The organism is Microcoleus sp. S36a_B3, assembly GCF_036700745.1.
In the GTDB taxonomy this organism is placed as follows: Bacteria; Cyanobacteriota; Cyanobacteriia; order Cyanobacteriales; family Microcoleaceae; genus Microcoleus.
Window position 1 is genome coordinate 1 of the sequence record NZ_JAUBPN010000031.1, and the last position, 50,855, is coordinate 50,855.

The following is a 50,855-nucleotide window of genomic DNA, read 5'->3' on the forward strand; positions in this document are numbered from 1 at the left end:
CTTTCTCGCCTTCTGGGCATATCTAGCATCGGGAAAAACTACCTTGCCATATTGGGGAGAGGCGGCGCTACTGGCGAAAGAAACTTTGTTGGCATCTCTAGTAGTTTTGGGGCTGTTAATTAATATCGATCGCACCCAGAGTTTAGCTCGTCAGCAAGGTTTTGACATCACTGTTAGTGGTTGGCAGTATGGCTAATTGAGAATGGTGCAAGATCTCAGTTTAAACAAATTCATGCCACCTGAAATAATCGTTCTAGCTTCTTAGTTGCTGGCAAGGGTTTACCTTCAGCTTGACAGCTTTCAATTAGTAACTCTAGTACCTCTCGTGCATTGTAGATAGCTTCTTCATAAGAATCTCCGTGAGTTACCGGCTGCATTACATCCTCAAATTCAGGCAAAAACACGACAAAGCACCGATCGCCTTCTGACCATTGGATAACAACTGTATATTTCATGGTTCTGTCTCCTCTGCTTCGATTTGCCTAAGCACATCAATTGTTTTGTTGACTAATTTATCTAAATATAGTTTAGCATCATTGTCTTGCATCCCCTCGCAGATGTACAATGGTTGGATCGCACCCCTTGACTAACAACCACAATAAAGCCATACACTCGATCCAAAACAAGCAACATCAGATAGAATTCAGTAAAAAACTAGAAAATGGAAGCAATACAACTGTCTTTGTTCTCAAAAGAGTCAGAATTAATTCCTGCCAAAAAGCAGAAAAAAGCAAAATTAGGGCGTTACGAACGCATCCAACGCGAACTAGAAGCCAATGACTGCGACCCGTACAAGATATTCATTGATATTGAATCTCAGTCGCTGCCCAAATCAGACTATACATTTGTCGATATTTTCTGCGGTGCGGGCGGCATGACCCAAGGTTTATTGCAAGCAGGTTTCCGACCAGTAGCAAGTGTTGAAATTAATCCCATCGCCTCGGCAACTCATACAAAAAACTTTCCCGATTGCCATCACTTGTGCGACGATATAAAAAACTTAAATCCCCAACAGTTGCTCGCTGAAATTGGTTCGCCAGAAGTTCATGTTGTTGCAGGTGGCCCGCCATGTCAAGGCTTCTCAGTAGCCGGGAAACGCGACCCCAACGACCCTCGAAATCGCTTATTTAGAGAGTTTGTCCGCGTTGTCTCTGAAATACGTCCTTGGTATGTGGTCATGGAAAACGTACCCGGAATATTGACTATACAAAAAGGAGCTGTTAAGCAAGCCATTTGCGAGGCTTTTGAGGAAATTGGCTATCCCCATATGTCCGTTGCTGTTCTGGAATCAGCCGCCTATGGAGTCCCGCAAATCCGGCCACGAGCTATTTTTATTGCTAACAGATTTGGGATGCCAAATCCCTATCCAAAGCCGCAATTGTTGTCTGAAAAATACAAAGCAATTGAGTCAGCAATTGATGATTTGCCAGAGTATACTCGCATACCAGAAATTAATCACGAGTGGACTCGTCATTCTGCTGAGTATATGGAAAGACTTGCTAAAGTTCCGCCTGGAGGTTCTTTGTATGCAAGCTATGCAGATGCTTTCAAGCGACAGTATCCAGGAAAACCGAGCATGACTGTGAAAGAAAATCACGGCGGCACTCATATTCATCCTTATCTGAATCGCGTTATTTCAGCCCGTGAAATGGCTAGATTGCAAACTTTCCCGGATTCATTTATTTTTGAAGGTTCGATGAAAAAGGCAATGTGGCAAATTGGAAATGCCGTGCCGCCGCGCTTAGCAGAGTGTATCGGTTTTGCACTTATTCCATACTTGACTGATATTGCTTTGAACAAGTCTAGCAAAATTACTCTTAACCATCGGAAGCAGATTCAGCTAGTTTTTGATTGAGAACTTTTCTCCAAGTTTCAAAATCATACCAGCCACATCCCACGCAGCCTTCCTCAGCTTCTGCACCGCGCTGATGTATGGAAGGCCAGTCTTCCCCTCCTTCATACCAAAAGCTGATACCGAAAGGTTCGCCCCTTTTTCCTGTTTTGATGCAGCGTTCGCAACTTCGAGATTTTAGAAGATTGTGATTGCCTGAAGCATCCTTCTTGAGCAACTGAAATTTTTTATTTATTTGAGATTCGCTCATAGATGTCAGGTGTGGCGGCTCATTTTCTCCCCAGCGTTCCATCGGGAATCTATGGTCAATTACTAATTCATGGGCTGCTCGTTTCCTCTGTTCGATTACATCTGTATAACCAGAAACTTCGAGTATTCTTTTTACTAGAGTATCGGGTATGTTAGCAGCAGAATTTGCTGATTTTATCTCTCCTGTCCAGCGATCGCCCAAGCGCATTCCCTGACAAGTTTGACAGTACCTCTTTTCTCTTTCAATAACCAGACCGGGGCGCTTCCTGGTTCCGCGCTGCAATCCCTGAATCCCTCCGCCACCAGCATATTGACCTGATGCTATCTGTTTTCCTTCGCACTCCCGACAGTGCCATTGTTGGTCTGAAAGGAGATTCAAGACTTTTAATTGCGTTGAGTCTTGTTTTAATTGAGCTTTAATTGTGGTTGCTAAATCTTGATTGCTCACTCTATATTTTCGGCTTCTATTTCTAGTTTTTCGAGAAGATTGGAAACTGTTGTGCCTAAGCCGCTAGCCAGACTTACAATTGCAGTTATGGACGGATTTCTGACTCCGCGTTCTACTCCAGATATATAAGTGCGGTCTAAGTTAGCGCGCATTCCGAGCTCCTCTTGCGAAATTCCTAACACTGTTCTGCGTTGCCTGACGAGATCACCTAAAGCACGCAGAATTTTCCGTTTCGATCGACTCATTTGCCAATTTTCAGTCTCTGCGGACTATCCGTCTACGGACGATGTGTCACATTTCGGGGAAGTTCGCCCCCGCCAACCAGACCTATCCCCAGTGCCACACAGATGTACAATGGTGGGATCGCATTCCCCAATTCCCAACCGTGATAGAGCGCTACACCTTGCCCGAAATGGGCAACATCTGGACTGAAACCGCCAAACTCAAAAGCTGGCTGCAAGTAGAAATCGCTGTCTGCGAAGCTCAAGCCGAACTCGGCTACATCCCCGCCGCCGCAGTCGAAGAAATCAAAGCTAAGGCTAATTTTGACCCGAAACGAGTCCTCGAAATTGAAGCCGAAGTCCGCCACGACATGATCGCCTTCTTGACAAATGTCAACGAATATGTGGGCGATGCCGGCCGCTACATTCACCTCGGTTTAACCAGTTCCGATGTGCTCGATACTGCTTTGGCGCTGCAATTAGTCGCTAGTGTCGATATTTTGTTAGAACGTGTCGAAGATTTGAGCCAAGCTATTCGCTATCAGGCCCAACAACACCGCAATACTGTGATGGTTGGCCGATCGCACGGAATTCACGCCGAACCCATCACCTTTGGCTTTAAACTAGCAGGATGGCTGGCGGAAGTGTTTCGCAACCGCGCCCGATTAGTGAATTTGCGATCGTCCATTGCAGTCGGCAAAATCTCCGGCGCAGTCGGCACCTATGCTAATATCGATCCGCGAATTGAAGCCATAGCCTGTCAAAACCTCGGACTCGAACCCGATTGTGCATCGACTCAAGTCATTTCGCGCGATCGACACGCCGAATACGTCCAAACCTTAGCACTGTTAGCAGCATCGATCGAGCGTTTTGCAGTAGAAATCCGCAACCTCCAACGCACCGACGTGCTCGAAGTCGAAGAATTCTTTTCCAAAGGGCAAAAAGGCTCATCCGCCATGCCCCACAAACGCAACCCAATTCGCTCCGAAAGACTGACAGGAATGGCAAGAATTGTCCGCGCCAACGCCGTCGCAGCCTTAGAAAACGTGGCGCTTTGGCACGAAAGAGACATCTCTCACAGTTCCGTAGAACGGATGATTTTACCCGACAGTTCTACAGTAACTCACTTCATGTTAGTAGAAGCCACAGACTTAGTAAAACACCTGCTAGTCTATCCCGAAAACATGAAGCGAAACATGAACCTTTACGGCGGAGTAATCTTCAGCCAGCGCGTGATGTTAGCCTTAGTAGAAAAAGGCACGAGTCGCGAAGACGCATACACAATTGTCCAATCTTGCGCTCACGAAGCCTGGAACAAGCCAGGGGGCGATTTCTACAATTTGATTGCTAAGGACGATCGCGTTACTGCTAAAATGACGAGCAAAGAAATTGATGATTGCTTCGATCCGCAGTATCAATTGAGGCATTTAGATTTAGTGTATCAGCGCTTGGGAATTTGAGGAAAATTAACAACTACAAGAGAGCGATCGTTCTCGCGCTTGTCGGATAGTCTGACAGTCGAAGATTCCGCCGGGGGTTTCAACCCCTGTCGGTATGGCGGGCAGGAAAACAGCACGAAAAGTGTGAAAATTCCCCAAGATATGAAATTTAAAAACTCTATTAAATATGCACTGAACCGAGTTATGAAATTAAACCGATTTACCAAATATTTAATTGTATTCGCTATAACATTACTATCTACAACCGCACTCAATTATACAATATTTGTCCGCGCCCAGGAGCCGCCAGAAGTGCAATCTCCCCAATCAGAAGCAAGCCCAGTAGCGCCTGAAAGCATTTTCATGAGTCAACTTCCCAGTTGGGCGCGCCTTGTTGACATCCGCAAAGTAAATCCCAACATTCGCCTCGATATCCGCTACGCCACGGCGAACAATTTCTTGAAACGAAAGCTTTACTCTCAAGCCAAATGCGCTTTGAGAAGTTCTGTCGCTCAAAAATTAGCTCTAGTTCAAACAGATTTAGAAAAAATTGGATTGGGTTTGAAAGTTTACGATTGCTACAGGCCTTTTTCTGTGACTGAGCAAATGTGGAAAGTTATGCCCGATCCGCGCTATGTTGCTAATCCTGCTAGGGGTTCGCGGCACAATCGCGGTGCGGCTGTAGATTTAACTTTAGTCGATCGCACTGGCAAAGAATTAGAAATGCCCACACCTTACGATGATTTTACCGAAAAAGCTCACGGAGATTATCAAGGCGGCAGCGCCCAATCTCGGAAAAATCGTCAAGTGCTTAAGGATGCGATGAAAAAACACGGATTTATCGGTATTACAACAGAATGGTGGCACTTTGATTCGGAAGATTGGCAGAAATTTGCAATTCTTGATATCTCGCTTGGAACAATTCCTTGATTAGCTAAGCATCAAGACCAAAGAAACCGGGTTTTTTAGTGAATCTGTGGTTTACTGCGAAAATACTTCGCAAAAAACCCGGTTTCTCGCCACCCGTACATCAAGGACTATAAACGGCGAACTTTATCGGACTCGCACATAAAATTCGTATTCATATCCCCGGAAATTTGAGTTTAGTTCAAATGTGTAATTGCCAGTAGCAGGGATTTTTCCAGTCCACTCTGTTTCATTGCCTGTATAATTATCTCCCGTCAAATTTTTGCCATTAGAAGTCAGAATTAGTGGAAAAACACCTCTCCGATTCTTAACAGTCATTGTTTGATTCTTGGCGGCTCGAATCTGGTAAGAGTGACTGCCACCGCCAATAATTCGACCTTTAACAATGGCTTCATTTCCCCCAGGCAGAAAATTAATTTGCTGGTTCACATTCACACAACTGCTTTCGGTGCGATTTTTGGCAATCCAACCGGGCGGTTCGGTAATTCGCAGCCAACCGTTTTGTTCTTCGGCGACTGAAACAAAGGTATTATTTTTGAGTTTTCCTACTATGTTGCTGCCCCTTACTTGTGGGCGCGATCGTACATTTAGCGGTGGATTCGGATCGCTGACTACAGCCTGAGTAATTTTACACCCGGAATTGGGAGGTGTGACAACTACTGGGCGAACTTTTTGCGGAGAAACTGCGACGATTTGCGGTGGTTGAAGTGCGGGGCTTTGGGCTGGTTGAGATGGATATGGGGGAGATTCTGCAACCTGGGTTTCGGCTTGCAGGGGTTCTGGTTGCAGAGATTGGGGGTTGTTCGCCGACAGCGCTGCAATGGGGTTTCCGGTTGCTGCTGGCGATTCTGCAACGGGAGGAGGGGATTGTTTCATCGCGCCAGACTGTATAGTTGCAGCAGCGACTCCCACCGCTGTTGCAAGTCCTGCTAAGCTGACTGTGATGATTTGACTGTTGGTAAATGACATAATTGACCTCTCTGTATTTATACTAATAATTTTTGTTTCGGAGTTGGGGCGATCGCCAGTTTATTTATAGTGGAAATACCTAGTGCGAGCCGCTGGGTCAGGATTTTTATCTAAAATTTCAGATGGATAATTGCCGCAATAATTTCCGTCAATATATACTGGATGCCTTTACTGATGGTAATCTTGCTTGTCATTTGCGCGCAAATCTGGCAAGGTAAGTGTTCAGCACGAGGTGTATAAAATGTCAAGATTGATTCCTCTGAGATTACAACCGCCCCGCGATCGATTGTTGGAGGAGGTGAAGCAGGAAGTTGTCGCCGCGATCGCGCAGTCTTTGCACGCTGCTGTGCTGGCTAACTTCAGCCCAGACTCGCAGCCTCTGGGTGCTAGCCGCTGTTGGGATGTGGAAGTGAAAGCCGGCAACCGTCCGAGTTTTCGCCTTCCTCCCAAAGCTAGCATTTCTAAAGTGTTCGATCGCAGCGGTGGCAAATTGGTCATTTTGGGAGCGACGGGTTCCGGCAAAACCACGACCCTGCTAGAATTGGCTCTGGTGTTAGTTTCCCGCGCCCAAAAAGATGCTAGTTTGCCTCTACCAGTGTTGTTTGAACTCGGATCGTGGAAAGCCGAATCCGGGGCGATCGCCGATTGGTTAATTGCTCAACTTCAGTACAAATATGGCATCTCTCCCGCTGCGGGCAAAAAATGGCTCGCCGAACAAAAATTGTTACCTCTCCTCGACGGTTTAGACGAAGTAGAAACCCATCGCCAAAACTTGTGCATTCAAGCAATCAATCAGTTTCTTGAAAGCGAAATTAAACCAAAACATTTAGTAGCTTGCAGCAGTTTTGAAGTTTACAAAAACTGCCAAACTCGATTTAAACTCCAAGCAGCAGTTTTGCTAAAACCTCTGACAGAAATTCAAATTCAAAATTATCTGCAAGCAGCCAGAAGCCGCGAACTTTGGTACAGCATCGAGAAGGAACCAGAATTGTTGAAACTGGCAAAAGTTCCCTTATTATTGAGCATGATGGCTTTGGCTTACGACGATATTTTAATCGAAGCTTGGAAGCGCATAACTTCAGCAGAAGAACAGCGCAAATATCTGTTAACTGCCTATATTCGCCACCAAATTAGCCGGGAAGTCAAGCAGTATCCGAGAAACAAGGAACTGCGGCCCGAACAAATTCGCCACTGGCTGGGATGGTTGGCCAGAAGGATGGAACAGCAAGGACTTCAAGAATTTTACCTCGATCGCATACCGTCTGGCTGGCTGCAAACAGGCGAGGAACGGCGCAAGTATCAGTTTGGAGTTAAGTTGCTTGGCGGGCTGATTTGGGTGATTTTGGGATTAATTTTTACCCTAGTCTCCGGGTCGATTTGGGGGTTGATTGCGGGTGCTGTTGTGGCGGTAATTAGTGTTTTCTTGCCGGGAATTCCGGGGATTGAAAGTTTTATTTTGCACCTTGTACTGTGGTCTAGCGGTCATATTCCTTGGGATTACCAGCGTTTTTTGGATGCTGCGGGCGATCGCCTGCTGCTGCAAAAAACTGGCGATCGGCGCTATCGATTTATCCACGATTTGTTACAAAAACATTTTGCTGAAATATAAATGCTTAGGTAAATCCACTGAATTTAGCATAAAACATAGATTGCTGCTAAAAAGCTTGCTGTGTATTTGTTCTTGCCTTCTTCGTTCTTTGTTCTTCCTTACTGTACTGTATCGATCGCCCGTACTTGAAACAGCATAACGAGCGATCGAATTACTGACTGTAATTAGTTTATATTTTCTGGTTCTACTCCCAAAGCCTGCAATTGTTGAGCTAATTGTTCGACACGTTGAGCTAATTGTTGGGCGCGTTGCGATTCCTGTTTCACCTGTTCTTCTGGTGTCAGATAGCGTTTGCCATCGCTGTCATACCAATACAACCACTCTCTTGTCACCCCAGAATAATTTCCCCTTTCACAACCAATTACCAAACCAATTTCTGGCATCCAAACTGGACTTTCTGACTGTAATTCATATTTGCCATTGACTAACTTGTGTACTTCCAAATGAGGTTTACGGCGGCGGCGGGAAGAATAAATAATGTAATAAAGTACACCTAAAGCTTGATAGTCCTCCAATTTGGTGCTGTATTCCTTGCGATAATTTGGAGAAACAACTTCCAGTACAAACAGCGGCAGGACATTTTCATCCCAGAGCACGTAACTGGGACGCAATTCTTCGTCGTAAAACCTTTCTACTCCTAAACTTAAGAAGGCATCAGGGACGATGGGCGGTGTTTCTGGGTGATAGTAAATACCCATATCAATTCCAAAAAACTAGTCCATTCGTTCCGACCAGAGTATCAACAAGATTGCTTTTAACAACCCCGGTATTAGTTCTTGCAGTTCATTATCCACAGGCGTTTCATCAGAATCTAACAGTTCGTCGGGTGAGGGCAAGTTCCTCGGTAAGTTGTAATGTAACATTGTGGCTTTCCTCAAAACTAATTCATATTATAGAAACACAAATTACTATTGAACAATGGAATATTTTTCAAAAGATTTGACAAAAAGAGCGAAAGATGATAGATGAGAGATTTTATACTATCCAAGTGCAAACTGTACGATCGCATCCTCATCCGCACCCCAAAAGGTTAAGATTCTAATCTGACCTCCTGCAATCATTGCTTCACCTCCTATGGCAGAAACCTTACTGTTCAACGCCCTCCGCGAGGCGTTAGACGAAGAAATGGCCCGCGACTCAGCCGTATTCGTACTCGGCGAAGACGTAGGCCAATACGGCGGTTCCTATAAAGTCACCAAAGACCTCTACGAGAAATACGGCGAACTCCGAGTGCTCGACACCCCGATCGCCGAAAATAGCTTTACAGGCATGGCAGTCGGCGCAGCAATGACCGGATTGCGGCCGGTCATCGAAGGCATGAACATGGGCTTTTTGCTGCTGGCGTTCAACCAAATATCCAACAACGCCGGAATGCTGCGCTACACCTCCGGCGGCAACTTCAAAATGCCGATGGTGATTCGCGGCCCCGGCGGCGTGGGCCGACAACTCGGCGCGGAACACTCCCAGCGTCTCGAAGCCTATTTCCAAGCAGTACCGGGTTTGAAAATAGTCGCTTGTTCGACTCCCTACAACGCCAAAGGACTCTTAAAATCAGCCATCCGCGACGATAACCCCGTTCTGTTCTTCGAGCACGTCCTGCTGTACAACCTCAAGGAAAATTTGCCAGAAACAGAATATTTAGTGCCGTTAGACAAAGCGGAAATTGTGCGATCGGGCAAAGATGTCACCATCTTGACATATTCCAGAATGCGGCACCACGTCCTGCAAGCCCTGCCCGCACTGCTAAAAGAAGGTTACGATCCCGAAGTAATCGACCTAATTTCTCTCAAACCCCTGGATATGGAGACAATTGGCGAATCCATTCGCAAAACCCACAAAGTAATTATTGTGGAGGAATGTATGAAAACCGGAGGCATCGGTGCCGAACTAATTGCTTCGATTAGCGATCGATTTTTTGACGAACTCGACGCACCAGTTTTGCGCCTGTCTTCGCAAGATATTCCCACACCTTACAACGGTAATTTGGAAAGACTGACAATTGTCCAGCCCAACCAAATTGTCGAAGCCGTCCAAAAAATGGTAGCTTTGCGAGTATAAATAGTTATTGGTAATTTGTAATTTGTTGTTGGTTATTTGTTATTTGTTATTTGAAGACCGAAAAAAAGCTCGGGACGAACTAATAACCAATAACCAACAACCAATAGCCAATAACTAATAACCAATAACCAATAACCAATAATTAAATATGCAAAAACAGCGTTCAATATTAGCCCTAATTTTTGTTTTGATCGTGGCAGCCATTACTGTAATAGTAACAATACCGACGCGGCTGGGATTAGACTTGCAAGGAGGGTCGCAACTGACGATTCAGGTAAAAACTACCCCCACAATTCCCAAAATTGAGCCGGGAATGTTAGAAGCAGTGCGGCGGATCGTCGAAAACCGCGTCAACGGTTTGGGCGTTTCCGAATCAGTGGTACAAACAGTAGGAGAAAACCAAATTCTCGTGCAGTTGCCCGGAGTAAATGACCCGCAGCAAGCAGAACGAGTTTTGGGCGGCACCGCCAAGCTAGACTTTCGGGAACAACTGCCGGGAACAGAAGCGCAATTAGCTATTGAAAGGCAGTTGCAGCAGGAATTGCTGGTCAAACAAACAGAATTGAAAATGAGCAAAAATGAAGCCGCAATTCAAGAAAATCAGGCTGCTTTGAAAAGGAGCAATGAGGCGATCGCCAAACTCTACAAAAGCAGCGGACTAGGCGGCGAAAACCTCAAAGACGCTCAACCTCAACCCTTGCAGTCTGGGCAAAACTGGAACGTCGCTCTCCGTTTCGATACAAAAGGAGGCGAATTGTTTGGCGAACTAACTAAAAATTTAGCCGGCACCGGACGGACTCTGGGGATTTTTCTAGACGAAAGAATGATCAGTTCTCCTGTAGTAGGCGTTGAATTTGCCCAGACAGGAATTACTGGCGGCAGTGCCGTAATTCAAGGCAACTTTACCACCCAAGAAGCTAACGATTTGGCAGTGCAATTGCGGGGCGGTGCTTTGCCGGTACCTGTCGAAATTATTGAGAACCGTACCGTCGGTGCAAGCTTAGGACGAGACAGCATTCAAAGCAGTATTAATGCAGGGATCGGAGGCTTAATTTTAGTTTTGATGTTCATGATAGGTTACTACCGACTCCCCGGTGTAATTGCCAATATTGCTCTGTTAATTTATGCTTTGCTAACTTGGGCTGCTTTTGTACTGTTGGGAGTGACATTAACGCTGCCGGGAATTGCTGGTTTTGTACTCAGCATCGGGATGGCGGTAGATGCTAACGTGCTGATTTTTGAGCGCACTAGGGAAGAGTTGCGGGCGGGGAAGACGCTTTATCGATCGGTCGAATCGGGTTTTTACCGAGCTTTTTCCAGCATTTTAGACGGCAACGTCACCACAGTTATTGCTTGTGCTGCTTTGTTCTGGTTGGGCGCTGGTTTAGTTAAAGGGTTTGCTGTAACTCTGGCATTGGGCGTGGTAGTGAGTATGTTTACTGCTATTACTTGCAGCCGCACTCTACTTTTGGTAGTGTTGGGCTTTCCGGCGCTGCGAAAACCTCAGTGGTTCTGTCCCGGTTTGTCTAAAACTGCTAATAGTTAACTGTTAACGGTTGACAGTTGACAGTTAACTGTTAACGGTTAACTGTTAACGGTTGGCAGTTGGCAGTTAACTATTAGCAGTTGACAGTTGGCAGTTGACAGTTAACTTCTTCCCTCTTCCCTCTTCCCTCTTCCTTCTTCCTTCTTCCTTCTTCCTTCTTCCATCCATCCGTTACATCCGTTACATCCGTTACAGAATCCGTTGCCGAACTTTCCTCTTCCTTCAAATTATGAAATTCAGTGTAATCAAATATCGATCGCTCTGGTGGAGTATTTCCGCCGCGATCATCCTTGCAGGTATAGTATCGATGGCGATTTCTTGGACTCGTCCCGACATCCGCGCACCGCTGCGCCCCAGTTTAGACTTTATCGGCGGCACTCGCCTGCAATTTGAACTCGACTGCACGAAACCGGAAAATTGTAAACCCATCGATCTTGCTGCTGTCCGCCAAGTCCTCGATACCCAAGGTTTAGCTGGTAGCAGCATTCAAGTTATCGGCAAAGAACAGCGCGGTTTGTCGCTGCGGACAAAAACTTTGGATGTCGAAAAGCGGACTGAGTTGCAAAAAGCTTTGAGCGAAAAACTAGGCGCTTTTGCTCCTCAATCTATTCAAATAGATACGGTTGGGCCTACCCTCGGCAAACAGTTGTTTACTTCTGGTTTGCTGGCTTTGTTGCTTTCCTTTGCAGGCATTACTCTTTATCTGACATTCCGATTTCAGTTAGATTATGCCTTTTTTGCCTTCGTTGCTCTGTTTCACGACGTGTTAATTACTGTTGGTGTTTTCTCGTTTTTGGGTTTAGTTCTAGGGGTAGAAGTAGACAGTTTATTTGTGGTCGCGCTCTTGACAATTATCGGTTTTTCTGTTAACGATACAGTGGTAATTTACGATCGCGTGCGGGAAGTAATTAAGCTAAATCCCGGACTGTCGATCGATCAAATTGTCGATGATGCCGTCATGCAAACCCTGGGAAGGTCAATCAACACCACCCTGACAACCCTGCTGACCTTGTTTTCAATCTTTTTGTTTGGTGGCGAAACGCTTAAATACTTTGCTTTAGCATTGATTATCGGTTTTATTGCCGGTGCGTATTCCAGTATTTTCATTGCCAGCACGCTGCTAGCTTGGTGGCGCAGTCGCACGGGCAACTCCATCCCCCTCCCCGCAGAAGGAATCAACCCATCAGAAGAAGTTTAACGATTGTTGGTCATCAGTCATTAGCGATCGGGCTGCTGACTGCTGTTATAGCAACCGTGCAAAGACGGTTAGGAAGTTCTTATTGCACTTTCCCCATGCAGTCGATTGCAACTTCGGTCTTCCTTCTTCCTTTTTCCTTCTTCCTTCTGCTATGACTAATGAAAGCGACCCAATTTTTCAAAGAGAAGTCCAAAGGCTTCACAAACTAACAGTTTACGGCCGCTGGTTAACTGTGATATTGCTATGGATTAGCGTCGGTTCTTTCAGCATTTGGAGTTTGCGTCGCGAAATCGGTTTGTGGTTAGAACACTTCACTTGGGCTGCGGTGTACTACGGTTTATACTTTCACCGCGGGCCGACTCTCGGCCTCGGTTTGTGCTTAGGAATGACTTTAGCAGTGATAACTTGGCAAACTCGCAATGCGTTGCGAGGATTGCCCCTGCAGGAAAAACAGGGTTTAGAAAAACAAGTGCGCCGCATCCGCCAACAGGGGCCGAGTCATATTTTGTGGAAGTGGGTTTGCAAAAATTCGCAGTAGGCGGCGGGCTTGATTTTTTAGTCTCAAGCAAGAGAAACGAAAGTTTGACAAGAAGCGGTTTAAACTGCCGAATCCCTAACTTTTATTGCTTCTTCCTTCTTCCTTGTTCCTGATGAAGTTGGACGGAAAGATCGGGGGGGGACAGCACTAACAACTAACAACTAACACAACAACTAACAACTAACAAATGAGGGCGGGCACGCACCATCCACCGCCCCTACCAACTAACAACCAATAACTAACAATTAACAAATAACAACTAAGAGGGCGGGCACGCACCATCCACCGCCCCTACCAACTAACAACCAATAACAACTAACAACTAACAACTAACAACTAATGACTAATGACTTCTTATGTATCAAGCAAAGCGAGGCAAAATCTGTGCTGGCGAAGACTGTTGAAGCGGAATCTCGATCGCAAATTCGGTTCCTTTTCCCGGTTCCGAAACGCACTTCAATTCGCCGCCGTGTTGGTTGACAACAACTTCATAGCTAATGGATAGTCCCAAACCAGTTCCTTTACCGACCGGCTTTGTAGTAAAGAAAGGGTCAAACAACCGTTTTCGCACAGCTTCTGTCATTCCCTGGCCGTTGTCAAAAATTCTAATTATTACTTTTTTCCCCTCGGTTAATTCCGTGCATATCCGAATAGTAGGAGTTAGGTAAGTAGAGTTATTAATTGAGGATGTAGTGTTTGTTTTGTAATGAGTTTGCTCGCATACTTGCGAAGAGTGATGGCTGTTTTTGTCAAAATTTGCGTGTTTGTTACACTCAACTATAGCGTAAATAGCATTAACTAAAATATTCATAAATACCTGATTTAGCTGTCCGGGATAGCACTGCACCAGCGGCAAATCGCTGTATTCTTTATGAATGGCGATCGCCTCCTGGCCCGGTTTGCCTTTAAGCTGGCTTTGCAAAAGCATAATCGTGTTGTTGATACCGTCGTGAATGTTGACCAGCTTCATTTCGGCCTCGTCTAACCGGCAAAAATTCCGCAGCGACAAAACGATATCGCGCACTCTTTCTGCACCTTGCTGCATGGAATTTAATACTTTCGGCAAATCTTCCAGCAAATAATCGAGTTCGATTTTTGCTGATTCCGCTTCAATGGCTGGGATAGATTCGGAACTGTGCTGCTGGTAGAGATAAAGCATCCGTATCAAACATTCAGTATACTCTTTCGCATGGTGTACATTGCTGTAGATAAAGCCGATAGGATTGTTGATTTCGTGAGCTACTCCTGCTACCAACTGCCCCAAAGAAGACATTTTTTCTGTTTGAATTAGTTGAGTTTGAGTGCGCTGAAGTTCCAGCAGAGCAAGTTCGAGCTGTTGGGCTTGATGCCTCAATTGTGCTTGGGATTCGCGCATCGCTACGGTTGCTAACTCGTGAATTTGCAACTGAGAAAGCAGCAATTCGTGCACGTCTAAAAGTTTGTAATTTTCCGGCTCTACCTGCACTACAATGGGTTCGTGGATTAGTTGTGGCGATCGCTCCAAAGACTGCCGCACTGCCGTCATAATTGAGGTTTCGCGATCGAGAACCAACATATCAGTTTTAGTAAAGCGGTAGAGTATCAACAAAGGCTGTTGAGAAAATAACTCCAAACTGTAGGGGCGGCTCATATGTTCAAAAAAACGCCGGCGCGAAATCATCCCTATAAACTTTCCTTGCTGAGTGATGATAATGCCGGGAAGTAAAGGGTTTGCTTGAAAAATTTGAGAAACTTCGTCACCCACACAGTCAGACTCTAGAAAAAAATCGTACAGGGTTAATTCTTGTAGAGTCGATCGCAAACCAAGCGGCGATTTAAGGGGACTCAACCCGTCAGTTTCATACACTGCTCCCTCCTTTGGTAATTGGCAGTTGTGGTTGGCTGCTGGAGTATTGCGTACTATTTGCACTGCATTTTATACTCTTTTTATAGTTGGGCAATCAACTCTACTCGGCTCGATCGCATATAGTTAATTCAGCAAGATTTTTTTTTGCTTAAATCGCGCTAATTTCACCCGAAACGATATTGCAGGTTAGATTAATTTAACAGCAGACACCCCTTTGAAACCTGACTGTAGCAATTCTAAATCAATTTAAATAACTGTTTCCCAGGAAGAGCCAGGGAACTGATGTCACTCGCTGCATTGCCTCGGGACGCAATTGGGTAGGCTTTTCCTCGCTCCAGAAGCGTTACTTTCGCTCGAACTGGTAACGAGTAGTCCTACAAATCCTGCAAGGATTGCTATATTTAGTAAATTTCATCTATCCAAGATTCGACTAACCAGAATATAGCAGTTATAACTACCTTTAATTTTTCATATAGTTAAAGGTAGTTCAGATTGATAGACATCCGCGACCTGAGCCCGAAAATTGCCTATTACCCCTTACTGAAAATTATATGACAATCAGACAAGAGAAGCGATAAATCGGGAGCCGATCGCCCGCCGTGACAATTCAAGTAAAACCCGTTGCGGAGAATTGCCAAGAAATATCAACAGTCATTTAGTTTGGCACAAATGCCGATCGCTCTCACCACCGGGATTGTATCGCAGGTAGTCTTCCAGCCAGCCACAGCCGACTGCGACCAATTTGTCAAGTTCCACAGATTCTACTTTAGCAGACTCAAGACTCCAAAGCTTCACCGACGCACCTTTGCGATTAAAGCTCTAGCTGGAGAAGTTGAGGGAGAAGTTGAGGGAGAGAATGCTGTCAATTTCGTCGATAAAAATGACGATCGGACGATCGCTCGCAGGAAGCAATACTTGTTCGATAAATTCATTTAATCGGAGGACTGGCGGCAAATGTTCTCGCTCGCGCCACCAATTCCTGACATTCATTTTTACTTTAAAGCTGTTGGCGAGAGTGGCTGTAAAGCCCGCATAGCACTGGAGGGGAGTTATTTCGGCAGTGCCAATTCCCGTGATGTCAACAAGTGAGCAGGCGGTGTTTTCGGCTTGCAAGCGGCGTGCTGTTTGCACCCGCAAACTCGATTTTCCCATTGGCCGCCCGGTGAGCACGTCAAAATTCGCCGGCTTTTAATGCGTCGTAAAGTTCGCGATCTGCCGCTCTGGTGACGTAAGTAGGAGCATTCGGCGGCAAACTTCCGCCAACTTGATATTCAAATTCTGTAGCTGTCAAATCGGACAAGGCCAATAAAGGGGAAGCAGAAGCAATTAATTGTATTTTACCTAACTTTTCCTCAAGTTCAACTTCTCTTTGAGGAATTTGAGTTTTTTGGGATAATTTGGCGGTCATAATTACTTCTTTTTTCCCTTGATTTTAGGCAATTCTCATGAGAAACTCTAAGATATTCATGGGATGAATGTCTGGGGGCTGGGTTTTGTTTGGTATCGCCCGCTTGCTAGAGAGAAAGGACATTTGAGGAAAGTAAGCGAGGGTTTCCATGTGCGGTTTGCCAAACGAGATGTGTTAAGTATATAAACGGTGGGCCGATCGCACTTTCAGTACAATGTCACTATTTCAACCTGTACATCCGCTGACTCTCTAACTCTGAGTGCGTGAATATCTCTACAATCCTTTGGCTGTCTGGGTTAGAAGTGTTTTAATGTAGGGGCGCGCCGGCCGGCAATCTGCAGACAGTTAGCGTATTGGCACAAGCAAAGGGGAAACGGGGGAGAGTTTGTTGCTTGTTGCTTTTTCCTCTTGGGAGAATCGAGCCACCGGAGGACAAATTTTGGGATTTCGCCCTCAAAGATGAAGAGAAAAAATAGAGCCAGCCGCAGCAATATCAACCAAAAGAATGATTCACAGACAAAAAGTTGCGTGTTATCTTTACGAGATACTTCATATACAAAAAATTTTTTAGCTAAAAGGAGAGCAAAAAATGGAAACACCTACAGATCGCATACAAGAACCGGTGGGGACAAGAGAACTCGAATCAACACCTGTATCTAAAACAGTTTCGGCCCAAAAAGTGGCTGAGGTTAACTTTGAAACGACTCCTTTAGAAACACCTGCTTATGCTCAGCAGAAAGTTACCGTCGAAGAGTTGAAGATTAACGGCAACGATTTGGTTGCTAAGGTTAAAGAACTGCTTCACGAAGGCAATATCCGCCGCATCATTATCAAAAATGAAGAAGAACGGATATTAGTAGAAGTCCCTCTGACTGTGGGAGTAGTCGGCGGAGTAATCGGTGCGGCTTTGTTTCCTGTGATTGCAGCAGTAGGTGCGATCGGTGCATTAGTCGCTCACTTGACTATCATCATTGAAAGAACGGATTAAAAAAAATCAGCGGTGAGAAGACCGGGCGGTTTCAACCGCCGTCTTCCTTTGATAAAATTTGGTTGAAGCCGCCGTCTGATCTATACCCTAAGAAACAGCTTGGTGAGCTAACTTAACTTTCCCTAAAGCCATCTTCCTGCTGTCAAAGAGTTTCATAACTCCCGAAGAGATGGTGTCGATGACATCAGGAGCGCAGTAAGACAGAAACTCTTCCGAGGTAATACGCTCTGCAAAAAAATCTTGAGCTTTCTTTAGGAAGTTTTCAGTTTCAGCAAAGCCGATAGATTTGATAATAAAGGTAGCTACGGGGGAGTTTTTAATATCATAGGGAGATTCTTGATTGCGTCCTATTGCTAACAAATCTAAAACCTCTTTTTCTAACTGACTTTCTAAGGGGTAGGCGATTTGTCGGTTGGGCAAATAATCCTCTAGAACCGATGTTTTAAATCCGGGTGCGCGAAGTTCTCCCATCATTGTTGAAAGGGGAATGTCGCGGCCCAAACGGTAGGAAAGAGCTTCTAAGATGGCGATGGTAATTAGTTTGATTCCTAGATAAAGTTTGGCAGCGGCGATATTTTTTCGTGTTTGGGAAATCATGTAAGTGTAGGTTTCATCGTCCGGCTCTTGCATGAACTGCTGGAAAACGAGTTCGGGTTTGAGAAAGTTTAAAAATCCTTCCATTTTTTGTAGAGATTTGCGGTATCCGCCCACGGTATAGGAATTGACATTGCTCAATTCGTGGTTGGTTTCCGGCATTAAGTTCCAGGTATTGTCTAAGAAATCAGAGGAATTTGGAGAGGCAAAATTCTCTACATCCCGATTTGATAGCCTCACAGAACGCTTGACAATTTCTACAGTTTCGGCATCAGTCCATCCGAAATCAAAATCGCGATTTACAATTACTAACCGCTGATGCAAAAGTTCGATCGCGCTGAAGCCCAAGGGCGAAACCGGACGAAAAGGAATAGTAGCTTCGATGCAGGCGGAGATTTCGGCGATGGTACTAGCTGGCAAAAAAGGCTCTAAAGATTTGGCAGCAATCACGGCGCTCAAAAATTCGTTTTGGCCGCCAAAGGGCGAGAGAGCCTTACCGGGAAGGAACCCAAAGACACTGGCCACAAGCTGATACATGGTATCGTCGGGCAGTTCGGTTTCATCTTTAATAATTAACTGCGATCGCACTTCTTTGACAAAAGGACAAAGGGCGCTGCTAATATTGAAACTTACGCCCTGATCGACTTGCACGTACACGAGGTCGTGAAATAGCGCAGCCAGCACCTCGATCGGATCGACTGACCCCCCGACCTCAAAAATGTGTTCCGACGTGTGAAAGTAGCGCCAAGGCCCTCTCATGGTTTGAATGATTAACTCAGCTATCTGTTCGAGCTTGGGAATGTCTGCTCGACCTCCCAATTGCTCGATCGACGTGACTAAGCAATCCAAACACCGTTTTTGTTCTCCCAAAAGCTCCATTTACGCACCTCCAGTGCATTCCCTGATTGTCTTGGACGCTTATTGCATGGTATCAAAACACGCTGCGATCGTGCCATGATTCGTGACTCAAAAATTGCAAATTTTAGGGTGAAAGAGGGGAGGGGGAGAGGGAAAGAGGGAGACGGGGCGAGGGGGAGAGAGGGAGAGGTAGGAAAAGGGAGCTCGGGAAATTAAATATTAAAAATTCCGCATTTGTGGCGATCGGCGGCAATTGGGCGGTTGGTATCATAAATTACAGTAAAGCTAATAAAAATTGGTAAAGTTTTGATGAAATTTTGATACAAGCTGTGGGTTGCTGACTATTCAGGTTTAAGCTGCTGCGGTGTAAATGCTGCGTCCGGCCTCAGCATAAGACTCGTAAACGTGCTGGTAAATTTCTTGACATTTGCGCTGGTACGCTGCGGTTGAGTAGCTTTCGGGCAGTTTATCTAACATTTCCTCGATCGCCACTTTAACCGCTGCCTTGGTTTGCTGTCGCCTGCGCCAATCTAACACTAATTTTTCTTGTTTAAGGGTTGACAAAAGTTCCTTGGCTACCTTCTTAACTTCCAGCTTTTCCTTCTCGGTTAAGGTGATATCTGGTTTAGTCAACAAATCAAAAATCGCCAGTTCTTCCTCTGATAAATTCTCGCCAATTGCACGTTTATCCTCAATATTTAGTTCCTGGGCAAACTCAACTAACTCGGCAAACAATGTTTCCACATTACCAGAACCAGCGTTGTATTCATCAATCATTTGCTGAAACTTATCGAGATAATTCATCCGGCTTTTGTTGAGGCGCAGCATTTGGGTTAGTTGGCTGCTAATTATGCCTTTGAGTTTCTCTGTTTCGGTGTGTTTGTAACCGGATGCAAACTGGGATTTGAGGGATTCAAAGTCAATTTGGCTGAGGTCAATTGGTTGATTTGATGCGGGGATGATATAATTTGAAGTGCCGATGGATTTGTCCAAAATTTCCTCAACAGCGGCTTTGACTTCGGCAATATCCACCTGTGGGGTTAGACTTTTGATGCGCTTGGTAATTTCAGCAAAAGCGTACAAACTAGGATTGAACTCGCCAGATGCTGGGTCTGGGAGAATCGCTTTGTAGAGTTTGTTAACGTTCTGAGTTAGTGCTAGATATCGCTGTTTGGAATCGTCGTTTATCAGGATAAGTTCGACAGCATCATTCCACAGCTTGGTAAGGGCGAAAGCTTCGGTGGCGGCTTGGATTTTGTTAAAATTGATGCCGCGTTGGGTGCAGAATTGTAGGGTAAGATCGATCGCACTTCTCAATTCATCGACTAGGGCGGCTTTCGATTGTACCGGCGTGTCGCCTTCGGAGACATCACCGCCGGATGCGGAACCATAAATTGCTAGGGCTTTTTGCAAGTCGCGGAAAACGCCGATATAGTCTACAATCAGCCCGTTTGTCTTTTCCCCAAATACGCGATTCGCCCTGGCGATGGTTTGCATCAGGGTGTGGTTCCGCATCGGTTTGTCGAGGTAGATAGTGGAACAACTGGGCGCGTCAAATCCTGTCATCCACATCGCGCAGACAAAGACGATTCGCAGGGGGTGATTCGCATCTTTGAATTTATCGTCTAATCCTGGTTTTTCCTTGGCGAGGCGTTGGCGGTGGGGTTTGATAGTTAAGCCTTTTTTGTTAAAGATTTCTTCCTCATTTTGGGAAGAAGAAATGATTACCGCCATGTCGGTTTCGGCGATGTATTGAATCTGGGCGGTTAGGTTTTCGTGTTCGGCGTTGGCTGCGATTAGTTGGTTTTGTAATTCGGTTAAATACTGTTGCCAATAGTGCTGGACTTTGTTATACATTTTAACAGCAGTAAAGCGATCGATGGAGACAACCATTGCTTTACCTTGGTAGCCGCGCCCTAAAAAGTGGGCGACTATATCTTTGGCGATTTCGTCTAAGCGTTCATCTCGCGTTATTAGGTGCAATTCCCGCGCAAATTCGCGATCGAGTTTATTCTCTTGGGCCTCATCTAAATCTGCTGATTCTATCGCATCGGCTATCTGTTCGTTAAGTTCGCTGTTGGTGAGTTCTAGTTGGGGGATGCGGTTTTCGTAGAACAGGGGAACTGTTGCGCCGTCTGCGATGGATTGGCGGAAGTTGTAGATGCTGATGTAGTCGCCAAATTCGCGCCTGGTGGCTTCTTCTCCCACGAGTAAGGGTGTGCCGGTGAAGCCGATAAATCCGGCGTTTGGTAATGCCGTTCTCATGTTGGCGGCGTAGCTGTCGTATTGCGAACGGTGGGCTTCGTCGGCGATGACTATGATATTATGGCGATCGGAAAGTTGGGGGTAGGTTTCGCCTTTTTGGGTGCGGAATTTTTGAATTAATGTGAATACATAGCGGTGGTCTTCTGTCAATAGTTGTTTGAGATGTTCGCCGCTGTTCGCCCGGACTGTTTTTTCGGGTTCGGTGACTGCGCCGGTTTTGGCAAAGTTTTTATATATTTGGTTGTCTAAGTCGTCGCGATCGGTGATAATTATAAATGTCCAGTTTCCGGTAATTGTGCGGTGGATTTTCTGGGAAAAGAACTGCATCGAGAAGCTTTTGCCGCTGCCTTGGGTGTGCCAGAAAACGCCAAGTTTGCCTTGATTTTCGCGGATGTTTTGTACGGCTTCCAGGCAATTGTTCACGCCGAGATATTGATGATTTTTGGCTACGAGTTTGATTATATTGCCTTGTTCTTCGCTAAATATGGTGAAGTTTTCGACAATATCTAAGAGTTTGGTTTTGTCGCAAGTGCCGCGAATTATGGTTTCGAGGGAGATGATGCCTTGTTCGCCTTCGCTGTTGATTTTTTTCCAGTCTGAGAAATACTCCCAGGTGGCGGTGAGGCTGCCGATTTTGCTGATGCTACCGTTGGAGAGGATAACGATGCTGTTGTACCAAAATAATTGGGGAATTTCTTTTCGGTAGTCGCAGAAGTTATTTTTATAGGCGAGTTCGACTCGTTCTCTAGAAGCTTTGAGTTCGATAAATATCAGGGGAATGCCGTTTATGAAGCCGATTAAATCGGTGCGGCGGGTGTACATTTCCCCGGCAATCCAGAATTGGGAAGCGAGGAAAAAGTCGTTGTTGGTGGGGTTTTTCCAGTCGATGACGGTGACATTTTCGGTGATTTCTTCGCCGTCGTCGTTGCGGTAGGTGACAGTTACTCTATCTTTGAGGAGGTGGTAAATTTCGCGGTTGGCGTTGGCGAGGGTGAGGGCGTTTCTGTCGCGGATTAGTTGTTCGATGGCGAGGTTAATTGCGGGTTTTGGGAGGTGAGGATTGAGTTTTTCTAGGGCTGGTTGTAGTTTGGAGATGAGGACAACTTCGCTTTTGGTTTCTCGCCCTAGGTTGCTGGTGCCGCTATTCCATTCGCTGTAGCAGTTGGCGGTGGTGTAGCCGAGTTTTTCAAAGAGGGCGACGGTTTCGAGTTCTAGGGCTGCTTCTGAGTTGGGGTGGGGTTGAGTCATGCGGCTATTTCTCCGGTTTTGATGTCGAGGTTTTCTACGTCGATTTCGCCTGAGATGAGTCTTGGAAGGAGTAAGTCGCGGGTTTGGCGAAGGTTGTCGTTTTTTGCTTGTAATAATTCAATTTCTGAAAATACAACAGAGATGAATTTTGCAAATTTATATTGAATATCAGGAAGAGAGACTATTATATTAAGATTATTTAGAATAGTTAGAGTAAGAAACTTAGTTGCAGAGCCAGTCGATATACTCTTCAAGTGTTCAAGTTGCGCCTTGATAGCAAAGTATAAGTAATAGTTTGTAACTTGGTGTTGATTCAGACTACGAATAACATAGGTTCTCTGATACGCATCGAATTTTCCTTTAAAATACTTAATATGGAAAACGCCATTGGCATTATTACCTGCCAACAAAACACACTCTGTATCGAAAGAATATGTATCAGTCCTAAATATCTCTTGAGAGCAGGTAAAAAAAGGATAAACACCATTTGGTTTAGCCGCATTGGAATTTAGCTTACCAGTTTGGAATGATGCCAACTTACCTAAGCATACCACATCCCAGCCTTCAGGAATCAGCCCTAATTCTGAATCTACCATCTGCACCTGTTCGTGGCCGGGAAAGCGGAATTTGACGAACCACTCGCGGTAAAGCGATCGCGCCATCTCCTCCAATATCTCAATCCGCCGTGTGTTATTCTCGATTAGGTCGTTATAGTTGTAAATAATCGCTGCAATTTTATCTTGAGTCTGGCGAGATGGAAGATTGACTTCCATCTCCTTTGCAGCACTAACATTGAAATGCTGCTGCGCTACTCCGACTAAATTTCCTGCTATTATCCCTTGTCCCCAGGTTGAATTAAAAACGCAAGTAAGATATTTTGCATTAAGTTCTTCTGAGGGGCGGATAATAACTAAGTCTGCACAGTTACATATAGAAAGCTTAGAAGGGATAACAGAAGCGATGCCAGGATAACCTGTTCTTACAACTCCAACGTCTCCTGGTAACAGGGCTGACTTCTTCAGCTTGCCGTGAAACTCAGGTGTGATGTACTTAACCGAGGATAATTCGAGGCTAAATGGTAAGATATTTTGAGAACGTAAAAAAGGAATGCCTTTATCAACATATTCTTTCGCCATTGACCCTACATGACCGACAGTAATTTCGCGGCAGACTTCCTTGAGTTTGACTTTACGCCAACCATTTTTTATAGTTTTTTTCATCAAACTTTCCCCTCCAATAACCTCACGACATTTTCAGCAATTCGTTCTTCCAACCCTCGCACCATACCTAATCCTCATCCAACTCTGAAAACAGCGATTCTAAGTCCCGATATCCACTCACGACACGAGCAATATCAATTCCATCTTCCCTAGGATAATAAAAAATGATGTAATCATCAACAATAAACCCTCGTAAACTAGGAGATAGCTTGCTATAATTTTTTCCCATATTAGGAAAACCAGCCACAACTTTACATCGCTCTCTAATTCTATCAAAAAGCTGACTAGCAGCACTGGAATTATTCCGAGCAATATATTCGCAAATTTCATTTAAATCTCGAATCGCATCATCAGAGAAAGAATAGGTACTCATAGTTGCGACTAAAAATCAGAGCGAATTTTCTCCTGCAACCGGGCAAAAACTACCTCGCCATCAGTTACTTGTCCTCTAGCTATTTGCTCAGTACCGCTAGCAATTTTCAGCCTTAATTCTTCTAAACGCTTCTGTTCTGAGGCGCGATTTTGCTCTTCTAGCAATTGCAATGCTTCACTAATTAACTGCTCAATACTGTTATATTTCCCCCCTTCTAGTTGCGATTTAACATAGTTTTCCTGTTCAGTTGTTAAGGTTATATTCATTGTCTAATTGCCTCCAAAAATCCTTAAATTAGGTGAAATCAGATAACGACTCATTTTCTATTTTGACGTGCTTGTTTAAATCTCTCTAAAATCCCCGCGACAACAGCTTCCCCATCTAATCCTTCCCCTCTATCGAGTTCTGCAATCCCTATATCAATCTTCTCCCGCGTTTCCTTTATCCATTGTTCGTACTCACCCTGAAGCTTTTCTAACAAGCGAAAAGCCGTATCAATCACTTCCTCCCGATTGGCAAATTTCCCACTCGCCACTTGAGACTGAATAAATTGTTCGTGTTCGGGTTTTAAACTAATACTCATGGTAACTCCTACAAGTTCAATAATTGCGCCACATTCTCAGCAATTGTTTCCTCCAACCCCCGCGCCTCAACATTCAATATTTCCAACTCCTCATTCAACTCTTCCAACCGCGCCGCAAAATCAAAATCCTCCGCCTCCTGACGTTGGGCCACCCCCACATAACGCCCTGGATTGAGACTCCATCCCTGGGCCTCAATCTCATCCAATGTTGCTATTTTACACAACCCCGCCACATCCCGATAAACCTTGTCTGGGAAAGTTTCAATCAGCATTTCGGCATCAGCCGTCAACTCTGCCTTTTCCCCTCGGTACAGCCGCACAATATTTGAGATAAACTCAATCTGTGCTTCGCTAAACTCCCGATGGGCGCGGTCAATTTGCCTGTAAATATGCCGCGCATCCACAAACAATACTTGATCCTTGCGAGGGCTTTTCGCTTTCCGCCTGTCAAAAAACCACAGCGTACAAGGTAAAGTCACCGTATAAAAGAAATTAGAACCGATCGCAATCATCACATCCACCGCCCCGGTTTCAATCAACTGGCGGCGAATCTCCAACTCCGAGCCCCGCGCATCCGATGCCGAGTTTGCCATCACAAACCCCGCCCGTCCGTTCCCATTCAAAGCAGTATAAAATAGCTGAATCCAGAGATAATTTGCATTGTCGGTAGTCGGCGCACCAAAGGGATAATGAGGATTGTCCTTAATCTTTTCTCTATCCACCCCATTAACATTAAACGGCGGATTCGCCATCACAAAATCAAATTCACCAACGCTGTTGTGAATATCTTGATAATAAGTGTTTCCTTCCCGGATATTTCGCAAACCAGAAACCCCGTGAACTGCCAAGTTCATCTGGCAGAGTTTCACAGTTCCGTCTACCTTTTCCTGACCGTAAACACTAATAACTTGATTCGGGTCAAATCCTAACTTATTCCTCACCCGAATTGCACTCTGTACCAGCATTCCCCCAGCACCGCAGGCAGGGTCTAAAATTCGCCCGCAATTCGGCTCTATGACCTCGACAATCAGCTTTACCAAGGAAATTGGAGTAAAAAACTCTCCGCCTTTCTGCCCTTCTTTCTGAGCAAAGTTTCCCAGGAAATACTGATAAATTTCCCCAAAGGCATCCTCAGTAATATTTGCTCTGGGAATCCGATTTAAGATTTTCAACAACTCCCGCAAAATCGGTTTTTCCAAGCTGTTGTAATTTCTAGGCAAAGCGCCGCCGAGTTCCTCATTCTCATCGGCGATCGCCTTCATCGCCGCATTAATCGCCCCGCCAATATCCTCTGCTTCCGGGCGATCGAGCAAATAATCAAAACGCGCCGTTTCCGGCAAATAAAGCGCGCCTTTTGCCTGGTAATCCGTCTTACCCACCGTGCGCCGCCTGCTGCTGGTGCCGGCTGCAATTTGCTGTGAAACCAGGGCAAATTTATAGTCAGCGTAGAGCAGAAAAACCAACCCCAAAACGGGGACGGAATATTCCGAAGGCTTGAGTTTGGAATTCGCCCTGAGTTCGTCGGCTGCTTCCCAAAGGCGTTTTTCGAGTTCGGTATAGTTGGCTGGCATTGTTGGCGTTATTTTCCCAAGTTCTTGATAGATTCCTTCGTCTTCGGCAACAACAAACAGCACCGCCTCGTACAAACTCTTATTTTAGTTGCTAGGCGGGGCGATCGCATCAAAGCTTTGAGCAAATGGTATAAGTTGCAAGATCGAAGGAGCAAGAGGAGGCAGAGCCTCCGGATCTGCATTACCAGGCAGAGCCTGGTAACGAGCAAAACGAGCAAACAGTATTCTTGTCCCCCCCCTTGCTAAGGGGGGGCTAGGGGGGGTCGGAGAGTATTGCATGATTTTAGAGAAATGGTATAACGAGCAAAAAACCAAGTTTTTAGCTTCGGGGCCGAGCGATCGATTTTTCAGCTTTTAGAGAGATGCAAAAAGTCGCCCGATCGCTGCACTATTAACTAGGAACTCAGCAATTTGGGAGACTAGGCGGCGTGAAATTCGTGTCCGACCCGCGAATAACAGTCAAAATCAGCAAAATGAACGAGCGGGTGCGGTGGCAAGAACAGGCGATAGTCGATCGGGCGATCGACCAAACTCGGATTGTTTTAGAAACTCAAACCAGCGACTCTCCAGAGTTTTCATTTTTAGTCGCAGGCGACAGCGGCACGAGCAACCACCGCGGCCACAACCCGCAGCGGCAGATTGCCCAGCAAATGCTCTCGCAGCGGGAAACTTGCCGTTTCCTCCTCCACACGGGGGATGTAGTTTATCTCGTCGGTTCCAGCGAATATTACTTGCAAAACTTTATTCGCCCCTACCGAGAATTTATCGTCGGCGGCGAGCATCCCTCTCGGATTGCTTACGATCGCATGGTGTTTAACTTTCCGTTTTTGCCAGTACCGGGAAACCACGACTATTACGACCTGCCCGTAGTCTACGGCCTGCTGTCGGCAACAGCTTTGCCGCTGCGGAAGCTGTTGGGTGCCAAGTTGGATCTCGATGTCGGCTGGCACGGTTCCGATCGCGGAAATGCCTACGCTAAAGCATTTCTCGACTACCTGAGGGCTCACAAATTGCCGGGAGAACTCGATCGCCACCTAGACACCCACTACACCGCCAGCACCAGCACAGGCCGCTGCATCCGCTACCAACCCGGAAGCTTTACCCGCTTACCCAACCGCTATTACACCTTCCGCAGCGGCGGCATCGACTTCTTCGCCCTCGACTCCAACACCTTCAACGAACCCTTGCCGCTGCCGAAAACCAAACAAGGCGACATTCGCCGCCGGAATTTGGAAATCGAGCGCCAGCAGTTGGAACAAGAAAAATTGGCAATGCTGGAAATGTGCGATCGGCTAAACCCCGAAATTCCAGAAGAAGCCGAACAGCTAGACGACTTGGGCGCCAAATTAGCGCAAGTTGACGAAATGCTGATGGATATTGACAAACAACTGTCCTCCGACAAAACAGCCACCGACGTGGAACAGCTCGAATGGCTCGAAAGGCGACTGATTGACTCTTGGCGCGATTCAGACGTGCGGGGGCGGGTAATTTACCTGCACCATCCCCCCTACGTAACCGAGGCGACAAAGTGGAATCAAGCTCAAACTTTGGCCGTGCGGTTGCGGTTGCGCGAGGTACTCGACGGGGTGCGCGATGCAGTTGGAGAAGTGGCGGGCGGGCGATCGCTAGTAGATTTGGTGCTGACCGGCCACGCCCACTGTCTGGAACACCTGAAGACTGGGGATACCGGACACGGCGACTCTGGGATTAATTGGATTGTTTGCGGGGGAAGCGGTCACAGCCTGCGCCGCCAGCGCCCGGAAGGGCCGGTGTTGGAGGAACCATCAAGTCCTGAAGCTTATCGGTTGGGGCGCGAACCGGGTGTCAAAACAGCCGGCCGGCGGGTAGCGGAATCTTTGCTATTTGTCGGCCGCAGCGGTCAAGGTTCCCACAAACGCCGTCCTTATTCGTGTTTGCGGATTGATGTTCTTGACGGGACTCCCCCCAAGTTCCGAGTCACACCTTTGGTTGTCGAACGATTTGAGGGCAAATGGCAGGATATCGCGATCGAACCTTTTGTGATTTAACTTCGTTTCTACGTTCGATGGTTCCGACTTGGGCGATCGGACTTTTATGAAAAACTGAGTCCGAACGATCGAACTAATTGCATTGTTGGCGATCGGGATTGAGTTTTGCCGAAGCAAAAAGCTTAATTCCTAAGTTTGAAACTCTCAAAATTCTGTCTCGCACTGGAAAAATTTTAATCTTTGCACTCAACTTAATTCAGGAGAAAAATTCAATGATTGCCAACTTAACCGCCACCGGTTGGGAAATTATTTATCACCGCGCCCACGCTTTGCTGGCCGCCCAACTTGGCGGACAGTGGAAGCGCTCGAAATCTCCGATTCGCCTCTACGAAACCATAGCCGCGATTTCCCACCACGACGATTTAGAAAAAGAGTGGGAAGAGCATATTTTGACTGAAGCCGGCGCGCCCTTTGATTTTACCTTGGACACAGAAACTTCAGTGCCTAAAATGAAAGGATTGACGGAGACTTCTATATATCGGGGGCGGTGGGTAGCAATGTTGACTTCCATGCACATGAGCTATCTTAATGAAGGAAAGCGGGGAGAGTCGAAGGAACTAAACGATTTTTTGGACGAACAACTCGCCAACCAAAAAAAATGGCGCGAGGAGTTGAAGATTTCTAAAGAAGAGGCAGAATCAGCTTATGCTTTTTTCCAGTGGTGCGATCGGCTATCATTAATTCTGTGCAGCCGCGAGTTGCCCGCCGGAGAACGAGCTTTAGAAATTAGTGTCGGCCCCGACGGAAAGCGCTACGATATTCTACAGCACAGCAACGAACTCGTAACTGTAACTCCTTGGCCTTTTGAAGACGATAAGTTTACGGTGAACGTCGAAGCGTGTCATTTAGATAAAGTCAAGTTTGACAGCAATGAGGAAATTAAAGAAGCGCTGGCAAAAGCTCCGCGCGAAGTGTTAGAGTGGACTTTTGTCAAGTCTTAATCAAAACCTTTGAAAAATAGGTGAGGTTTGTTTTCGGAGTTGCTCGTTACCAGGTTGCTCGTTACCAGGCTCTGCCTGGTAATGCAGGTGCGGAGGCTCTGCCTCCTTCTTTCTTGCAACTTACAGGAGAGAAGACTGTAGGAGTTGTTTAAGTTATTAAGTTTTCGAGCCTAAGAGCGATTTAGGGGGATATAAACTTCGATACAAACGAAAAAGATCGATGATTTCAGTTCAGCCATTACCTATTACAAATTACTGATTATCAACTATGAAACGTTCAGCCTGCCTAATCTTTAATCCCGTCGCCGGCAACAGAGACCCAGACCAAGACTTGGCGATAATTCAGGATATTTTAGAGCCGTTTATTGACTTAGATATTGTGCTGACAACGCCAGAAATAGACGCAGATCAACTCGCCCACGAAGCAGTTGCTAGGGGAGTTGACGAAATTATTGCTTGCGGGGGCGACGGCACACTATCAGCAGTTGCTGGGGCGATTGTCGGCACAAATATTCCTTTAGGAATTATTTCGCGGGGAACAGCAAATGCTTTTGCTAATGCTTTAGAGCTTCCGAATACAGTTGAAGCCGCCTGCGAAACTATTTTGGGAGGGTTGAGGCGGGTGGTGGATGCGGCGACTTGCAACGGTAAAATGCCGATGGTTTTGTTAGCTGGCGTGGGTTTTGAGGCGGAAACTGTCGAATTAGCCGATCGCGACATGAAGAATCGCTGGGGAATGCTGGCTTACATTCTGTCGGGAATTAAACAGTTAAACAATCTAGAAAGATTTGAAGCAGAAATCGAGACAGAAGATAAAATCGTCAGCGTTACTGCTGTAGCCGTCACGGTGGCGAATGCAGCGCCGCCTACTTCGATTTTAGCTCAAGGCCCGGCGGGGATTATTTTTGATGACGGCTTGCTGGATGTGACGCTGGTTGCGCCTGAAAATCAAGCTGGGGCGATCGCAGTTTCTTATCACCTATTGCAAACAGCTTTGACTGGCAATCCGAGCGATCGCGACGACATAGGTTATTTTCGCGCCAAAAAAGTAAAAATTAGTGCCGATCCGCCTCAGAAAGTAGTTGTAGACGGTGAAATATTCGGCATGACTCCGATTACTATTGAGTGCGTTCCCGGAGGTTTAACTATTTTTGTACCGCGAGTTGAAGAAGAGCAAGCAGTGGAAAAACTCACCGGTTTAGCAGATATCGAAATTACATTGAAGTAGAATTATAGTATTTCGAGTTCTCATATGAGGTGCTGTCGGGCATAGGGCATAGGCCTCCGTGGGCATACCTCACAACGCGATCGAACCGCTATAGCTTTTAGACAAATCCATAATAAGGTTTGTAGTGAGGACTTCAGTCCTCAGAACTCAAGTGTTAGCGAAGAAGGACTAGAGTCCTCACTACGAACCTTAATTTTTATGCTTCTAAAATTTGGCGAATTCGGCGCTCTAAACCCACATTCAGCAGATGTGATTCATCTTACTGGTATTTTTGAAAAATCAAAGCCAGCATTTTTTTAGTCTAACCTTTTTAAGTTTAATTTCTATTTTGTGTGAAAATTAGTAGACAATATCTCAAGTTAAATCCAGGTGTTTTTCTGTGACAATGACTTGCTCAATTTATCAGACAATACCTTCCAATAAATCCAGAGGTTTTTCGACCATAATTATTATGTTGATAAAGTTGATTGGCTAGACAAGTATCTCAATTTGACTTCAAATCCCCCTGATTAAATAATCAGATAATATTAACGACAGACTGTCCCTAAACAAGAGAGAATTTTTCGATGTTCTACCGTTAAATTGCTTCTACTCTCTGAGGATTTTTTACGAAGACACTTGAAGTAAAAAACAACGGATCTTTCAGGAATTTAAATCCTATTTCTGTAGATTGTTGGGCTTTGTATTCTTTGAGTACGCTCTCCTTACTCAATTCATTCTTGTCAATAATGTTTGTTGCTAAAATAAATCTTCCTGCCCAGTTTTTCAGATTCACTTACTTCTAATTTAGTCTCTAATTCACCTGTTATTCGATAATTTATTTGAGTGGTTATGGCGAATTTACTGGGTCTACCTGATTGCTCATATTCGGCTATTTTTTGATAAATAATATGGTTAATTTTATGATATTTGAATGAATTTGATAACTTTTCGAGAGCCATTTTAGCATTCGGTTCACAAGCACAATTTGGCTGGGATAGCTTGCGTATAGAGGTTGATGCTTTTTTTTGTTTTTCTACTTGCTTATTTACTTGTTCAATACTAGATTTTTTCCTCGCTTCACTTTCTACGATTAACCATCTTTGCTTGACTTCTCCATAATCACTTTCTTTTTCGACCATTTTATATCCTGATATTTCACTGTATGTCCATTGGTGAGCTGCGATATTTAATATTGCCTCCTGAGCCATTTTTATAGTTAAAGGAACTCTAGTTTTCCATTTCATTTCTCTCATAGCGATGATATTATCTTTGGTATACAAGGCACTATCTGCTACATTTACTCCTTCAAAATTCCAGGACTTTTTGAATTCTTTTAATCGCTCTACAAATACACTTTTGTCATCGATATTTCCTGAGTCTATTTTTAAATATAATGGTACATCTCCATCTCCTGTACAAATCATGTCAACAATAAATTGCTTGAGGTCTGGTCGATGCTCCCTCGAATATCCATGTTTGAGTTCTATGGTTTTCATCTCTGATTCATGCGATGATTCTTGAATTTTCACTTCTGACTCAATCTTAACGGCTTATTGACTCCTTTTTCTGACGGCTTTGCGTACTCCCCATGTACATACATTGAAGTTCCATCCAAATGAATGCTCTTCATTTTTACTTGAAATTCTTCGGCAGCTTTTATAGCGATTGTTGTAAATAGTTGTGTTGTGCCTGCTGCATAATATTTGTCTAATGCTCTGGCTAATTGGTCATCATTTAAATGTGATGGTAATACTCCTTCTCCAATCAGATGTGATGTTGCTTTGCCGACAAAAAATTGTTCAAATAAGTATCAAGGGGCGCTCAAAAATCCTAATCCATTCAAAATCATTGCTTTCATTACTTGTCCGGGAGTTAGGAGTTCTTTTTCTTTGATACCGATTTGTTTATTCACTAATTCTACCAGTTCCATTTCATCGATAATTTCGGCTATTATTCCTAAACGATCTATGTTGAGGACTTTTATTTCGACTGGGGGCTGATTCCTGATTTTTTACACCTGTGTTCCTGACTCTATTATATACTTTTGGAAATACTTGATACCGTTGCTATATGTTGATTTCATGGCTTTATGCCGACAAATTTAAAACTATTAAATTTGTCTAAATATCTGCGGAATGTGGGGTTATATCAGCACTTTACAATTATGAGTTAGCTCTGGGATCTAAAACTCAAAGCCTTTAATTATAACATATTTTTCCGGAAAAAATATAATTTAAATGCGCGACAACTTAATAACCAATAACCAATAACCAATAACCAATAACCAATAACCAATAACCGGCTCTTCTGGGTTTATGGGGATAAGTAAAGCTAATGAGAAAGACAGGCTAATAATCTAGAACGAAAGTTTACAAAATTCAAAAAGCCATAGGCTTGTCGTTTAATTAATTTGATTCGGTTATTAAGTCCCTCCATCACACCACTAGATGTACGGTTGAAAAAGTAATTACAAATATTGTCTAGATGGTTGTGAAGTGTTTCCAAAACTGCTCCGTAGACAACTTTAGCTTTTTGAAGCCATTCTTTCAATTGTTCCTGACCATCTTCAGGGGTTTTACAAGTTTCAAAAATACTCCTAAAATCTTCTTTTAGAGTATAAGCTAATCGCCAACGCTTAGAATACTTCAAGACAGTTTCCAATTTCACTTTTTCTTCTTCTGTTAAATCAATATTATTTCTTAGCAGCATAAAGCGACTGCCTTTAATCTTAACTCCAGTTTGTTTACGCAATTGATTTAACTCTTTGATCACTGGCTGCATGACATGAAATCTGTCGATGACAATTTTTGCATTTGGGAATACCTCTTTTACAACTTTTGGAAATCCTCCCCACATATCAACGCTGACTTCCTCAACTTTCTCTCTTATCTCAATTGGTTGCTGCTTAAGGATTTCAATGATGTCATCTTGTTTATGACTATCAATCACTTCTAGCAATTCTCCTAAGTCAATATTTGATACGACCGTGACAAAATTTTGATATCCTTTGCGTTTACTCACTTCATCAATACTCACCCGTTTTACTTCTTCCCAATTCTCCTTTTTTTTTAGAGAAAATTGGTGGTTAAATATTCCCTGTACTTGCTCCCAACTCAAAAATTCATCTCGACTTACCTGCTCTACACTCGCACTTTGCACTCGTTGATAAACATACTCTTCATATCTTTGTGTGTATCGTCTTTCCCAATCTACAAAGGGTAATTCTCCCGTAAAATGTTTTTGACACTGATGACAATAAAATTGGCGGCGTGGCGTATTTAAATAAATTACTTTGCCAAATACTGATAAATCTCGAATCAGTATCGGTCGATTTTGTTTTAATTTTCTACTCTGCGTATTACAATGGGGGCAAGGAGCTTCATCATGTAAGAATCTCAGCTTGAGAATAATTTTATTTTCTTCTTCCGTAAAACTTTCGATGGTTGTATTTGGTAAATTTAGCAACCTATCAAGATGCAAGTCCATGCCTATCACCACGTATTCATTGTATCTCATTATACATTAATCCCCTCAAACCCAGAAGAACCCAATAACCAATAACCAATAACCAATAACCAATAACCAATAACCAATAACCAACAACCAATAACCAATAACCAATAACAACTTCCTACTTTTTAATTGTCTGACGCTTAATAGTATTTTCTATAAATTCTAAGGTTTTAAAAATATTAGCAGCGGAATGAAATGATTCTCTAATTAACTCGTCTTTTTCTTCGGGAGAGTCTACCATTTCATCTACTAGCAATTTTAGGTAAGCTATCATAGGAGTCAGGCGAGTGCGAATTTCGTAAGAACCTCTGATTAATGCTTCGTCACGAGCGGTTTCTTCGGCAAATTGCACTGAATACAAGCGAGTGTAGTAACCTCCTTTTGCTAGCAATTCTTCGTGGGAACCTATTTCTACTACTTGTCCGCGATCGATTACGGCGATTTTGTGGGCTTTTTGGACTGTGGAGAGGCGGTGGGCGATTACTAAGGTTGTGCGATCGCAACTCAATTTCTCGATCGCCGATTGCACGTATCTTTCGGAAACCGTATCTAGGGAACTCGTAGCCTCATCTAAAATTAAGATTTCTGGGTTTTGCAGCAAAGCTCTAGCAATGGAAATTCTCTGACGCTGCCCTCCCGATAATATTACACCCCGATCGCCAATTTGAGTATCCAACCCCTCCGGCAACAGTTCGATAAACTCATAAGCATTCGCTCCCCGCGCCGCTTCCACAATTTCTGCCTCAGTCGCTTGGGGCCTAGCGTAAGCAATGTTTTCGCGCACTGAAGCATTAAACAAAAACGTATCTTGGCTAACAATACCCATCGCTTTTCTGAGACCTTTTAGCTCAAATTCGCGCAAATCCGTGCCATCTATCGAGATATTACCTTCAGTAGGATCGTAAAATCTCGGCAGTAAATCTGCCAAAGTTGACTTACCAGAACCCGAAGTTCCTACCAAAGCCAAAGTAGTACCGTGAGGAAGAAATAAATCAATTTTTTGAAGAACTAAACTCTTGTGATTCGGATAACTAAAAGATACTTTATTAAAATTAATTCCCGAGCGCAAATGAGTGTACGGCACAGAACCGTTCAGCATAAACGGTTTGTCGTCGCAGCTCAAAAAATCATTCACTACCTCTACACTAGCCGACGTATTCGCAAATTGACTGCGCCCGCTATTCAACTGAGAAATCAAAGGAATTAACCGAAAAAGTACCAACAAATAGGTCAATAAAACTGTTGAAATAGACTCTATTTCATTTGTAAATATTGTGCGACCAATAAATACAATCAAAATTATAACTATCAAATTAACAACTTCGTTAATTGGGGCGATCGCCGCATAATTTACCTGAGCCATAAAATCTGCTTGTTCTCGCCTTTGAATTAAATGCTTGATCCGCTGATACTCCCTTTCCTCGTTCCCCGTTGACTTGACCAACCGAATCCCAGTAATCGTTTCCAGCACCCTAACCGAATAATCTTTCGACATTTCAGAAAGCAGGTGGCCAAAATACTTGGAACGGTTAATAATATATTGATTTGTCCAAGCAACTAACGCCAGCAACACTGTAGCTGTCACCGTCAGTTTCCACGAGATAGAAAGCAGCAAACCCACAAACACCAAAACAGTAATTGAAGTAGTAAACATTCCGATCGCCGTGCCAACTGCACTAGCCGTCCGGCCAATTTCTCCGCCCAATCTATTAATTAAATCCCCGACTTTAGTTTTAGAGTAAAAATCTAAATCTACTTCTAACAACAACCGCAAACCTGCTTCTCGCAAATCAAAAGTCAGAGAGCGCGTCAGAGAAGTAGCCACTAAAGTATTGATATAACTCGCAATATTTTTTAAAAAGATTGCGAGAAAAATCGCCGCTGTCATCAACATTAAACGCTGATTTTCGGGCATTCCTTCAAAGGGATACATCAAATTTTTAATGAGAGGTGGAGCGCCGCGCAGCTCGATCGCTTCATCCAAAAAATTTAAAAGCACTGGTACAATCAGAGTAGTGCTGATACCGCTGAATAAAGCCCCAGAAAAGCCCAGCATCACAGTTAATAAAATCCTGCCGGGATATCGTCTGGCAAATTTTAGGAGTAGCTTATTGGCAGACATGAAGCATTCCCAGCTAAACAGTATGGCATCTCAAAATTTTTTTCAATTATACCCAGTTTTTCTTTCTCCATTCAGCCGCTTAAATGTCACCTCAATCTACTTGAAATTATATCTGAAAGTATCGGTGCCATTGCTTGAATGCTATATTTTTTCACGCATCTTTCCCGAGCTTTCATTCCTTGCAAATTCGCGGCTGTCAAATTTTGAAATATCCATTGAATTTTTTGGGAAATTTGAGCGGGAGAACTCGGCTCGACTAAATAACCGGTTCCCCCTAAAATTGCTGGAATATCCCCCACTCGAGTTGATAAAACAGGCTTAGCCATCGCCATCCCATCTGTCAGCTTGAGCGGAAACTGAGCCACCGCTGTCAGAGTTTCTCGCTGAGGAACAACGACAACGTGAGCCGCCGCCACAACTTCAGGCATTGTCTCGACTGGAAACCTTGGCAGCTTAACAATCCAACGCCCCCATTGTTGCATAAGTCTATCATCATAATCGTCATAAGGGCTTCCGCCGACGATCGCTAGTTTTAAATCCGGCTCGTTTAACTGTTCGAGGGCCATCAAAACATCCTCAACACCTTTGTGAGGTCGAGGCGCACCCGGAAACATTAATATTCTATACCCAGACAAGCCATAACGCTCTCTGCTCAATTCAGGATTGTATTTAGCAGGATCGAACATTTTAGTATCCTTACCGTTCGGCAAATATACACCACCAAAACGCTGTTGTAAAAATTTAGTATCAACGGTGACTGCATTAGCACGGTGGATTAAACTTTCCATCCACTTGACATACAACGGGTGATCCGGTTCTCTCAATTGACCGTTTTGTTTGAAAATGTCTCGATAAAGTTGTTTAAAAGAAGGACGATATTTCCATTCATCTTGGCCGAGCCAGCTCAGTTCCCAGTCATCAATATCTAAAATAACAGGGCGTCGAGTCTCCAGTTTTTTTAGCAGCGATAAACCAAAACTTGTAGGTTTAGGTTTCACCGCATAAATAATATCCCCATTTATTTTTTTCAAAACTTTTTGAGAATCCAGGAAAAATCCCGGATAGTTTTTTCCTGGGATCGCACATACCGGGATGTCTCTCGGAGGAATAGCATACAATTCCTTGCCAAACTTAAATCCGACGACTTCTACCTCGCAGTTAAGCTCGATCAGGACTTGAGCTAGGAGAAAAGCACGAATTGCACCTCCCCCGGATAAATCGCTCACCACTAATGAAACTTTCACTTGGTAATTTTATTTGAAAAAAGTTGCTTTATTTTCCTGCTTAACCAAGCTTTTGTCAATGGTAGCAAAGCAAAAAATACTCTTTTTAGGGAAACCCTCGGATCTTTTAAGGCTAAAGCATCTTTGATTTCTTGTCTTAATTTGGTGGCTGCTGATGCAGTTCGCAAATAAAGCTCTGGATGAATTAAGGAAAGCTGAAAAATGTTAGTTCGATCTGCCTCTTCTTGTAAAACTGGATTTGTTGTTAAATATTCCCCCTTAGCAAATATAAGTATATTCTGGGCGTAGTACCATTTAACTCGATCGTTTTGCCATATTTTATTTCTCACGCAGTCAATCGCCACATATCCTTGCTCTTGAAAGAGTTTTGCCCAATAGTCTGGCCACTGTTCGTTAACGTGATTTGTTCCTCCTTGAAATGGTACTGCGGCGGAAAATAAAATAACGGGGCCCAGTTTCACTAAAGACTCTACAAATACCCGGGCGCAGTCGGAGGGCAAGTGTTCTGCTACTTCTAAGGAAACGACTAAATCAAATTGTTTTTCAATCGGCAAAGGCTCGGTTAAATCTAATGCTAAAAAGTTGGTTTTGGGAATTTCTAGCATTTGTGGTTCTACCCAATCACCGTCTATTCCCAAAATATCTTCAACGCCGAATTCTTTGAATGCTGACAGCCAATTTCCCGTGCCGCAACCCACATCAATCACTCGCTTTGGCTGCAGGAATTCCCAAAGAATAGGAATAATTTCTTTTGCTGATTGTTGGGATGTTTTTTGCAAGTATTGATAGAGTTCTTCAGTATAATGTTGCACGGCAGCTAGAGCTATCCTATTTCTTTTGTTGTGAATGATATTTTTTTTTAATGAACCGCAGAGGGCGCAGAGGGCGCGGAGTGAGAGAAAGTTTATTTTAAACGCCAGGGATTGTTGAGTTGATTTGGTAAAAATATTTTAGCAGTGCGATCGACTATTCGAGTCAAGAGCGATCGCGTCACGTTCTTTGCGTACTGAGGGCGGTAGGGATAGGTGCAGTGCATGACTTTAATCGGTTTGTCCATAGCATAAGCATCTTTCCACTTATCCAAGTAGTTGTAAACAGGCGACAATGTTTTCATTTTCGGTTGGACAAATTCCACAGCCGCCGCAAAAGCACCTTGATCTTTCAATGATAGCACATTTTGGCTAGCCACTACTATCTCGAAATATTTCTTAAAATTTTGGAAGAATTCGCAATTTTTACTGCTTTTCGTAAAAGCGATAAATCCGCCGTTGTATTGAATGCTATTTTGATTTAGCGGCAATCCAACAGACTGCAAAGTTGACAGAATATCTTGCTTAACTCTTAATAAATTTGCAGCTTTAGCAATTGCTGGCTGCACATCTTCTGTCACCAACAAATCCACTTCGTCAAGATAGTCGAAAACTTCATCTATTGGCGACAACAAACAAATATCGCAGTCCATATAAATAGTTTTGTCAAACGAAGATTCTCGGTACAAAGCCAGTTTAGCTTGGCGCGAGGCTAAAACAGGATTTTCGTGAGATGGTGCAGGTTTCAATATGACTTTTCCAAATATCTGAAGTAAAGGATATAAAAATTGAGGCACTCTATCTATTAAAATGATAATTGGTTCCTGGTGAAATTTCCTGACTGAAACCAAAAAATGAATGCAATCTTGGAATGAGTAAAGACCTGTTAAAATAGTGATAAATCCCTTGCTTTCTACTTTCATTAAAAAATTAACTACTTTAGTTTTGCTGTTCGTTTTGTGGACTTTGGCGTTCAGGTTTTGAGGCGGACTGAATTTCTCACTGCGAACCTGGTTTTTTTTAGGGGAATTTGCGGACTGAATTCCTCACTGCGAACCTGGTTTTTTTTAGGGGAATTTGCGGACTGAATTCCTCACTACGAACCTGGTTTTTTTTAGGGAATGTGCGGACTGAAGTCCTGACTACGAACCTGGTTTTTTAAGTGAAAATTAAGGAATCTAATTTGTCAAGAATTTCCGCATCTTGTTTGATATCGAATTTGCGCGCAAAGTGAAAGTTGCCGTTAGTAATTGTCGCATAATCTTGCACTGTCAGCGTTCTTGGTGAACCTGCGACCGCGTTGGTATAATCAATATAGCGTTTGTCGTCATTCACGAGATTTAAGTTTTTATTGTTGACCAAGATAGTCTGCACGAAAGACTCTTCTGGGACTACTGTTTTTTGATAATAATCCACAAAATCCGGGCGAGTATTAACAAAATCTTTGATGTATTCAACGCACTTTCTGGAAAGAGTATACCACGCCCAGCCGCCGTAGCAGATAAACCGATCGCTAAATAAGGTCGATCGGCGCGGTATCCCCACCAGCGGGCCGTAACTCAGGTAAAATTGCAGCGGAGTCAATTTTTGCACCGCCGACAACTGCTGAAATTCTTTCAAAAAATTGTAACTCCAGCGGCCGGGAATTCGCCAGTAACGACAATAATACCGCTTGAATCCTTTCTGTTTGTCCCAAGGTATTCCCTCAGCCAAAACATCCCAATACCGAATAAAACCATCCGAGTTAGTTTTTGAGAGAAAATCTTCAGTTTTTGACAGAGGTTGAGTGGGATAATCTTGGCCGGTTAAATTAATCAGCCAGTCAAAATTAGAATTATTGGCAAACAACCAATCAATTGCATTTAAATACGGTTGAACTTGACAAGAAAAATCAGCGCGGATTAAATATTCTTGATTCGTCAACAAATGAATGTTTGACAATTCTTGCAGGGGAGTCAAGTCTAAATCGCATCTATTAAAGTTGTGATTGATGAGGATTTGAGAATTAGGACTAGATTTTTTTATAGTGCGAACCAGGCGATAAATTTGTTGGGGATTTTGATGAGTTTGGATAAAATAGCAAATTTTCACGGCTATTTCTTAGAGATAAATTGATTGAGGCGGCTTTGGAGGCGGTTTGCTTTCATAATTAGATGGCGGCGGGCTAAAAATATTTGCTGCTGCCAAATAGATGCGGTACACCAACGATAATATGCAGGAACGGCTACGTTTGTCAAAAAATTGCGCCACTGCGAAATAATCTGGGCATTTGCCGTTTCCTGCGCTCTAATTCTACCATTTTCGATCATTGCCGCGCGCAAATTACGATCGCCCCGCAGCATCTCAACAGCAGCAATCGCTTCCTCCGGCGAAGCTACTTCTATGTAATCGAGTTGGCTTTTGCGTTCCCTGCGGTATGCAGATTCGCGGCCGAGAACCGCCGGAATGCCCGCGTGCCAAGCGTTAATCAATTTCGAGGGAGGTTTCGAGTCAAAAGTGAGTTCGCCCTCAAAACTGCGAACAGCCACAATCACATCAACTTTACTGTAATCGTGCCAGCGATCGCACCCCACCACTTGCCAATCCAAACCTAAAACGCCGAGTTTTTCGCCCCAGGACGGTGCTTGCAATTCCGGTGCTAGACTGTCTAAAACGCCGAAGAAGGCTGCATTTTCAAAGATTTCGCCCCGGCCCGCATCGCGGGGAATTAACCCTGGTTGCAGCCAAAATTTGAGCGGGTGACACTGCCATAAAAAGGGCGATCGACTAAATAGCGGATCGCGATCGTTCTGCACTACTTGCAACTGAGCGTAAGGGTGAGGTTCTCTATCCACTTTAATACAAACAACCAGCAACTTTGGCAGCGGTTGTAAATTATCGGATAAAAAATCTCGATGCGACAGCACGATGCCTTCATCCGGCCTAAAATCTATTAATTGACATGGCAACCCGTCCGCTTTCAAATAAAGATAAGTTTGCAGAGTCCAATCATACTTTCCCCGGCCGTACCTGCTACCCCAAGAACTCATCCACTGCCAGTATTCTTCAGGAATTTTTGGCATTTTTCCTACAGGCCACTGGCTTTTAGGAATATAAAAATAAATCGGCGGCAAACTCTCATTCATTTTTTCATCTAGCCTGCTATTGGTCAAGTATCGATCGACTCATTTTCTATTTTAATACGCTTGGGTTGAAACTGCTGATACCTTCCAAAGATTCCTCGGCTACGCCCTACTATCTCGATGGCTTGGAGACTAGGAGGTATGGGAAAAAATCTCCAACTATAACAAGTTTTAAGTAAACCGTCTTAGGCAAAAATGCAGCTTTTTGGTACAGACAATTTAGATGAATCAAATTATCTTGAAAAAACATCGCACTGTTACCAAAGAAACTGACTTTTTCAGCGAATTTTGCGTGAAGACGCATCTTTTTGTTAAAAAATTCGGTTTTTGACTGCACGCTAAGACGGTTAAAAAATATCGCACATTCCACGCTATAGTAAAATATAACTATCCCCAAATCGCTACCACGGCGTACTTTCCCCCCAAAACCGATCGAACAATGGCAGATACAAGTATTGTTGAAAAAATCAAAAAGCTGTTAGCCCTCGCTACCTCATCCAATGAAAATGAATCGACGGCGGCGGCCGAAAAAGCTTCGGTTTTACTGGCGCAGTACAATCTCAGCCTCGCTGATTTAGGCCCGAATCACCAAGAAGAAATGGGCGAAAGCGGAGTTGAAACCACCTCGAAATTTGTGACTTGGAAAATGATGCTGCTGTCGGGAATTGCTGAAGCTAACGGTTGTACTGGTATGCGGAACACTTATACTGGTAATATGTTTTTGGTGGGAAGCTCTACAAATCTGATTGTTTGCAAGCACCTTTACGAGTATTTGAGTTCTGCGATCGAGAAACGGGCGAAATACCGCAAGGGAAGTGGCCGGGGATTGGCGTATTTGAATGCTTTTCGGGTGGGATGCGCCACAAGGCTGAGACAGCGATTGCTGGAACAAAAGCGGGAGATGGAGGAGTCTGGGATTCCCGGTACGGCTGATACGGCGGCGACTCCTGCGATTGTAGTGCGATCGATGTTTGAGAAGAATCAACAGGCGATCGCCGATTATTTAAAAGGCCGAGGTGTTAAAGTTAAAACGAGAACAGATTCTCAAGTCAGCAGTGAGGCTGGCTTTAATTCTGGCTATGAAGTGGGCGACAAAATTAGTTTGCAAAAGCAAGTCCAGCCGCCAGAGGATATGAAACAACTTAATGAGTGTGTTTGAGTTCGGGATTGTTATTTTACAAAGGAAAGTGTCATGTCAGACCTAGAAATGGTAGTCCTGCATAGTAAGGAAAGTTAAGAATTTTAATTGATACATAAACTGGCGTTATACTCATGAATAAAATACCAAATAGCTGCCAATATGATGGAGAGTTTTTTAGAGAATACAATAGTTTTTCTCACCAATTGAGATATTTTTTGTCTCGGCGTATTATTAAATATTTCTACATACTTTGTCAGATTAGTCTCCTTTCCTACTGTCTTGTATCTTTTTTGAGGAAGAACTGTTCTATAGGTACTCCAAAAGTCTGTATAACTTACGGCACATTGACTATAAACTCGTGGCAAATAATCCCATAATTCTTGAGCGCCAGCTTGATCTCTTTTGCCAATATATACTCCTACAATTTCTTTGGTAGATACATCAATTGCCAGCTAAATCCACTGCTTCTTATCCTTATTACCTACAAATCACCACATTTCATCACATTGAATTGTTAGCTTCCCCCTTTTTTTTTGACTTCACTTCTACTTATCTTTTTACAGCTCCTAATTTTTTATAAAGACATATAGCGGTTATCAAAAAAGTGAGGTATGCCCTATGCTCACCCTTCGATTTCGCGAGCGGGCAAGATGCCCTATGCCCTATCAAATAGATGTGCGATTAATCGGTACAGCTTCCGGGGACATTCTTGCTACAGCTAAATTAGTAGGAGAAGTGGATCAAAGCGATTCCAATTTTTCTGTCCGAGGTATTGGCGGTAATTCCGGCAGTAGCAATGAAGACAGACTTTTGAGCGCGGCAGTTGATAAAGCCGTATCCCAAATGGTGACTAAACTGGCAGAAGTCTCCAACAAATTGCCGTAAAATAATCATACCAAGTTCGGTTAAAAAATTCGACATTCCTCAAGATGTCAGGATGGGAAAGACGAAGTTGTATCTTTTCTTAGAAAGATGAGGTGCTAGGAGTGGGCATAGGGCATAGGGCATAGGGCATCGGGCATCGGGCATACCTCACCAAGCTTGAGAACCGCTATATATCAATTGATTTGCAGCATATTCCATTGAGATGCACTACCCCAGAAACCGGGTTTCTCGAACAACCATCAGTTGACAGCTTATCTAACTGTAAAGAAACCAGATTAGGAGTGCATATTTCACCAACCCGGAATACGCTGTATGTCAGCGAAAAATAGCAGACAGTGCCTCAACAAGTGGATGTTTCATCTCTCTCTTCTCTTCCTCTGTGTTCTCTGCGCCCTCTGTGGTTAAATAATTCCTATGCAACCGGAAACGATATCAGCCCAAAAAACATCCTCGACTATTGAGGGTGACAAAAAGTTTTTCCGAACAGATTCGGATTATTGCCAATCGCCGAAATCTTGATTAACAAACTCCTGCATTCTCTGCCAAACTCGCTCCAACAAATCTGGCGCGCTAACATCAAACCATTCAATTTCAGGATAAGCTCGAAACCAAGTTCGCTGTCTCTTAGCAAATTGCCTCGTGTGCAAAATTGTTAATTCCTTAGCTTGATTCAGAGTAATCTCGCCAGCCAAATATTGTTTGATTTCCTGATAGCCCAGCGTGTTCAATAAAGGCAAGTCGCAGCCGTATTTTTTAGACAAAAATTCTACTTCACTCACCCAACCGCGTTCTAACATTTGTTCGGTGCGCTGTTTGATGCGATCGCCCAAAACATCAATATCACAATCCAACCCTATTTGTAAAATAGGATAATTCGGAGGAATTTCGCCCTGCTGTTCCGAAATCGAGCGCCCAGTGACATAAAATACTTCCAGCGCCCTTAAGGTTCTGAAGGAATCATTTAGGTGAATTTTCTCCGCTGCAGAGCGATCGACCTGCTGCAAGATCGCGTAACATTGAGATTGTCCTAGTTCCGCAAGTTGCGATCGCAATTGGGGCATCGGTGCAACCCTCGGAATTTTCAAACCCCTGACAATCGATTTAATATACAAACCAGTCCCTCCCACCAACAACAGGGGGGGAGAAACCGGAAAATCGATATCAGCAATTATTTTTTGAGCTTGCTGCTGGTACTCCGCCAGTGTTAAAGTTTCTGTCGGATCGCAGATATCAATTAAGTGATGCGGTACCAAAGCGCGATCGGTTTTTGTAGGTTTTGCAGTCCCGATGTCAAATTTGCGGTACACTTGACGGGAGTCCGCACTCAAAATTGCCGATCGCAGTCGTGAAGCCACAGCCAAAGCCACTCCCGACTTCCCCGTCGCCGTCGCCCCACAAATCGTAATTAATCTAAACATAAGCCGTCGCAGATTTCAAAAGCATATTTCATTTCGCTATAAAAACCGTCAAATCCTCTCCCAGACTCTCATCCTCTCCACTTTCCCCTCTCTCCATCCACTCATTTACCGCGCTGCACCAGGAAAGTCGCGAAGCAATCTCACAACTATTCGCCTCCGTCCCCCTAATAAATTTCCATTTAGAATGCCCTAGCATCGCCATTAACCGTTTTGTGCTATAATTTTAGAAGTTTTCCCATTTTAGAAGCTTTTGGGGCTTTAGGCCTCATTATTGGAGCTATTGTTGTATGACTGGGAGCTACAGCGCCGACCAAATTCAAGTTCTCGAAGTTCACGAAGCAGTCCGCAAACGACCGAGGATGTACATAGGTACCACCGGCTCGCGAGGACTGCACCATCTAGTTTACGAGGTTGTTGACAATTCGATTAATGAAGCGCTGGCCGGTTACTGCACTCGCATCGAAGTTGACCTCAACGCTGACAATTCCGTTACCGTGACAGATAACGGCCGGGGAATTCCAACCGAGATTCATTCCAAAACTGGCAAATCATTTTTGGAAGCAGTTTTGACGGTTCTCTGCTTTGCCGGCAGGAGTAGCGACGGCTACAAGGTTTCTGGAGGTATCCACGGATTTGGGATAGCAGTTGTAAATGCTTTGTCTCAATGGTTGCAGGTAACTGTTTGGCGCGAGGAGCAAATTTACAGCCAGCGTTTTGAGAAAGGCATCGCTGTTACGCAACTAACAGCTAAACCCAGCCCTGAAAACCGCACGGGTACGTCGATTTGTTTCAAGCCAGATGCGGAGATTTTCAAGAGTGGCACTCAGTTCGATCGCCCGACTCTCGCCCTTCACCTGCGGCAGCTTGCTTATCTCAATCCCGGTTTGAAAATTATTTTGACTGACAACCGCTTGGAAATGCTAGGCAGCAGTTCTCCCTCAATTGAAACTTATTGTTTTCCCGACGGCATCCGGGAATATGTCGCTTACCTAAACTCCAATGTGGAACCGCTGCACGAAGATATTATTTACATTCAGGGCGATCGAGACGGGGTACAAGTAGAAATAGCTGTTCAATGGCACGTTCCAAAGGAACATCAGACCTATGGCCGACTGTTTGGTTATACTAACTGCGTTTGGAATATTTACGATAGTCCTTACTTTTATAGTCCTTACTTTTACAGATTCCAATTCGCGGTGACGCGCACGATAAATAATATTGCCCGCGAGTTGGGCAAACTAAAAGACACAGACCCAATTTTAAGCTGGAATAAGGTTTTAGAATGTGGTTTCACTGGTATCATTGCCCTGAAAGTACCGAATCCAGAGTTTGAAGGCCCGACGAGAACTCGGTTAGCCAACCCGGAGGTAGGAGAAATCGTTAAATCTTTGGTGGAAAACGAGTTGATGGAATATTTGACAGCCCGCCCGGAAGTTGCAGGGGCGATCGTCCGACAGGCGATCGAGATTCGCGACGCAATTGCGATCGCGCGACAAGCGCGAGCAGTTCGGAGACACCAGAAGAGGTACAAAACAATTATTGGCAAGCGCCGACAACGGGGCGATCGCGCCTCTCAAAAAATCTAAAATCTAAAATCTAAAATCGCTCGATCGCGCCACAGCTCAAAATCTCAAATCTCAAATCTTCAATCCAAAATCTCAAATCTCAAATCCAAAATCTCACATCATTCGCCTAGCAGCCCTCCAAGCAAATGTCAATAGCTCCTCAAGGAAAACTGCGTGGGGTGCATCCCCTCAAAAAAATTCGCTTCAGAATGCCCTAGCATCGCCTTTAACGGTTTTGTGTTATAATTTTAGGAGTTTTTCCATTTTAGAAGCTTTTGGGGCTTTAGACCTCATTATTGGAGCTATTTTGTATGACCAGCAGCTACAGCGCCGACCAGATTCAAGTTCTCGAAGGTCTCGAAGCAGTCCGTAAACGGCCGGGGATGTACATCGGTACCACCGGCCCGCGAGGACTCCACCATCTAGTTTACGAGGTTGTGGACAATTCCATTGATGAGGCGCTGGCTGGCCACTGCACTCACATCGAGATTGACCTCAACGCCGACGGTTCCGTTACCGTGACAGACGACGGACGGGGCATTCCGACCGGCATAGTTGCCAAGACTGGCAAATCGGGAATAGAAACAGTAATGACTGTTCTTCACGCCGGCGGTAAATTTGGCGGTGGTGGCTACAAGGTTTCTGGAGGATTGCACGGTGTAGGTATTTCTGTTGTTAACGCGCTGTCCGAGTGGGTAGAAGTGACAGTTTGGCGCGACCAAAAAGAACATTTACAGCGCTACGAAAGAGGCAATCCAGTTACTGAACTTAATGCCAAGCCCAACAAAGGCACTCGCACCGGCACTTCAGTTTCTTTCTTGCCAGATACTCAAATATTTAGCACTGGCATTGAATTTGATTACACTACACTCGCCGGGCGCTTGCGAGAATTGGGTTACTTGAATGCGGGAGTGAGAATTACGTTTAGCGACCACCGTTTGGAACTGCTAAAAAGTAGCGAACCTCGGGTCGAAACATACTGTTATGAGGGCGGAATCAAGGAATATATCGCCTACATGAACCGCGAAAAGCAGCCTCTGCACGAAGAAGTGATTTACGTGCAAGGCGAACGCAACAACGTGCAGATAGAAGTGGCTTTGCAGTGGTGCGTTGATGCTTTTAGCGACAATGTTCTCGGTTTTGCTAACAACATTCGGACGATCGACGGCGGTACGCACTTAGAAGGTTTGAAGGCTGTTTTGACGCGGACGATGAATTCGATCGCCCGCAAGCGCAACAAAATCAAAGAAAACGAGCCCAACCTCGCCGGCGAAAACGTCCGCGAAGGTTTGACAGCAGTAATTTCCGTCAAAGTTCCCGATCCAGAATTTGAAGGCCAAACAAAAACTAAGCTGGGAAATACCGAAGTTCGGGGAATAGTTGATTCCTTAGTAGGCGAAGTATTGACCGAATATTTAGAATTTCGCCCCCAAGTAGCCGACGCTATTTTGGAAAAAGCAATTCAGGCATTTAAGGCCGCAGAAGCAGCCCGCCGCGCCCGCGATTTAGTCCGCCGCAAATCCGTCTTAGAATCGTCTCCTTTGCCCGGAAAATTAGCGGACTGTAGCTCCAGAGACCCCGCCCTGTCTGAGATATACCTAGTTGAAGGCGATTCTGCAGGGGGCTGTTTTTTTTCATCTCAAGAAATAATATTAGCTGACGGCACTACAAAAACTATCAAAGAGATAGTTGACGAACAAGCAGAAGGTAAAGAACACTTTTGCTACACTATTCGCGAAAGTGGAAACATAGGGTTTGAGCGGATAACTAACGCTCGCATGACTAAAGCAAATGCTGAAGTTGTCAAACTGACATTAGACAATGGCGAGACAATCACTTGTACTCCCGATCATCCGTTCATGTTGCGGGATGGTACCTACAGAGCCGCAGCCATGCTGACACCGGACGATTCCTTAATGCCCCTCAACCGCCAGTTGTCTAAAAAGAACCAAAACGGGCAGGGACTTAACGGTTACGAAATGGTTTGGAATCCCAACAGTGACAAGTGGATTTACAGTCATTTGCTATCGGATTTCTACAACCTGAAACATGAGGTTTATCAAGCATCTGACGGTAATCACCGCCACCATGTTGATTTCAACAAACTCAACAACAATCCGACCAATATTCATCGGATGCCCGCTCAGGCTCACTTGGCTTTACACCGCGCCAATCTTGAGAAAACATTGCACAGGCCAGATGTCATTGAAAAGAGCCGTCAAGCTCACATGACTGATGAATTTCGGGCGATGATGAAAGAGCGGATGCAGCATCCTGAAACCAGACAAATTCTGTCTGAACAGGCAAAAGCTCAGTGGGAAGATGAAGAGTATAAAGCTTACATGACGAGCAAGTGGCGTGAGTTTTACGATACTAATGAAGCTTATCGCGAGCAAAATAATGAACTGCTCAACCAAGCGCAGCAAGAGTATTGGAGCTCCGAAGAAAACCGTTTGGCTCAGTCGGAACGGGTTCGCAATCATTTTGCTAACAATCCTGAAGCGCGGGAGGCTAATTCGCAATTTGCCAAGGAGCAGTGGAAAGATCGGGAATTGTTGGACTGGCGTCGTGAAAAAACTAAGCAACAGTGGACGCCGGAGTTTCGCCGCCAACGCAAAGCAGCTTTGAACGAAACTTACTACCGGAAAACTCTGGAAATGTTGAAGTATGTGGAGTTGCAAAAAGGCTGTATTAATGTAGATTATTACGATGCTTGCCGCCGGACGAAAAAGGATAAGTGTTTGTTGAAGTACCAAACTTTTTGCGATCGCTACTTTGGCGGAGATCAATTGCTGGCTCGCCAAGCTGTTCGCAATTACAACCACCGCGTTGTGTCGATCGAACATTTGGAGGAACGGTACGATGTTTACGACATCGAAGTGCCTAACAGTCACAACTTTGCATTAGCTGCGGGAATTTTTGTCCATAACAGTGCCAAACAAGGGCGCGATCGCCAATTCCAAGCAATCCTGCCTTTGCGCGGTAAAATTCTCAACATTGAGAAAACAGACGATGCCAAAATCTACAAAAATAACGAAATTCAATCGTTAATTACCGCCCTGGGTTTGGGCATCAAAGGCGAAGAATTCGATCCCGGTCAATTGCGGTATCACCACATCGTAATTATGACTGACGCTGACGTAGATGGTGCTCACATCCGCACGCTGTTGTTGACTTTCTTCTACCGCTACCAGCGCGCACTTGTAGAACAAGGTTACATCTATATTGCTTGTCCTCCTCTCTACAAAGTAGAACGCGGCCGGAATCATTATTACTGTTACAGCGAACGCGAAAGGAACAGTCTTATCCGCAATGAATTTCCGGCGAATGCTAACTACACTGTCCAGCGGTTCAAAGGTTTGGGCGAAATGATGCCGACACAGTTGTGGGATACCACGATGAACCCGGAAACTCGGACGCTGAAACGGGTGGAGATTGAAGACGCCGCTGAGGCCGATCGCATCTTTACCATCTTAATGGGCGATCGAGTCGCCCCCCGCCGCGAATTTATCGAAACCTACGGCCCCAAACTCAATATGCTCGACTTGGACATTTAAATTAGTTGACAGTTGGCAGTTGGCATTTGGCATTTGTTTGCTGGCAGTTGGCAGTTGGCATTTGTTTGCTGGCAGTTGATAGTTGGCAGTTGACAGTTGGCAGTTGGCGGTTGACATTTGACATTTGTTTGCTGGCCAAGATGAGTCATTAGTCATTAGTTACTGGCTGATGACTGATGACTACCGCCAACTGACTACCGCCAACTGCCAACTGACTACTGCAACTTTTGTTATAAAAATTAATACAAGCTCTCATCAAATCGATATAAGGTAAATACTTAGGTAATTTTTAGATTTTTGACCCATCCATCAGCTACCACAAAAATAGAAGGTTGGACAATATAGCATGAGCATCAATTTAGCGACCAAATTGCGTGAGGGAACCAAAAAGTCCCACACTATGGCAGAAAACGTTGGTTTTGTCAAGTGTTTTTTAAAAGGCGTTGTAGAAAAAACTTCTTACCGGAAGTTAGTAGGAAACCTCTACTTTGTCTACTCGGCAATCGAAGAGGAAATGGAACGCCAAAAGAACCATCCGGTTATTTCAAAAATTTACTTTTCTGAGTTGAATCGCAAACAAAGCTTAGAGCAAGATTTGTTTTACTACTACGGTGCCAATTGGCGCGAACAAGTAGCTCCGTCAGCCGCAGCGAAAGCTTATGTGAAGCGGATTCAGGAGATTTCGGCTACCGCACCAGAACTGTTAGTAGCTCATTCTTACACTCGCTACCTCGGCGACTTGTCCGGCGGACAAATCCTCAAGGGAATTGCCCAGCGCGGGATGAATCTTACTGAGGGAGAAGGCACTGCTTTTTATGAATTCCAGGATATTCCTGATGAAAAAGAGTTTAAGAATAACTACCGTCAGGCAATGAACGAACTGCCTATTGACGAAGCTACAGCAGAGCGAATTGTTGATGAAGCTAATGCAGCTTTTGGCATGAACATGAAAATGTTTATGGAATTAGAAGGCAATTTGATTAAAGCAGTCGGTCAGATGCTGTTCAATACCCTAACGCGGAAGCGTGGCGGCGGCAATACCGAATTGGCTACTGCTGAGTAAGTTAAGGTCTGCAGACGATAATTTTGAACCTCGTTTAAGAGGAAAAATTTAAATCCTGGGGGTTTGATGGCTCGTTTCACAGTCACCAAAGCTCCAGGATTTTGCATTGCGAGTGATTTCCTACAGGATAGTTACGCTTCATATCGTTTCCGATAGCATCGTCAGGTGATTTAACCGGCGCTAGGGCGCAGAGAACACAGAGGAAGACAAGAGAGAGATGAATACAGAAC

44 protein-coding genes and 3 pseudogenes are annotated in these 50,855 nt (G+C 44.5%); 18 read left to right on the plus strand and 29 right to left on the minus strand.

All coding sequences use genetic code 11. From position 1 onward, the window contains the following. Positions 1-196: pseudogene (locus QUA01_RS23415) on the plus strand (IS701 family transposase); the annotation flags it as partial. Positions 197-230: 34 nt separating this feature from the next. On the opposite strand, the gene QUA01_RS23420 reads toward QUA01_RS23415, so the two are convergent. Continuing rightward, positions 231-455, minus strand: coding sequence for a type II toxin-antitoxin system HicB family antitoxin (locus QUA01_RS23420; RefSeq protein WP_333093257.1), 225 nt, complete (start codon positions 453-455; stop codon positions 231-233). 206 nt (positions 456-661) lie between these two features. Here QUA01_RS23420 and QUA01_RS23425 point away from each other — a divergent pair, with 206 nt between their 5' ends. Next, the gene (locus QUA01_RS23425) at positions 662-1,855 is read left to right on the plus strand and encodes a DNA cytosine methyltransferase (protein WP_333093259.1); all 1,194 of its coding nucleotides are present in this window, start codon (positions 662-664) and stop codon (positions 1,853-1,855) included. Here QUA01_RS23425 and QUA01_RS23430 read toward each other — a convergent pair. Next, positions 1,818-2,549 (minus strand): restriction endonuclease, encoded by a 732-nt coding sequence (locus tag QUA01_RS23430; RefSeq protein WP_333093260.1) that lies wholly within the window; start codon positions 2,547-2,549, stop codon positions 1,818-1,820. The genes QUA01_RS23425 and QUA01_RS23430 overlap by 38 nt on opposite strands. Next, complete coding sequence (locus QUA01_RS23435) at positions 2,546-2,794, minus strand: helix-turn-helix domain-containing protein (protein WP_333093261.1); 249 nt, start codon at positions 2,792-2,794, stop codon at positions 2,546-2,548. Before QUA01_RS23435 ends, QUA01_RS23430 begins: the two co-directional genes overlap by 4 nt. Before the next feature lie 140 nt (positions 2,795-2,934). On the opposite strand from QUA01_RS23435, the gene purB reads away from it, so the two are divergent. After that, complete coding sequence (gene purB, locus QUA01_RS23440; protein WP_333093288.1) at positions 2,935-4,230, plus strand: adenylosuccinate lyase; 1,296 nt, start codon at positions 2,935-2,937, stop codon at positions 4,228-4,230. 183 nt (positions 4,231-4,413) lie between these two features. Beyond that, positions 4,414-5,139 carry a M15 family metallopeptidase gene (locus tag QUA01_RS23445; RefSeq protein WP_333093262.1) on the plus strand — a complete coding sequence of 242 codons (726 nt, stop codon included), beginning with the start codon at positions 4,414-4,416 and terminating at the stop codon, positions 5,137-5,139. A gap of 123 nt (positions 5,140-5,262) precedes the next feature. On the opposite strand, the gene QUA01_RS23450 is transcribed toward QUA01_RS23445, so the two are convergent. Next, positions 5,263-6,105, minus strand: coding sequence for an SH3 domain-containing protein (locus QUA01_RS23450; protein WP_333093263.1), 843 nt, complete (start codon positions 6,103-6,105; stop codon positions 5,263-5,265). A 241-nt stretch (positions 6,106-6,346) separates the two neighbouring features. Between QUA01_RS23450 and QUA01_RS23455 the strand changes: the two genes are divergently transcribed. Continuing rightward, on the plus strand, positions 6,347-7,714 hold the full coding sequence (locus QUA01_RS23455; protein WP_333093264.1) for an NACHT domain-containing protein: 1,368 nt from the start codon (positions 6,347-6,349) through the stop codon (positions 7,712-7,714). Positions 7,715-7,878: 164 nt separating this feature from the next. Here the strand turns inward: QUA01_RS23455 and QUA01_RS23460 are convergent, their stop codons facing one another. Continuing rightward, positions 7,879-8,412: a Uma2 family endonuclease gene (locus tag QUA01_RS23460; RefSeq protein WP_333093265.1), complete on the minus strand. Its 534-nt coding sequence runs from the start codon at positions 8,410-8,412 to the stop codon at positions 7,879-7,881. Between the two features lie 15 nt (positions 8,413-8,427). Beyond that, on the minus strand, positions 8,428-8,577 hold the full coding sequence (locus QUA01_RS23465) for a hypothetical protein (RefSeq protein ID WP_333093266.1): 150 nt from the start codon (positions 8,575-8,577) through the stop codon (positions 8,428-8,430). Between the two features lie 211 nt (positions 8,578-8,788). Here QUA01_RS23465 and QUA01_RS23470 point away from each other — a divergent pair, with 211 nt between their 5' ends. Beyond that, complete coding sequence (locus QUA01_RS23470) at positions 8,789-9,772, plus strand: alpha-ketoacid dehydrogenase subunit beta (RefSeq protein WP_333093267.1); 984 nt, start codon at positions 8,789-8,791, stop codon at positions 9,770-9,772. 148 nt (positions 9,773-9,920) lie between these two features. Beyond that, a complete protein-coding gene (gene secD / locus QUA01_RS23475) occupies positions 9,921-11,318 on the plus strand; it encodes a protein translocase subunit SecD (RefSeq protein WP_333093268.1) in 1,398 nt (465 codons plus the stop codon). A 73-nt stretch (positions 11,319-11,391) separates the two neighbouring features. Here secD and QUA01_RS23480 read toward each other — a convergent pair whose 3' ends face one another. Beyond that, entirely contained in the window at positions 11,392-11,544 is a 153-nt protein-coding gene (locus QUA01_RS23480; protein ID WP_333093269.1) for a hypothetical protein, read from the minus strand. Between the two features lie 3 nt (positions 11,545-11,547). Between QUA01_RS23480 and secF the strand changes: the two genes are divergently transcribed. Further along, positions 11,548-12,516 (plus strand): protein translocase subunit SecF, encoded by a 969-nt coding sequence (secF, locus tag QUA01_RS23485; protein WP_333093270.1) that lies wholly within the window; start codon positions 11,548-11,550, stop codon positions 12,514-12,516. A gap of 151 nt (positions 12,517-12,667) precedes the next feature. Then, a complete protein-coding gene (locus tag QUA01_RS23490; protein ID WP_333093271.1) occupies positions 12,668-13,054 on the plus strand; it encodes a hypothetical protein in 387 nt (128 codons plus the stop codon). A gap of 361 nt (positions 13,055-13,415) precedes the next feature. On the opposite strand, the gene QUA01_RS23495 is transcribed toward QUA01_RS23490, so the two are convergent. The 5 genes from QUA01_RS23495 to QUA01_RS23515 form a co-directional block, all read right to left on the minus strand. Beyond that, the gene (locus tag QUA01_RS23495) at positions 13,416-14,963 is read right to left on the minus strand and encodes a sensor histidine kinase (RefSeq protein ID WP_333093272.1); all 1,548 of its coding nucleotides are present in this window, start codon (positions 14,961-14,963) and stop codon (positions 13,416-13,418) included. Between the two features lie 588 nt (positions 14,964-15,551). Further along, positions 15,552-15,695, minus strand: coding sequence for a hypothetical protein (locus tag QUA01_RS23500; protein WP_333093273.1), 144 nt, complete (start codon positions 15,693-15,695; stop codon positions 15,552-15,554). 24 nt (positions 15,696-15,719) lie between these two features. Next, positions 15,720-16,031, minus strand: a complete 312-nt coding sequence (locus QUA01_RS23505) for a hypothetical protein (protein WP_333093274.1) — start codon at positions 16,029-16,031, stop codon at positions 15,720-15,722. 40 nt (positions 16,032-16,071) lie between these two features. Then, a complete protein-coding gene (locus QUA01_RS23510) occupies positions 16,072-16,308 on the minus strand; it encodes a hypothetical protein (RefSeq protein WP_333093275.1) in 237 nt (78 codons plus the stop codon). 24 nt (positions 16,309-16,332) lie between these two features. After that, positions 16,333-16,458 carry a hypothetical protein gene (locus QUA01_RS23515; RefSeq protein WP_333093276.1) on the minus strand — a complete coding sequence of 42 codons (126 nt, stop codon included), beginning with the start codon at positions 16,456-16,458 and terminating at the stop codon, positions 16,333-16,335. A 439-nt stretch (positions 16,459-16,897) separates the two neighbouring features. On the opposite strand from QUA01_RS23515, the gene QUA01_RS23520 reads away from it, so the two are divergent. Further along, positions 16,898-17,296 carry a DUF4342 domain-containing protein gene (locus QUA01_RS23520; protein ID WP_333093277.1) on the plus strand — a complete coding sequence of 133 codons (399 nt, stop codon included), beginning with the start codon at positions 16,898-16,900 and terminating at the stop codon, positions 17,294-17,296. An 87-nt stretch (positions 17,297-17,383) separates the two neighbouring features. Here QUA01_RS23520 and QUA01_RS23525 read toward each other — a convergent pair whose 3' ends face one another. The 7 genes from QUA01_RS23525 to QUA01_RS23555 all read right to left on the minus strand — a co-directional run bounded on the left by QUA01_RS23525 (position 17,384) and on the right by QUA01_RS23555 (position 26,008). Beyond that, complete coding sequence (locus QUA01_RS23525; RefSeq protein ID WP_333093278.1) at positions 17,384-18,769, minus strand: hypothetical protein; 1,386 nt, start codon at positions 18,767-18,769, stop codon at positions 17,384-17,386. Positions 18,770-19,099: 330 nt separating this feature from the next. After that, complete coding sequence (locus QUA01_RS23530; protein ID WP_333093279.1) at positions 19,100-22,261, minus strand: type I restriction endonuclease subunit R; 3,162 nt, start codon at positions 22,259-22,261, stop codon at positions 19,100-19,102. Further along, positions 22,258-23,481 (minus strand): restriction endonuclease subunit S, encoded by a 1,224-nt coding sequence (locus QUA01_RS23535; RefSeq protein ID WP_333093280.1) that lies wholly within the window; start codon positions 23,479-23,481, stop codon positions 22,258-22,260. The genes QUA01_RS23530 and QUA01_RS23535 overlap by 4 nt, the downstream gene beginning before the upstream one ends. A gap of 67 nt (positions 23,482-23,548) precedes the next feature. Continuing rightward, entirely contained in the window at positions 23,549-23,854 is a 306-nt protein-coding gene (locus QUA01_RS23540; RefSeq protein ID WP_333093281.1) for a type II toxin-antitoxin system RelE/ParE family toxin, read from the minus strand. A gap of 8 nt (positions 23,855-23,862) precedes the next feature. Next, entirely contained in the window at positions 23,863-24,120 is a 258-nt protein-coding gene (locus QUA01_RS23545; protein ID WP_333093282.1) for a ribbon-helix-helix domain-containing protein, read from the minus strand. A 50-nt stretch (positions 24,121-24,170) separates the two neighbouring features. After that, positions 24,171-24,437 (minus strand): ribbon-helix-helix domain-containing protein, encoded by a 267-nt coding sequence (locus tag QUA01_RS23550; RefSeq protein ID WP_333093283.1) that lies wholly within the window; start codon positions 24,435-24,437, stop codon positions 24,171-24,173. Positions 24,438-24,445: 8 nt separating this feature from the next. Further along, positions 24,446-26,008 (minus strand): type I restriction-modification system subunit M, encoded by a 1,563-nt coding sequence (locus QUA01_RS23555; RefSeq protein WP_333265903.1) that lies wholly within the window; start codon positions 26,006-26,008, stop codon positions 24,446-24,448. Between the two features lie 473 nt (positions 26,009-26,481). Here QUA01_RS23555 and QUA01_RS23560 point away from each other — a divergent pair, with 473 nt between their 5' ends. The 3 genes from QUA01_RS23560 to QUA01_RS23570 all read left to right on the plus strand — a co-directional run bounded on the left by QUA01_RS23560 (position 26,482) and on the right by QUA01_RS23570 (position 30,204). Further along, complete coding sequence (locus QUA01_RS23560) at positions 26,482-28,035, plus strand: metallophosphoesterase family protein (RefSeq protein WP_333093285.1); 1,554 nt, start codon at positions 26,482-26,484, stop codon at positions 28,033-28,035. 98 nt (positions 28,036-28,133) lie between these two features. Further along, entirely contained in the window at positions 28,134-28,976 is an 843-nt protein-coding gene (locus tag QUA01_RS23565; protein WP_333093286.1) for a DUF3891 family protein, read from the plus strand. A 268-nt stretch (positions 28,977-29,244) separates the two neighbouring features. Further along, entirely contained in the window at positions 29,245-30,204 is a 960-nt protein-coding gene (locus QUA01_RS23570; protein WP_333093287.1) for a YegS/Rv2252/BmrU family lipid kinase, read from the plus strand. 580 nt (positions 30,205-30,784) lie between these two features. On the opposite strand, the pseudogene QUA01_RS27530 reads toward QUA01_RS23570, so the two are convergent. The 8 genes and pseudogenes from QUA01_RS27530 to QUA01_RS23620 all read right to left on the minus strand — a co-directional run. Next, positions 30,785-32,194, minus strand: a pseudogene (locus tag QUA01_RS27530) (IS1634 family transposase); the annotation flags it as partial. 323 nt (positions 32,195-32,517) lie between these two features. Next, positions 32,518-33,702 carry an ISL3 family transposase gene (locus QUA01_RS23590; RefSeq protein WP_333089814.1) on the minus strand — a complete coding sequence of 395 codons (1,185 nt, stop codon included), beginning with the start codon at positions 33,700-33,702 and terminating at the stop codon, positions 32,518-32,520. Between the two features lie 115 nt (positions 33,703-33,817). Continuing rightward, complete coding sequence (locus QUA01_RS23595) at positions 33,818-35,821, minus strand: ABC transporter ATP-binding protein (protein ID WP_333089813.1); 2,004 nt, start codon at positions 35,819-35,821, stop codon at positions 33,818-33,820. An 86-nt stretch (positions 35,822-35,907) separates the two neighbouring features. Further along, on the minus strand, positions 35,908-37,065 hold the full coding sequence (locus QUA01_RS23600) for a glycosyltransferase family 4 protein (RefSeq protein WP_333089812.1): 1,158 nt from the start codon (positions 37,063-37,065) through the stop codon (positions 35,908-35,910). After that, complete coding sequence (locus tag QUA01_RS23605; RefSeq protein ID WP_333089810.1) at positions 37,062-37,877, minus strand: class I SAM-dependent methyltransferase; 816 nt, start codon at positions 37,875-37,877, stop codon at positions 37,062-37,064. The genes QUA01_RS23600 and QUA01_RS23605 overlap by 4 nt, the downstream gene beginning before the upstream one ends. A 92-nt stretch (positions 37,878-37,969) precedes the next feature. Continuing rightward, positions 37,970-38,623 carry a hypothetical protein gene (locus tag QUA01_RS23610; RefSeq protein WP_333089809.1) on the minus strand — a complete coding sequence of 218 codons (654 nt, stop codon included), beginning with the start codon at positions 38,621-38,623 and terminating at the stop codon, positions 37,970-37,972. 409 nt (positions 38,624-39,032) lie between these two features. Then, the gene (locus tag QUA01_RS23615; RefSeq protein WP_333089808.1) at positions 39,033-39,965 is read right to left on the minus strand and encodes a beta-1,6-N-acetylglucosaminyltransferase; all 933 of its coding nucleotides are present in this window, start codon (positions 39,963-39,965) and stop codon (positions 39,033-39,035) included. A gap of 2 nt (positions 39,966-39,967) precedes the next feature. Continuing rightward, positions 39,968-40,999, minus strand: coding sequence for a glycosyltransferase (locus QUA01_RS23620; protein ID WP_333089807.1), 1,032 nt, complete (start codon positions 40,997-40,999; stop codon positions 39,968-39,970). Between the two features lie 436 nt (positions 41,000-41,435). On the opposite strand from QUA01_RS23620, the gene QUA01_RS23625 reads away from it, so the two are divergent. Continuing rightward, a complete protein-coding gene (locus QUA01_RS23625) occupies positions 41,436-42,155 on the plus strand; it encodes a DUF2786 domain-containing protein (protein WP_333089806.1) in 720 nt (239 codons plus the stop codon). An 83-nt stretch (positions 42,156-42,238) separates the two neighbouring features. On the opposite strand, the pseudogene QUA01_RS23630 reads toward QUA01_RS23625, so the two are convergent. Further along, positions 42,239-42,676: pseudogene (locus tag QUA01_RS23630) on the minus strand (IS1 family transposase); the annotation flags it as partial. A 118-nt stretch (positions 42,677-42,794) separates the two neighbouring features. Between QUA01_RS23630 and QUA01_RS23635 the strand changes: the two are divergent. Continuing rightward, positions 42,795-43,022, plus strand: a complete 228-nt coding sequence (locus tag QUA01_RS23635; RefSeq protein ID WP_333089805.1) for a CsgG/HfaB family protein — start codon at positions 42,795-42,797, stop codon at positions 43,020-43,022. A gap of 494 nt (positions 43,023-43,516) precedes the next feature. Here QUA01_RS23635 and miaA read toward each other — a convergent pair whose 3' ends face one another. After that, on the minus strand, positions 43,517-44,440 hold the full coding sequence (miaA, locus tag QUA01_RS23640) for a tRNA (adenosine(37)-N6)-dimethylallyltransferase MiaA (RefSeq protein WP_333089804.1): 924 nt from the start codon (positions 44,438-44,440) through the stop codon (positions 43,517-43,519). Positions 44,441-44,727: 287 nt separating this feature from the next. Between miaA and QUA01_RS23645 the strand changes: the two genes are divergently transcribed. The 3 genes from QUA01_RS23645 to QUA01_RS23655 all read left to right on the plus strand — a co-directional run bounded on the left by QUA01_RS23645 (position 44,728) and on the right by QUA01_RS23655 (position 50,625). Further along, positions 44,728-46,026, plus strand: coding sequence for an ATP-binding protein (locus tag QUA01_RS23645; protein ID WP_333089803.1), 1,299 nt, complete (start codon positions 44,728-44,730; stop codon positions 46,024-46,026). Between the two features lie 290 nt (positions 46,027-46,316). Beyond that, on the plus strand, positions 46,317-49,562 hold the full coding sequence (gene gyrB, locus QUA01_RS23650; RefSeq protein WP_333089801.1) for a DNA topoisomerase (ATP-hydrolyzing) subunit B: 3,246 nt from the start codon (positions 46,317-46,319) through the stop codon (positions 49,560-49,562). A gap of 346 nt (positions 49,563-49,908) precedes the next feature. After that, complete coding sequence (locus tag QUA01_RS23655) at positions 49,909-50,625, plus strand: biliverdin-producing heme oxygenase (protein ID WP_333089800.1); 717 nt, start codon at positions 49,909-49,911, stop codon at positions 50,623-50,625. The last annotated feature ends 230 nt before the right edge of the window (positions 50,626-50,855 follow it).

Coding starts and splice junctions, on each gene's coding strand:
- miaA (WP_333089804.1), bottom strand. CDS start 44,440: ATGTTTAGATTAATTACGATTTGTGGGGCGACGGCGACGGGGAAGTCG.
- gyrB (WP_333089801.1), top strand. CDS start 46,317: ATGACCAGCAGCTACAGCGCCGACCAGATTCAAGTTCTCGAAGGTCTC.
- QUA01_RS23625 (WP_333089806.1), top strand. CDS start 41,436: ATGGCAGATACAAGTATTGTTGAAAAAATCAAAAAGCTGTTAGCCCTC.
- QUA01_RS23520 (WP_333093277.1), top strand. CDS start 16,898: ATGGAAACACCTACAGATCGCATACAAGAACCGGTGGGGACAAGAGAA.
- QUA01_RS23470 (WP_333093267.1), top strand. CDS start 8,789: ATGGCAGAAACCTTACTGTTCAACGCCCTCCGCGAGGCGTTAGACGAA.
- QUA01_RS23515 (WP_333093276.1), bottom strand. CDS start 16,458: ATGGAAACCCTCGCTTACTTTCCTCAAATGTCCTTTCTCTCTAGCAAG.
- secD (WP_333093268.1), top strand. CDS start 9,921: ATGCAAAAACAGCGTTCAATATTAGCCCTAATTTTTGTTTTGATCGTG.
- secF (WP_333093270.1), top strand. CDS start 11,548: ATGAAATTCAGTGTAATCAAATATCGATCGCTCTGGTGGAGTATTTCC.
- QUA01_RS23555 (WP_333265903.1), bottom strand. CDS start 26,008: ATGCCAGCCAACTATACCGAACTCGAAAAACGCCTTTGGGAAGCAGCC.
- QUA01_RS23425 (WP_333093259.1), top strand. CDS start 662: ATGGAAGCAATACAACTGTCTTTGTTCTCAAAAGAGTCAGAATTAATT.
- QUA01_RS23540 (WP_333093281.1), bottom strand. CDS start 23,854: ATGAGTACCTATTCTTTCTCTGATGATGCGATTCGAGATTTAAATGAA.
- QUA01_RS23450 (WP_333093263.1), bottom strand. CDS start 6,105: ATGTCATTTACCAACAGTCAAATCATCACAGTCAGCTTAGCAGGACTT.
- QUA01_RS23590 (WP_333089814.1), bottom strand. CDS start 33,702: ATGAGATACAATGAATACGTGGTGATAGGCATGGACTTGCATCTTGAT.
- QUA01_RS23595 (WP_333089813.1), bottom strand. CDS start 35,821: ATGTCTGCCAATAAGCTACTCCTAAAATTTGCCAGACGATATCCCGGC.
- QUA01_RS23455 (WP_333093264.1), top strand. CDS start 6,347: ATGTCAAGATTGATTCCTCTGAGATTACAACCGCCCCGCGATCGATTG.
- QUA01_RS23420 (WP_333093257.1), bottom strand. CDS start 455: ATGAAATATACAGTTGTTATCCAATGGTCAGAAGGCGATCGGTGCTTT.
- QUA01_RS23645 (WP_333089803.1), top strand. CDS start 44,728: ATGACTGGGAGCTACAGCGCCGACCAAATTCAAGTTCTCGAAGTTCAC.
- QUA01_RS23510 (WP_333093275.1), bottom strand. CDS start 16,308: ATGACCGCCAAATTATCCCAAAAAACTCAAATTCCTCAAAGAGAAGTT.
- QUA01_RS23545 (WP_333093282.1), bottom strand. CDS start 24,120: ATGAATATAACCTTAACAACTGAACAGGAAAACTATGTTAAATCGCAA.
- QUA01_RS23490 (WP_333093271.1), top strand. CDS start 12,668: ATGACTAATGAAAGCGACCCAATTTTTCAAAGAGAAGTCCAAAGGCTT.
- QUA01_RS23460 (WP_333093265.1), bottom strand. CDS start 8,412: ATGGGTATTTACTATCACCCAGAAACACCGCCCATCGTCCCTGATGCC.
- QUA01_RS23465 (WP_333093266.1), bottom strand. CDS start 8,577: ATGTTACATTACAACTTACCGAGGAACTTGCCCTCACCCGACGAACTG.
- QUA01_RS23550 (WP_333093283.1), bottom strand. CDS start 24,437: ATGAGTATTAGTTTAAAACCCGAACACGAACAATTTATTCAGTCTCAA.
- QUA01_RS23635 (WP_333089805.1), top strand. CDS start 42,795: ATGCCCTATCAAATAGATGTGCGATTAATCGGTACAGCTTCCGGGGAC.
- QUA01_RS23525 (WP_333093278.1), bottom strand. CDS start 18,769: ATGGAGCTTTTGGGAGAACAAAAACGGTGTTTGGATTGCTTAGTCACG.
- QUA01_RS23655 (WP_333089800.1), top strand. CDS start 49,909: ATGAGCATCAATTTAGCGACCAAATTGCGTGAGGGAACCAAAAAGTCC.
- QUA01_RS23435 (WP_333093261.1), bottom strand. CDS start 2,794: ATGAGTCGATCGAAACGGAAAATTCTGCGTGCTTTAGGTGATCTCGTC.
- QUA01_RS23445 (WP_333093262.1), top strand. CDS start 4,414: ATGAAATTAAACCGATTTACCAAATATTTAATTGTATTCGCTATAACA.
- QUA01_RS23560 (WP_333093285.1), top strand. CDS start 26,482: ATGAACGAGCGGGTGCGGTGGCAAGAACAGGCGATAGTCGATCGGGCG.
- QUA01_RS23530 (WP_333093279.1), bottom strand. CDS start 22,261: ATGACTCAACCCCACCCCAACTCAGAAGCAGCCCTAGAACTCGAAACC.
- QUA01_RS23570 (WP_333093287.1), top strand. CDS start 29,245: ATGAAACGTTCAGCCTGCCTAATCTTTAATCCCGTCGCCGGCAACAGA.
- QUA01_RS23535 (WP_333093280.1), bottom strand. CDS start 23,481: ATGAAAAAAACTATAAAAAATGGTTGGCGTAAAGTCAAACTCAAGGAA.
- QUA01_RS23620 (WP_333089807.1), bottom strand. CDS start 40,999: ATGAATGAGAGTTTGCCGCCGATTTATTTTTATATTCCTAAAAGCCAG.